Source organism: Cupriavidus sp. 21MJTG02-4 (assembly GCF_057798975.1).
This window is the reverse complement of sequence record NZ_JBYOJP010000001.1, coordinates 635,696-685,292: the sequence shown is the minus strand read 5'-3', so window position 1 is coordinate 685,292 and position 49,597 is coordinate 635,696. Positions and strand designations below refer to the sequence as shown.

The 49,597-nt window shown below is 67.5% G+C and carries 39 protein-coding genes and 1 tRNA gene (1 of these 40 only partly in view); 13 read left to right on the top strand and 27 right to left on the bottom strand.

The window, feature by feature from the left end; genetic code table 11:
• Both AC3FKH_RS03235 and AC3FKH_RS03230 read right to left on the bottom strand, forming a co-directional pair.
• The coding region (locus AC3FKH_RS03235) for an ABC transporter ATP-binding protein (RefSeq protein WP_488672854.1) at nucleotides 1-565 on the bottom strand (565 nt) is incomplete at its 3' end.
• 338 nt (nucleotides 566-903) lie between these two features.
• Complete coding sequence (locus AC3FKH_RS03230) at nucleotides 904-2,523, bottom strand: GMC family oxidoreductase (RefSeq protein WP_488672853.1); 1,620 nt, start codon at nucleotides 2,521-2,523, stop codon at nucleotides 904-906.
• Between the two features lie 246 nt (nucleotides 2,524-2,769).
• On the opposite strand from AC3FKH_RS03230, the gene AC3FKH_RS03225 reads away from it, so the two are divergent.
• Entirely contained in the window at nucleotides 2,770-3,657 is an 888-nt protein-coding gene (locus tag AC3FKH_RS03225; protein WP_488672851.1) for a LysR family transcriptional regulator, read from the top strand.
• Here AC3FKH_RS03225 and AC3FKH_RS03220 read toward each other — a convergent pair.
• The 3 genes from AC3FKH_RS03220 to AC3FKH_RS03210 are packed head-to-tail and all read right to left on the bottom strand — an operon-like array spanning nucleotide 3,654 to nucleotide 7,557.
• Nucleotides 3,654-4,598: an alpha/beta hydrolase gene (locus tag AC3FKH_RS03220; protein WP_488672849.1), complete on the bottom strand. Its 945-nt coding sequence runs from the start codon at nucleotides 4,596-4,598 to the stop codon at nucleotides 3,654-3,656. The two genes, AC3FKH_RS03225 and AC3FKH_RS03220, sit on opposite strands and share 4 nt — an antisense overlap.
• Nucleotides 4,599-4,645: 47 nt before the next feature.
• Nucleotides 4,646-5,089, bottom strand: a complete 444-nt coding sequence (gene cueR, locus AC3FKH_RS03215; RefSeq protein WP_488672847.1) for a Cu(I)-responsive transcriptional regulator — start codon at nucleotides 5,087-5,089, stop codon at nucleotides 4,646-4,648.
• Nucleotides 5,086-7,557 (bottom strand): heavy metal translocating P-type ATPase, encoded by a 2,472-nt coding sequence (locus tag AC3FKH_RS03210; protein ID WP_488672845.1) that lies wholly within the window; start codon nucleotides 7,555-7,557, stop codon nucleotides 5,086-5,088. The genes cueR and AC3FKH_RS03210 overlap by 4 nt, the downstream gene beginning before the upstream one ends.
• 162 nt (nucleotides 7,558-7,719) lie before the next feature.
• Between AC3FKH_RS03210 and AC3FKH_RS03205 the strand changes: the two genes are divergently transcribed.
• Nucleotides 7,720-7,920 (top strand): heavy-metal-associated domain-containing protein, encoded by a 201-nt coding sequence (locus tag AC3FKH_RS03205; protein ID WP_483709871.1) that lies wholly within the window; start codon nucleotides 7,720-7,722, stop codon nucleotides 7,918-7,920.
• Nucleotides 7,921-8,002: 82 nt separating this feature from the next.
• Here AC3FKH_RS03205 and AC3FKH_RS03200 read toward each other — a convergent pair whose 3' ends face one another.
• Both AC3FKH_RS03200 and AC3FKH_RS03195 read right to left on the bottom strand, forming a co-directional pair.
• Nucleotides 8,003-8,728 (bottom strand): OmpW/AlkL family protein, encoded by a 726-nt coding sequence (locus tag AC3FKH_RS03200; RefSeq protein ID WP_488672843.1) that lies wholly within the window; start codon nucleotides 8,726-8,728, stop codon nucleotides 8,003-8,005.
• A gap of 275 nt (nucleotides 8,729-9,003) precedes the next feature.
• Complete coding sequence (locus AC3FKH_RS03195; protein ID WP_488672841.1) at nucleotides 9,004-10,965, bottom strand: alkyl/aryl-sulfatase; 1,962 nt, start codon at nucleotides 10,963-10,965, stop codon at nucleotides 9,004-9,006.
• Between the two features lie 291 nt (nucleotides 10,966-11,256).
• Between AC3FKH_RS03195 and AC3FKH_RS03190 the strand changes: the two genes are divergently transcribed.
• Nucleotides 11,257-11,805 carry a TetR/AcrR family transcriptional regulator gene (locus AC3FKH_RS03190; protein ID WP_488672839.1) on the top strand — a complete coding sequence of 183 codons (549 nt, stop codon included), beginning with the start codon at nucleotides 11,257-11,259 and terminating at the stop codon, nucleotides 11,803-11,805.
• A gap of 3 nt (nucleotides 11,806-11,808) precedes the next feature.
• Here the strand turns inward: AC3FKH_RS03190 and AC3FKH_RS03185 are convergent, their stop codons facing one another.
• Entirely contained in the window at nucleotides 11,809-12,765 is a 957-nt protein-coding gene (locus tag AC3FKH_RS03185; RefSeq protein ID WP_488672837.1) for a delta(1)-pyrroline-2-carboxylate reductase family protein, read from the bottom strand.
• A gap of 75 nt (nucleotides 12,766-12,840) precedes the next feature.
• Nucleotides 12,841-13,854 (bottom strand): aldo/keto reductase, encoded by a 1,014-nt coding sequence (locus AC3FKH_RS03180; protein ID WP_488672836.1) that lies wholly within the window; start codon nucleotides 13,852-13,854, stop codon nucleotides 12,841-12,843.
• Between the two features lie 96 nt (nucleotides 13,855-13,950).
• On the opposite strand from AC3FKH_RS03180, the gene AC3FKH_RS03175 reads away from it, so the two are divergent.
• Entirely contained in the window at nucleotides 13,951-14,889 is a 939-nt protein-coding gene (locus AC3FKH_RS03175; RefSeq protein WP_488672834.1) for a LysR family transcriptional regulator, read from the top strand.
• On the opposite strand, the gene pbpC is transcribed toward AC3FKH_RS03175, so the two are convergent.
• The 4 genes from pbpC to AC3FKH_RS03155 form a co-directional block, all read right to left on the bottom strand.
• A complete protein-coding gene (gene pbpC, locus AC3FKH_RS03170) occupies nucleotides 14,866-17,076 on the bottom strand; it encodes a penicillin-binding protein 1C (RefSeq protein ID WP_488672897.1) in 2,211 nt (736 codons plus the stop codon). The two genes, AC3FKH_RS03175 and pbpC, sit on opposite strands and share 24 nt — an antisense overlap.
• Before the next feature lie 104 nt (nucleotides 17,077-17,180).
• Nucleotides 17,181-17,891 (bottom strand): lysoplasmalogenase, encoded by a 711-nt coding sequence (locus tag AC3FKH_RS03165; RefSeq protein WP_488672832.1) that lies wholly within the window; start codon nucleotides 17,889-17,891, stop codon nucleotides 17,181-17,183.
• Entirely contained in the window at nucleotides 17,888-23,950 is a 6,063-nt protein-coding gene (locus tag AC3FKH_RS03160; protein WP_488672830.1) for an alpha-2-macroglobulin family protein, read from the bottom strand. The genes AC3FKH_RS03165 and AC3FKH_RS03160 overlap by 4 nt, the downstream gene beginning before the upstream one ends.
• A gap of 97 nt (nucleotides 23,951-24,047) precedes the next feature.
• Complete coding sequence (locus AC3FKH_RS03155; RefSeq protein ID WP_483730762.1) at nucleotides 24,048-24,521, bottom strand: Lrp/AsnC family transcriptional regulator; 474 nt, start codon at nucleotides 24,519-24,521, stop codon at nucleotides 24,048-24,050.
• Nucleotides 24,522-24,675: 154 nt separating this feature from the next.
• Between AC3FKH_RS03155 and phhA the strand changes: the two genes are divergently transcribed.
• The 4 genes from phhA to AC3FKH_RS03135 all read left to right on the top strand — a co-directional run bounded on the left by phhA (nucleotide 24,676) and on the right by AC3FKH_RS03135 (nucleotide 28,591).
• Nucleotides 24,676-25,626 (top strand): phenylalanine 4-monooxygenase, encoded by a 951-nt coding sequence (gene phhA / locus AC3FKH_RS03150; protein ID WP_488672828.1) that lies wholly within the window; start codon nucleotides 24,676-24,678, stop codon nucleotides 25,624-25,626.
• Nucleotides 25,627-25,724: 98 nt separating this feature from the next.
• A complete protein-coding gene (locus AC3FKH_RS03145; RefSeq protein WP_488672826.1) occupies nucleotides 25,725-26,027 on the top strand; it encodes a 4a-hydroxytetrahydrobiopterin dehydratase in 303 nt (100 codons plus the stop codon).
• A gap of 165 nt (nucleotides 26,028-26,192) precedes the next feature.
• Entirely contained in the window at nucleotides 26,193-26,897 is a 705-nt protein-coding gene (locus AC3FKH_RS03140; RefSeq protein ID WP_211952709.1) for a response regulator transcription factor, read from the top strand.
• Between the two features lie 59 nt (nucleotides 26,898-26,956).
• Nucleotides 26,957-28,591: a sensor histidine kinase gene (locus AC3FKH_RS03135; protein WP_488672824.1), complete on the top strand. Its 1,635-nt coding sequence runs from the start codon at nucleotides 26,957-26,959 to the stop codon at nucleotides 28,589-28,591.
• Nucleotides 28,592-28,630: 39 nt separating this feature from the next.
• Here the strand turns inward: AC3FKH_RS03135 and AC3FKH_RS03130 are convergent, their stop codons facing one another.
• Nucleotides 28,631-29,152, bottom strand: coding sequence for an SET domain-containing protein (locus tag AC3FKH_RS03130; RefSeq protein ID WP_488672822.1), 522 nt, complete (start codon nucleotides 29,150-29,152; stop codon nucleotides 28,631-28,633).
• Between the two features lie 1,046 nt (nucleotides 29,153-30,198).
• Between AC3FKH_RS03130 and AC3FKH_RS03125 the strand changes: the two genes are divergently transcribed.
• Nucleotides 30,199-30,477: an HU family DNA-binding protein gene (locus AC3FKH_RS03125; protein ID WP_211952706.1), complete on the top strand. Its 279-nt coding sequence runs from the start codon at nucleotides 30,199-30,201 to the stop codon at nucleotides 30,475-30,477.
• A 252-nt stretch (nucleotides 30,478-30,729) separates the two neighbouring features.
• Nucleotides 30,730-31,701, top strand: coding sequence for a DUF2272 domain-containing protein (locus AC3FKH_RS03120; protein ID WP_488672819.1), 972 nt, complete (start codon nucleotides 30,730-30,732; stop codon nucleotides 31,699-31,701).
• Between the two features lie 64 nt (nucleotides 31,702-31,765).
• On the opposite strand, the gene dinB is transcribed toward AC3FKH_RS03120, so the two are convergent.
• The 3 genes from dinB to AC3FKH_RS03105 all read right to left on the bottom strand — a co-directional run bounded on the left by dinB (nucleotide 31,766) and on the right by AC3FKH_RS03105 (nucleotide 35,208).
• The gene (gene dinB, locus AC3FKH_RS03115) at nucleotides 31,766-32,851 is read right to left on the bottom strand and encodes a DNA polymerase IV (RefSeq protein ID WP_488672817.1); all 1,086 of its coding nucleotides are present in this window, start codon (nucleotides 32,849-32,851) and stop codon (nucleotides 31,766-31,768) included.
• A 151-nt stretch (nucleotides 32,852-33,002) separates the two neighbouring features.
• Entirely contained in the window at nucleotides 33,003-33,914 is a 912-nt protein-coding gene (rarD, locus tag AC3FKH_RS03110) for an EamA family transporter RarD (protein WP_488672815.1), read from the bottom strand.
• Between the two features lie 160 nt (nucleotides 33,915-34,074).
• Nucleotides 34,075-35,208 carry a TRAP transporter substrate-binding protein gene (locus AC3FKH_RS03105; protein WP_488672813.1) on the bottom strand — a complete coding sequence of 378 codons (1,134 nt, stop codon included), beginning with the start codon at nucleotides 35,206-35,208 and terminating at the stop codon, nucleotides 34,075-34,077.
• 464 nt (nucleotides 35,209-35,672) lie between these two features.
• On the opposite strand from AC3FKH_RS03105, the gene AC3FKH_RS03100 reads away from it, so the two are divergent.
• Complete coding sequence (locus AC3FKH_RS03100; protein WP_488672811.1) at nucleotides 35,673-37,283, top strand: carbohydrate porin; 1,611 nt, start codon at nucleotides 35,673-35,675, stop codon at nucleotides 37,281-37,283.
• On the opposite strand, the gene AC3FKH_RS03095 is transcribed toward AC3FKH_RS03100, so the two are convergent.
• The 10 genes from AC3FKH_RS03095 to def form a co-directional block, all read right to left on the bottom strand.
• The gene (locus AC3FKH_RS03095; protein WP_488672809.1) at nucleotides 37,267-37,998 is read right to left on the bottom strand and encodes an aquaporin; all 732 of its coding nucleotides are present in this window, start codon (nucleotides 37,996-37,998) and stop codon (nucleotides 37,267-37,269) included. The two genes, AC3FKH_RS03100 and AC3FKH_RS03095, sit on opposite strands and share 17 nt — an antisense overlap.
• A gap of 352 nt (nucleotides 37,999-38,350) precedes the next feature.
• On the bottom strand, nucleotides 38,351-38,842 hold the full coding sequence (locus tag AC3FKH_RS03090) for a hypothetical protein (protein WP_488672807.1): 492 nt from the start codon (nucleotides 38,840-38,842) through the stop codon (nucleotides 38,351-38,353).
• Between the two features lie 214 nt (nucleotides 38,843-39,056).
• A tRNA-Phe gene (locus AC3FKH_RS03085) sits at nucleotides 39,057-39,132 on the bottom strand.
• Between the two features lie 52 nt (nucleotides 39,133-39,184).
• Nucleotides 39,185-39,895 carry a response regulator gene (locus AC3FKH_RS03080; RefSeq protein WP_488672805.1) on the bottom strand — a complete coding sequence of 237 codons (711 nt, stop codon included), beginning with the start codon at nucleotides 39,893-39,895 and terminating at the stop codon, nucleotides 39,185-39,187.
• 51 nt (nucleotides 39,896-39,946) lie between these two features.
• On the bottom strand, nucleotides 39,947-42,385 hold the full coding sequence (locus AC3FKH_RS03075) for an ATP-binding protein (protein ID WP_488672803.1): 2,439 nt from the start codon (nucleotides 42,383-42,385) through the stop codon (nucleotides 39,947-39,949).
• Nucleotides 42,382-43,236 (bottom strand): DUF4390 domain-containing protein, encoded by an 855-nt coding sequence (locus tag AC3FKH_RS03070; RefSeq protein ID WP_488672801.1) that lies wholly within the window; start codon nucleotides 43,234-43,236, stop codon nucleotides 42,382-42,384. Before AC3FKH_RS03070 ends, AC3FKH_RS03075 begins: the two co-directional genes overlap by 4 nt.
• Nucleotides 43,237-43,245: 9 nt before the next feature.
• A complete protein-coding gene (gene rsmB, locus AC3FKH_RS03065) occupies nucleotides 43,246-44,619 on the bottom strand; it encodes a 16S rRNA (cytosine(967)-C(5))-methyltransferase RsmB (RefSeq protein WP_488672799.1) in 1,374 nt (457 codons plus the stop codon).
• Between the two features lie 176 nt (nucleotides 44,620-44,795).
• Entirely contained in the window at nucleotides 44,796-45,656 is an 861-nt protein-coding gene (htpX, locus tag AC3FKH_RS03060) for a zinc metalloprotease HtpX (RefSeq protein ID WP_488672797.1), read from the bottom strand.
• A gap of 194 nt (nucleotides 45,657-45,850) precedes the next feature.
• A complete protein-coding gene (gene fmt / locus AC3FKH_RS03055) occupies nucleotides 45,851-46,855 on the bottom strand; it encodes a methionyl-tRNA formyltransferase (RefSeq protein WP_488672794.1) in 1,005 nt (334 codons plus the stop codon).
• A gap of 161 nt (nucleotides 46,856-47,016) precedes the next feature.
• Nucleotides 47,017-47,523: a peptide deformylase gene (gene def, locus AC3FKH_RS03050; protein ID WP_488672792.1), complete on the bottom strand. Its 507-nt coding sequence runs from the start codon at nucleotides 47,521-47,523 to the stop codon at nucleotides 47,017-47,019.
• Between the two features lie 161 nt (nucleotides 47,524-47,684).
• Here def and AC3FKH_RS03045 point away from each other — a divergent pair, with 161 nt between their 5' ends.
• Together AC3FKH_RS03045 and dprA are read left to right on the top strand one after the other, a co-directional pair.
• Nucleotides 47,685-48,854 carry a LysM peptidoglycan-binding domain-containing protein gene (locus AC3FKH_RS03045; RefSeq protein WP_488672790.1) on the top strand — a complete coding sequence of 390 codons (1,170 nt, stop codon included), beginning with the start codon at nucleotides 47,685-47,687 and terminating at the stop codon, nucleotides 48,852-48,854.
• On the top strand, nucleotides 48,851-49,597 hold the 5' portion of the coding sequence (gene dprA / locus AC3FKH_RS03040) for a DNA-processing protein DprA (protein ID WP_488672788.1). The gene runs 384 nt beyond the window's last position; the window shows 747 of its 1,131 coding nt (coding positions 1-747); the start codon lies at nucleotides 48,851-48,853; the stop codon falls past the right edge of the window. The genes AC3FKH_RS03045 and dprA overlap by 4 nt, the downstream gene beginning before the upstream one ends.

Here is a 49,597-nt window from a genome sequence, read left to right as displayed (position 1 = left end):
CGCGATCCACGTCTTCGTGGCCCATGCCCTGCGTGGGCTCGTCGAGCAGCATCAGCTCGGGTTCCATCGCCAGCGTGGTGGCGATCTCCAGCGCGCGCTTGCGCCCGTACGGCAGGTTCACCGTGACGGTCTGCGCGAACTCTGTCAGGCCGACCTGTTCGAGCAGTTCCATGGCGCGGCCATTGAGCACGTCGAGCGAACGCTCGCTGCGCCAGAACTGGAACGCGGTGCCAAGCTGGCGCTGCAGGCCGATGCGCACGTTCTCCATCACCGTCAGGTGCGGGAACACGGCCGAGATCTGGAACGAGCGGATCACGCCGCGGCGCGCGATCTGCGCGGGTTTCTCACGCGTGATATCGACGCCGTTGAAGAGGATGGTGCCCTGGGTCGGCTCCAGGAATTTGGTGAGCAGGTTGAAGCAGGTAGTCTTGCCGGCGCCGTTGGGCCCGATCAGCGCATGGATCGAGCCGCGGCGCACGCGCAGGTTGACGTCGCTCACCGCCGTGAAACCCTTGAATTCCTTCGTGAGGTTTCGCGTTTCCAGGATGGTTTCCTGTGAATTCATAGTCTCCTGCCCGCCCTGTTGCTGAACTGCCGGCTTGTGCCCGGCACCACTGACAATCGGTTCGAACCCGGCGTTTCGCCGTTGGGTCGCTTTATTGATTTTTATGATGCGGTGCGACTACCGCTGTTGCCGGGGTGCCCATTGCCATGTGCTGGGTGGTGCACCAACCGCTTTGTTCTATTGTGTGCGCCTGTTGCATCGCAAAACATCGGGGTTTGCACTATAAGACATGAACCATGTGTCAGGTCTTTGACGCGCTGCGACAAGGGCTTGCGGGCGATCCGGCTCCCGAGCCCCTGCTCTCCACCTCTTATCGCAACGCGCAACGCGCGACGCTCTCAGGCCGCAAGCTGCTGCCGGCGGTCCTCGCGCAGCATGTCGCTGGCCCGCTCCGCGATCATGATCGTCGGCGAATTCGTATTGCCCGACGTGATCAACGGCATCACCGACGCATCCACCACCCGCAGACCGTCGATGCCAAGCACGCGCAGACGCTGGTCCACTACGGCAAGCGGATCATCCGCGCGGCCCATGCGGCACGTGCCGACCGGATGGAAAATGGTGGTCCCGATATTGCCGGCCGCCTCCGCCAGCGCTTCGTCGGTCTCGAAGCCCGGCCCTGGCAGCCACTCTTCCGGCCGGTAGGGCGCCAGCGCCGGCGACGCCACGATGCGCCGCGTAAGCCGCAGCGAATCGGCGGCCACGCGCCGGTCTTCCTCCGTGGACAGGTAGTTGGGCGCGATCACCGGAGCCTGCCGGAAATCGGCGCTGTCGATATGTACGCTGCCGCGCGAAGTCGGCCGCAGGTTGCAGACGCTGGCCGTGAACGCATTGAAGGCGTGCAGCGGTTCGCCGAACTTGTCGAGCGACAGCGGCTGCACGTGATACTCCAGGTTTGGCCGCGCCTGCGACGCATCGGACCGCGCGAACGCGCCGAGCTGCGACGGCGCCATGCTCATCGGCCCGCTCTGGTTGAAGGCGTACTGCAGCCCGATGCCCAGCTTGCCCCACCAGCTCGCCGCGCGCGTGTTCAGCGTGCGCACGCCGTTGACCTTGACCACGCTGCGCAACTGCAAATGGTCCTGCAGGTTCTCGCCCACGCCTGGCAAGGCGTGCCGGACTTCGATGCCCAGCGCCTGCAGCCGCTCGCCCTGTCCGATGCCCGACAGCTCCAGCAGTTGCGGCGTATTGACCGCGCCCGCGGCCAGGATGACCTCCTGCCGCGCCGCCGCGCTGTGAGGCTGGCCGCCGCCGACATAATTCACGCCGGTACAGCGGCGCCCCTCGAAGGTCAGCGCGCTTACCTGCGCGCCGGTGACGATGGTCAGGTTCGGGCGATCCGCCGCACGCCGCAGGAAGGCCTTCGCCGTGTTCCAGCGGATGCCGCGGCGCTGGTTGACTTCGAAGTAGCCCACGCCGAAGTTGTCGCCGCGATTGAAGTCATCGGTGCGTGGAATGCCGGCCTGTTCCGCCGCCTCGATAAACCGCTCCAGGATATCCCAATGCAGGCGTTGCCCTTCCACGCGCCATTCGCCGCCGGCGCCATGGAATTCGCTCGGGCCGCGGTGGTGGTCTTCGCTGCGCTTGAACAGCGGCAGCACGTTGTCCCAGCGCCAGCCGTCGTCGCCGGTCAGGCGCGCCCAGTCGTCGTAGTCCTCGCGCTGGCCGCGCATGTAGATCATGCCGTTGATCGACGACGAACCGCCCAGCACGCGTCCGCGCGGATAGCCGAGCGAACGTCCGTTGAGTCCCTTCTCCGCGACCGTGCGATACAGCCAGTCCGTGCGCGGGTTGCCGATGCAATAGAGATAGCCGACCGGGATGTGGATCCAGTGGTAATCATCCTTGCCGCCCGCTTCCAGCAGCAGCACATTCACCTCCGGGTCCTGCGTCAGCCGGTTGGCCAGCACGCAGCCGGCCGAGCCGGCGCCCACGATGATGTAGTCGAAGGTCTCCATACGAGTCGTCTTGTCTCCGCTTGTTCTGGTGTTCTGGTGTTCAGTGACTGCCTGCCACCGGCATCGCCCCATCTTTGCGTGGGGTGAAGATGGCCGGAGCGTTTGCGCCCCGTGACCGGGCTATGGGCTCCAGTGTCCGCAAGGTTGGCGCAGTTGCGCGGGCCCGTCCAATGATTTATCGTCAATCGCAATATAAGCCGCTGTAAATATTGCACCGCACACTCGCGCGCCCCTTTGCGCTCCAACGTGGACCTCCATCACCTGCGCGCCTTCGTTGCCGTCGCCCGCGAAGGCAACCTCACCCGTGCCGCCCAGCGGCTTCACCTGACGCAACCCGCCGTAAGCCTGCAGCTGAAGGCACTGCAGTCGGCGTGGCGCATCCGTGTGTTCGAACGCACCGCAACCGGGCTCACGCTGACCACGGATGGTGCGGCGCTGCTGCCGCTGGCCGAGCGCATCCTCGACAGCGTCGGCGACCTGCATCACACGGTCGACGCGATGCACCACACCGTGCGCGGCAAGCTCGCCATCGGCACTATCCTCGATCCCGAGTTCACGCGGCTTGGCGTCATGCTGCGCACGCTGGTCGAACGCCATCCGCAGATCGGCACGGCGTTGCGCCACGGCATGTCGGGCTGGGTGCTACAGCAGGTACGCAGCGGCGCGCTCGACGCCGGCTTCTATCTCGGGCAGCCGCCCGATGCCGGCTTCCATGCGCTGGCGCTAACGCCGTTCTCGTACTACGTGGTTGCGCCCAAGGGCTGGAAGGAACGGACGGCGCTGCGCTCGTGGGCACAGTTGGCGACACTGCCATGGATCTGGACGCCGCCCGAGTCCGCGCACCACAGGTTGCTTTCGGCACGCTTTGCCGAAGCTGGCGTGGACGCCGCCGGCGTGCACAAGGTCGCGCACGTTGACCAGGAGGCGTCGATGCTCGATCTCGTGCGCTCCGGCGTGGGCCTGTCGCTCGTGCGCGATTCCATTGCGCTGCGCGAATCGCATGCGCACGGTCTCGTGGTTGTGGAAGGCATGTCGGTGCAGACCGAACTGTCGCTGGTCGCGCTGGCGAGCCGCCGCGACGATCCCGTCGTAAGCGCCGTATTCGGCGTAGCCGAGTCGGTCTTCCGCGCCTAGTCCTGCGTCGCCAACAGACGCCGCCGCAGCCAGTCCATCAGTGCCGCGAACACTTCCCCGCGCAAAGGCTCGGCTTCATTGAAGATCTCGTGGTAGCCGTGGTCGAACCACACTTCATCGCGCAGGTCGGCCGGCGCGTGGTCGAAGAAGATACGGCTGCCTGCCGGATCGACAATGCGGTCCGCACCGCCCACCAGCATCAGCATGGGCGCTTCAAGCCGCGCGGCATCGGCTTGCGCCTGCGCCATGCCGCGGATAAAGCTCTCCAGCACGCCCGCGGTGATCGTGGTCTGCACGAGCGGATCGGCACGGTAGCGCGCCACGACCTGCGGGTCGTGCGACAGCATGCGCGCATCGATCGGGTTCGGCACGCGCAGCCGGGGCGCCAGTGTCAGCAGCATGCGGTGCAGCGTCAGCATGGCCGGCGACAGCCGCAATGCCAGGGCCGGCGACGAAAGCACCAGCGCGCGTACCGGCCGTACCCGGGCGGTCGCGAAGCGCGCCGCCACCAGGCCGCCCATGCTGTGGCCGAGCAGGATCGGCAGTTCGTTCCACGCGCGCATCGCTGCATCGTGGATTTCCGCGAGGTCGTCGAGATAAACGTCCGGATGCTCGGCCACCATGCGCGCACCACCGCTGGCGCCGTGGCCGCGCTGATCATAAGCGCGCACACGCAGGCCCAGGCCGCACAGCCGCTCCGCCACATGCTGGTAGCGGCCGCTGTGTTCCGCCAGGCCATGGACGACCAGCACGCAGCCCAGCGGCGCCGAGCCCAACTGGGAATCCGGCTCCCACGTGCGCAGCAGCAGTTCCGTGCCGTCGCGCATGCGTTGCCGGCTTTCCACCGCAACAGGGCCGCGCGCCGTATCCTTTGCGTCGGCGCGCGCCGACTGCATGGCTTCGGCGGTATGAACGGGATCTTCCGTCATGGGCTTGTCCATCCGCGGCTCTCCTCCGGTACCCCCTTCAACGGGCACTGCGCTTCCGATTATTGTTCGAGTTTTCCCGCGGCGCCAGAAGCGCCATGGCAATGCGCAGGGCTATCTGGCTGCGCAAAGTCGGCAAGGATCGGGCAATCGGGCCGGTCATCGCCGCTGCACGCCTCGGCCAGCGCGCGCAGCGTATCGCGCATCGCGGCGAGTTCGGCAATGCGCTTTTCCAGGTCGGCCACATGCCGCAGCGTCATCGCCTTCACATCGGCGCTGGCGCGCCGGCGGTCATGCCACAGCGACAGCAGCCCACGGATCTCGTCGAGCGAGAACCCGAGATTACGGGCGCGCCGCACGAAGCGCAAGGTATGCACGGCCCGCTCGTCATAGCGGCGGTAGCCGCCTTCGGTGCGCGGCGGCGCATCGACCAGCCCGATCGACTCGTAGTGCCGGATCATCTTGGCGGACACGCCCGATGCGTCCGCGGCCTGCCCGATATTCATGCCCTCCCTCCCTGTTCGCTAGCGCCGGCACCGGGATGCCAGCGGCGCAGCAGCAGAGCGTTGCTGACCACGCTCACGCTGGAGAACGCCATGGCCGCGCCGGCAACCACCGGATTGAGCAGGCCCGCCGCCGCCAGCGGAATGCCCACCACGTTGTAGAAGAACGCCCAGAACAGGTTCTGGCGGATCTTGCGCACGGTGCGGTGCGACACGGCCAGCGCATCGGCCACGAGTGCGGGATCGCCGCGCATCAGCGTGATGCCGGCGGCGTGCATGGCCACGTCGGTGCCGGTCGACATGGCAATGCCGACATCGGCCGCGGCCAGCGCCGGTGCATCGTTGATGCCGTCGCCGACCATGGCCACCACCGCGCCGTTCTGGCCCAGCGCTTGAACGCGCGCAGCCTTGTCTTGCGGCAGCACCTCGGCCTGCACTTCATCCAGACCCAGCGCCTGCGCCACGCGCGCGGCGGCGCCGCGATTGTCGCCAGTCAGCATCACCGTGCGCACGCCAGCCGCACGCAAGCGCGCGATGGCCGCCGGCGCGCCTGGCTTGATGGCATCGCCGAAGGCGACCAGCCCGGCCACGCGCGGCGGCTGCGTTTCGACCAGCCACGATACCGTGCGGCCCTCGTCGCGCAGGCGTTCGGCCACGGCTTGCAGCGTACCCGCATCAGCGCCCAGCGCTTCGCGCAGCCGTTCGCTGCCGAGCTGCAGGGCCTGTCCCTCGACCATGCCGGCAATGCCGCGTCCCGGCAGCGCCTGCACGTCGGCGGCCACCGGCGCGGCAATGCCGCGTGCCTGCGCCGCGTTCAGCACCGCACGCGCTAGCGGGTGCTCGCTGCCCGCCTGCAGTGCGGCCAGCCGTGCCAGCAGCCGCGCGCCGTCGGCATCGTCCGCATCGGCAGCGTGCAGGGCCACAACCTCGGGCCGTCCCACGGTCAGCGTGCCGGTCTTGTCGAAGGCCACCACGCTGACGCGGTGCGCAATCTCCAGCGCCTCGGCGTCCTTGATCAGGATGCCCGCGCGCGCCCCGGCGCCGGTGCCGGCCATGATCGCGGTCGGCGTGGCCAGCCCCAGTGCGCACGGGCAGGCGATCACCAGCACCGCCACCGCATTGAGCAGCGCCGCTTCCCAGTCGCCCGCGAACAGGCCCCAACCCAGCAGCGTGAGCAGCGCAATGCCAAGCACCACGGGCACGAACACTGCGCTGACCTGGTCCACCAGGCGCTGGATCGGCGCCTTGGCGGCCTGCGCGTGCTCGACCATGCGGATGATGCGGGCCAGCACGGTCTCGGCGCCCACCGCCACGGTGCGCGCCACCATCAGGCCTTCGAAATTGATGGCGCCGCCGGTGAGCTTGTCGCCCGGGCCCTTGGGCACCGGCAGGCTTTCGCCGGTCAGCATCGACTCGTCCGCGTGGCTCGTGCCTTCGATCACCACGGCATCGATGGGGATCCGCTCGCCCGGGCGCACCACCACCTCGTCATCGACGCGGACCGAACCCAGCGGCACGGTGATTTCCTGCCCGCCGCGCCGCACGCGGGCGGTGTCGGGCCGCAGCGCGGCCAGCGCGCGGATGGCGTCGGCGGTCTGGCGCTTGGCGCGTGTCTCCAGCCACTTGCCCAGCCGGACCAGCGTGATGACCACGGCAGCGCTTTCGAAATAGAGGTGCGGCATGCCGCCCGGCGATCGCCACATCAGCCACAGCGACAGGCCATAGGCCGCGCTCGTGCCCAGCGCCACCAGCAGGTCCATATTGCCGGCGCCGGCACGCACGGCCTTCCAGCCGGCCTTGTAGAAGCGCCAGCCGAATACGAACTGCACCGGCGTGGCGAGCAGCCACTGCACCCAGGCGGGCAGCATCCAGTGCACGCCGAACCATTCCAGCACCATCGGCGCCACCAGCGGCAAGGACAGCGCCGCAGAGAGGATCACGGGCCACGGGCCGCTCCAGAAGTCGCGCTTGGCGGCATCCGGCGCTGCGGCGCGAAGTGCGTCCGTCACGGGCGTGGCGCCATAGCCAGCGGGCGTCACGGCGGCCGCAAGCGCGCCGGCATCGGCAGCGCCGCGCAGCAACGTCACGCTGGCGCGCTCGGTCGCCAGGTTGACCTGCGCGTCGAGCACGCCGGGTACCGCGCGCAGGGCGCGTTCGACACGGCCCACGCAGGAGGCGCAAGTCATGTCCGAGATATTGAGTTCCACCGTCTCGCGCGGCACTTCATAGCCGGCGTCGGCAATGGCCTTGGCCGCGGCCGGCAGCACGGCGCCGCTGTCCGCATGAAGCGTGGCCTGTTCGGTCGCCAGGTTCACGGCAACGTCCCGCACGCCCGGCACCTTGGCCAGCGCATTCTCGACACGCCGCACGCATGAGGCGCAGGTCATGCCGTCGATCGGCAGCCGCCACTCCGGCGCCTGGCTGCCCGTCAGGGAAGGGGAAAGGCTGGCATTCGACATCGCTTGGCTCATCCACAGTTTCGGTGACTGCATGATGGACCTTACCATGATAGGAAGGTCAAGGCGGTCTTCCGACTTTCCGGTTTTGCTTGCGCTTCCCACCGTGGGAAGGTTCACACTACGCCTGTCGCGGCGATCGTGCCGCCAGTCCATGTCAATCAGGAGGTCCCAGCCATGATCCAGTTCCAGGTCGAAGGCATGTCGTGCAACCACTGCGTCGGCGCGATTACGCGTGCCGTGCAAGGCGTCGATCCCGCCGCACGCGTGTCGGCCGATGTACCGGCGCAGTCAGTCAAGGTGGAAAGCGGCGCCGACGTGCAGGCGTTGCGCGCGGCGATCGAGGAAGCTGGCTATCCGGTGAAGTCGGCGGTGTGAGTCCCTGCGGGGTGCGCTGACGACCCAAACAAAACGGGGCGCCCATGGCGCCCCGTTTTCGCATGCGTCCTGTCCGGACCGGTCAGAACTTGTAGCCCACGCTCAGGAACGTGACCACCGGATCGATCTTGATCTTGGTGTGCGACACGATCGTCACCCCGGCTGCCTGCGTGGTGAACGTCGCCCGCGTCGACACCGGCACGTAGGACACCGACAGGCCGACGAACCAGTTGTCGTTAATGGCGTAGTTGGCGCCGATATTGAAAACCGGGTTCCACGAGCTGTCGGCGCTGGCGCTCATCCTGGCGCCGGGGATGCCGAAGGCGTGGTTGACGAAATCCTGGTTGCTGATGGTTTCGTCGGTGAACCACGTGTAGTTCACGCCGAGGCCGACGTAGGGACGGAACCTGGCCTTGGCCTCGAAGAAGTGGTACTTCACCAGCAAGGCCGGGCTCCACTGCCTGACCGAACCGAGCTTGCCGTACTGGGCATAGTCGCCGGTGCCCTTGACGTCATGCTTGGGCGGAATGCCGGCAATGAAGTCGGCCGAGATGTTGTCCGTGAAGAAATGCGCGAAGGCGAGCCCCACCGTGTCGGCGGCCTCGATGTCCGCGCCGGTGTTGGGGCGAACCATGCCGACCGGGCGGCCGTTGATGCTGTCCACCGTCAGCGGATCGGCCGAGCTGTTCGGCATGACGCGGAACCAGCCCAGGCTGATGATGTTGCTGCCCGCCGATTGTGCCTGCGCGGTACCTGCCAGCGCCATGACAGCGCCTGCCGCCAGCATCTTCTTATAGGTCGATTTCATAGTCCTCACTCCTCATTCGGGTTACTACCGAAGGGCATTATCCGGCCTGCGGCAGCGGGACTGTTTCATCGACGATACGGATTCGTAGAATTCCTCCCCTAAATAAAGGGTTAACCACTAAAAAATCGCATCAAGGCTGACTTTCGCCCGCTGTGCCGCAGCATTCACGCAACGTTTTTGCCCCTCAAGCGAAAAACCCTCGAATGCCAGGGGTTTTACGCGGGCGCCGACCGGATTTTCACCGTATCGACGCCCGCACGCGCCTGTCGGTTGCGTCAGGGCGTCACGATGGCGAAGTTGCTGTCGAACTTGTCCATCAGGCCCACCCAGGTACGCAGGGCACCGGCATCACCGTCGACACGGGCGCGTCCGGCCTGCACTTCGGCCGGCAGCGTGGTTTGCCCGGCCAGCACGCCGAGCAGCGCCGTGCGCGGGATGCTCAGCGTCGCCTGCGGAGCAGCATGCTGGGCATCGGCCTTGTAGCGGAACACGCCGTTTTCCACCGTCAGCGCGTAGCGCTTGCCGGTATCGGGCTGGACCCAGTTGATGGCCAGCTTCTGCCCGGCCGCGCGCTCGCCGTTCAGGCGGATGGCCAGATAGTCCAGGAACATGGTGTCGGTCATGGCGCGCAGCACGTCAGGATTGGCCGTGCGCGCGCCCGGATCCTTCGGCAAGCCATTGCGCAGTTCCTGCGCGCCACTCAGGAAAGCGCTGCGCCAGGTGGCCGACTCGGTCTGGTAGCCGAGCTGCTCCAGGGCGTCGGCCTCCAGGTTGCGCGCCGCCTGGTTGGACGGATCGGCGAACACCACGTGCTTCATGACCTCGGCCACCCAGCGGTACTCGCCGCGCGCGTAGGAGGCCCTGGCCTGCTCGATCACCTTGTCGGCACCGCCCATGAACGCGACATAGTGCTTTGCAGCCTCTTCCGGCGGCAGCGGATACAGGTTGGCCGGGTTGCCGTCATACCAACCCAGGTAGCGCTGGTAGACGGCCTTGGCGTTGTGGTTCACCGTGCCGTAGTAGTCGCGCAAGTCCCACTGGCTGGCCAACGACGGCGGCAGCTTCACGCGCTCGCCGATCTCGGCCGGCGTGAAGCCCTGGTTGGCCAGGCGCAGCGACTGGTCGTGGATGTACTTGTAGGCATCGCGCTGGTTGCCGAGATAGCTGACGATGTTCTGCTGCCCCCACTTGGGCCAGTGGTGCTGGGCGAAGATCACCTCGGTGCGCCCGCCGAAGCGGTCGATGGTGTCGTCCAGCGCGCGCCACCACTGGTTGGCGTCGCGCACTTGCGCGCCGCGGATGGTGTAGAGGTTGTGCAGGTTATGGGTGGCATCTTCGGCCGCGCACAGCGCCTTCCACTGCGGGAAGTACATCAGCATCTCGGCCGGGGCCTCGGTGCCGGGCGCCATCAGGAACTCGATCTTCACGCCGTCGATCGTGCGCGTCTCGCCGGTCTTGGCGATCAGGTCGGTTGGCGCGATCAGCGTGATGGTGCCGTGCGACACCGCCTTGCCCAGGCCCGAATCGACATGGCCGGTGGCCGAACGCGGCAGGTTGCTCCCGTACATGTACTGCGCCCTGCGGCCCATCGCCGTCCCCGCGAACACGTTTTCGCTGACGGCCTCTTCCATGAACCCCTCCGGCGCCAGTACCTTGACCCGTCCGGCCTTGACGTCCTCCTCGGTGGTCACGCCCTTGACGCCGCCAAAGTGGTCGCCGTGGCTATGGGTGTAGATCACCGCCACCACGGGCTTCTTCGGGCGATGCTTGTAGTACAGGTCGAGCGCCGCATGCGCGGTTTCCATCGAGGTCAGCGGATCGATGATGATCAGCCCGGTATCGCCCTCGATGATGGTCATGTTCGAGATGTCGAACCCGCGCACCTGGTAGATGCGGTCGGTGACCTGGAACAGGCCGTTGTTCAGGTTGACCTGGGCCTGGCGCCACAGGCTCGGGTTGACTGTATCGGGCGCCTTGGCGTCGCGCAGGAAGGCATAGGTCCCGAGCGACCAGACCACGCGGCCCTTCGCATCGCGGATCTCGTTGCCGTCCAGCGTGCCGAGGAAACCGCGCTGCGCATCCTCGAAATCCTGCCGGTTGGCGAACGGCAATTGTTGCAGGACGGCCGCGTTGGCCTTCGCCGTGGCCGGCGTAGCCGGCTGGGAGCCTTCGGCGGCATGGGCCGTGCCGGCCAGGCAAAGCGCAGCGGCGGCCAGCGCCGCATATCGGTGAAGCATTCGGTTCTCCTTGAGAGATTGGCTCCGTGCGAGCCCGAGGAAGCAACAGGCGGCAGCCGGACTGCCGCCCCACCAGCGGGGGCGCATTGTGCTGAACGTTCAGTACAATTCACAAGTTTGGTTCGAATGCCGTCACACTGTCAAATTCGAATAATCAGGGATGATCCGCGCGAACCCGCCGTGGATGTGTCTTCACCGGCTCTTTTTATCGCCTCCATGCCTGCATTCCCCCCACCGCCCTCCCCGCCCGCTGCACAGAAAAACCGTCGCGGGCTTGAAACGCGCCAACGCGTGCTCGCCGTGACGCGCGACCTGATCCGCGCGCATGGCTATGCCGAGGTGAAGCTGGATCAGATTTCCGCCAGTGCGGGCGTGGCCAAGAGCAGCCTGCTATGGCACTTCGGCAGCAAGGAAATGTTGCTGGCGGAAGCCGCGACCACGCTGTTCCGGGAAATCGGGCAGGAGATTGCGCCCGAGATACGCGCCGGAGAAACGCCGGCGCGCCGCCTGGATCGTGTATTCGAGGAGGTCGCGCGAGCGTTGTCGGCCAATCCCGAAGCCAAGGGCGTGGTGCTCGGCATGCTGTTCTCGGGCAACTTGCCGGCCAGCGTGCGCGCCGAAATCCACCGTGGCTGGGAAGGCCACGTGCAGGGACTGGTTGATGCGTTCACGCAGCCGCAGCGGGCGATGCCGGCCACGGTGGCGCGGCTGATGGTGTCCACCTTCCACGGGTGCTACTGCCACTGGTACGCAGGCGGATGCAGCGAACCGATTGCCGCCTACCTTGAGCCGGCGCGAGAACTGTTCCAGATGTGGCTGGCATCAGCGGCCGCGCAGTAGCGCTCAGTCCTGCCGGCTGGCCAGCACGCAGGCCGCGAGGTCCCACAGCGCGTAGCCCACGCTCTTGAATACCAGCGGGCTCCCAGCGCGCGCCCGGATGGCATCGGCCTGCAGGATCGCGGTCTCGAACGGCTGCACCGTGGCCCAGTCGATACCGGCCTGCAACAGGTCGCCGGCCTCGTCCTCGATGCCGAACAGCGTATCCGCGAGCAGGCGCCCGCTGGCAGAGGCCGCCTGGCACACCGCCGGCGGCAGTTCGCACATATCGGGACGGAATGCGCCGACCGCCGCAATGAACTGGTCGTCGCGCCACAAGCCGCTGTCGAGATCGGGCAGCACCGGGATGCGGCTCGATGTCACCGTCACCACCATCGACACGCGCGGCAGCACGCGTGCAACGTCATCGACCACCTCCGCCTCGACACCAAGCGTGCCGGCATGCGCGGCGAGCGCTTCGGCCTTGTCGCGCGTGCGCGAATGCAGCCAGACGCGGCGCACCGGCAATCCGGCGATGAAGGCCTCCAGGTGCGTCAGCGCCTGCACGCCCGCGCCGATGATGAGCAGTTCGCCATCCGGTCGAGCAGCAAAGCGCTGCGCGGCCAGCAGCGACACCGCCGCCGTGCGCCGGCCGGTGACCGTGGGGCCGTCGAGCATCGCCACGCGCGCGCCGGTATGCGCATCGGCCACCACCACTTCGCCAAGGATGTTCGGCAAGCCGCGCCGCGGATTGTCCGGATGCACGGTGATGTTCTTGGTCATCACCAGCCGCCGGTTGCGCGCGGGCATCACCAGCAGCGTGCCCTCGCCGTCCCGTGCATCGCCAACCGGCAGCGCGATACGCGGCGGCGCCATGGCCGTGCCCTTGCGCAGTTCGGCCAGCATGTCGGCGATGGCATCGGCCAGCTCGGGATAAGGCAGGCGTGCCGCCGTGCTGGCGGCATCGAGGGGAATCAGGGACATGCGGCACTCCGTCGGGCACGGTTCAGGGCTCGTCATTATGCGGCCCCCGCCGGCCCCCTCGGCCAGCGTCGGCCCTCAGCGTGCCAGCATCGGCATCACATGCCCGGCATAGCGCGTACCCGACGCTGCGCCCGCGGGGAAAATGGCTTCGATTTCCCCGAGTTCCCTGGCGTCGAGCCGCACGCCCAGCGCGCCAAGGTTGTCATCGAGATTGGCGATGCGGCGCGTGCCGGGAATCGGCACGACCTGCTGGCCGCGCGCCAGCACCCAGGCCAGCGCGAGTTGCGCCGGCGTGCAGCCCTTGGCGGCGGCCAGTGCGCGCACCTTGTCGACCAGCGCAAGATTGCGTGCGAAGTTCTGGCCCATGAAACGCGGGTTGGACCGGCGGAAATCGTCCGCGTCGAAATCGTCCGGGCTGCGGATGGCTCCTGTCAGGAACCCGCGCCCGAGCGGGCTGTACGGCACGAAGCCGATGCCCAGCCGTTCGCACGTGGCCAGGATGCCGTCGGTCTCGACGTCACGCGTCCACAGCGAATATTCGCTCTGCAGCGCGGAGACCGGATGCACCTTATGCGCGCGCTCGATGGTCTGCGCACCGGCCTCGGACAGGCCGATCCACCGGACTTTGCCGGCCTTCACGAGATCCGCCATGGCGCCCACGGTTTCCTCGATGGGCACCTGCGGATCGATGCGGTGCTGGTAATACAGGTCGATGTGGTCGACGCCGAGCCGCTTCAGGCTCGCCTCGCAGCTTGCGCGCACATACTCGGGGCGGCCGTTGACGCCGCGCGCCGCCGGCTGCGAGAGGTCGCGCACGATGCCGAACTTGGTCGCCAGCACGACCTGGTCGCGCCGCCCGGCAATGGCGCGTCCCACCAGTGCTTCATTGGTGTGCGGGCCGTAGATGTCGGCAGTGTCGAGCAGCGTTATGCCGCGGTCGAGCGCGTGCCGGATGGTGCGGATCGACTCCGCATCGTCGTGCGCGCCATAGAAATCGCTCATGCCCATGCAGCCGAGGCCGATCGCCGAGACCGTGGGACCGTGGTTGCCCAGTTGGCGAGAAGGAATCGAGGTTGCGTTTCCGGTCATGCTGGCTCCTGATGGATGGCGTCGCACGCGGCGACGAATGCAGGCGAGTATGGCCAGTCGACGGCCACGGAACCAGCATGCTACGCTGCATGCATCATGAAGCCTGACTTCACAATCGATGCTGATTCCCTGCCCGCACTAGCGGCGTTCGTGCGCGTGGCCCGCCACGGCAGCTTCACGGCCGCCGCCGCGGCGCTCGCGGTCAGCCCGTCCGCGGTATCGCAGACCATTCGCCAGCTTGAAGCGCGGCTTGGCGTGCGTCTCCTGCAGCGCACCACGCGCAGCGTCGGGCTGACGGAAGCGGGCGCGGCATTGCTCGCCCGCATCGAGCCCGCGCTGCAGGAAATCGGCGCGGCCACCGACGACGTGCGCCAGCAGCGCGACAACCCGGTCGGTACCCTGCGCCTGACCACGCCCAATACCGCCGGTGTCATCGTGTTGCGGCCCCTGCTGGCGGCCTTCATGCGCGCGTACCCGGGCATTTGCGTCGATGTGGTCACCGACGACCGTTTTGCCGACATGGTCGCCGAAGGCTTCGACGCCGGCCTGCGCCTGGGCGAGGCCCTGCAGCGTGACATGGTGGCAATCCCTGTCACCGGCCCGCTGCGCATGGTCGTGGCAGCCGCGCCCGCCTATCTCGCGCAACACGGCACCCCGCAGACTCCCTCCGACCTGCACACGCATGCCTGCCTGCAATACCGCTTCGGTCCGCATGGCAGCGTCTACCGGTGGGAATTCATCGAAGACGGCCGCACCTTCACCGTGGACACGCACGCGGCGCTGATCGCCAACGACAAGACGCTGCTGCACCAGGCCGCGCTGGATGGCGCGGGGCTGATCTACGAGTTCCCCCACCACGTCCGCGCAGCGCTCGACGATGGCCGGCTCGTCACCGTGCTGGAACGCTGGCTGCCGCCGTTCGACGGCTTCTACCTTTACTACCCTGGCCGCGCGCTGATGCCACCGAAGCTGCGTGCCTTCGTCGATTTCCTCAAGGCGCGCGCGCCTGTTTCAGCGGCCGCCGCGTCCCGCTGAAGCGGCCGGCGCACGCACGCTCGCGCCGCGCACTTCAATGCCGATGCGGTGCACTACCTTGCCGGCCGCATCCAGCAGTTCCACCTGATGGCGGCCCGGCCATGGCAGCCACGCCACTTCGCCACCGCGCCCGAGCGGCTTGCCGTCCATGCGCCAGCTCACCGTGCGCGCGGTCTGGCCGGACACGCCTTCGGCGTGGAACCACACGCGCTGCGCGGATGGCGGCATGTCCGGATCGAGTGCAAAAATGGTCCCGTCGGCGGGGTTTGCGATCGCCGGCACGCCAGCGCGCGCCGACGATGTGCCGACATTGACATGCGTGAGCGCCGTCCCAGCCAGGAACACTTCCTCGCGCGCGGGTTCAAGGTCATCGGAGAAGGTCAGTGCCACACGCTCCACACCCGCCGGCACGCCCGGGGCCATGCTTGGCTGCGACCGGTGCAGCGCGTCCATCACGTCATGCCATACCGGCGCCGCGCCCGAGACACCTGACACATCGTGCATGCTGGCCCCGCTGGCGTTGCCGACCCACACGCCCACGGTGTAGCGCTGCGACCAGCCGATGCACCAGTTGTCGCGCATGTCCTTGCTGGTGCCGGTCTTCACCGCCGTCCAGAAGCGCGTGGTCAGCGGGCTGTCGAGACCGAAGGTGCGCGCACGCGCATGCCGATCGGACAGGATGTCGCCGATCACATAAGTCGCCGCCGGCGACATCACTGCCGTCGACGGCACCGCTGCCACGCCGGCGCGCGTGCGTACCGGGCCGTAGCGGCCGCCATTCGCGAGCGCCCGATACGCATTGGTCAGCGCCAGCAGCGACACGTCCGCGCTACCCAGCGCGAGGCTGTAGCCGTAGTAGTCGCCGGCTTCGGTCAGGGGCAGCCCCAGCGCCACCAGCCGCTTGTGGAAGCGGTGCGGGGTCACCATCACCAGCGTGCGCACGGCGGGCACGTTCAGCGATGCCGCCAGTGCCGCACGCGTGCTCACCCAGCCTGCATAGCGATGGTCGTAGTTCTGCGGCACGTACAGCCCGCCGCCCACGGGCAAATTGACGGGACGATCATCAAGCAGCGAGGCGGCCGTCAGCCGCCGCTCTTCCAACGCCTGCTCGTACAGGAACGGCTTCAGCGTCGAGCCGGCCTGGCGCAGCGCCTGCGCGTGGTCCACCTGCGCCGCGCCGGACAGTTCGCCCGAAGAGCCGACGTAGGCGAGCACGTCGCCGCTGGCGTTGTCGATCACCACCACCGCGCCGTCTTCCACGTGCCGGCCGGCCAGTTCGCGCAGATGCCGCTGCAGGCTTGCCACGGCCGCCCGCTGCAGGCCGGCATCGAGCGTCGAGCGAAGATACGGCGCAACGGGCGCATTCGGGCCCGCTTGCCCGCGCGCCTGGCTCAACAGCATCCGGCCCAGGTGCGGCGCCACTTGCCCCGGCATGGCCGATGCCGCCGACCCGCGCTGCACGACACTGCCCGTGCGCAACAGCGCCAGTTGCGCGAAGCCCTCCAGCCCCTCGCATTCGCGCGGCACTCGCATCTCGCGCAAGATGCCGCAGGCACGCCGTGCGACTTGCGCGGCCCTGGCATTGGGCGCGCGAACGAGCGCCACGGCGAGCGCCGATTCGCGCGCATCGAGACCTTCCGGAAACTTGCCGAACAACGCCTGCGACATCGCCGACAGGCCGACCAGTTCGCCGCGGAACGGCACCAGGTTCAGGTACGCCTCCAGGATCTGGTCCTTGCTCCAGCTACGCTCCAGCGACGCGGCGCCGGCGGCCTGCCCGAGCTTCTGCGTGACGCTGCGCCCCGCGCCCGCGCTGCCCGGTCGGCGCAGGTCTTCATCGAGCAGCCCCGCGAGCTGCATGGTCAGCGTGGAAGCACCGCGTGTGCGCGTGTTCCAGAGATTGGCCCACGCCGCCGCGGCCACGCCTTGCCAGTCGACGCCGCTGTGCGCGTAGAAGCGCTTGTCTTCCGACAGCACGATGGCGGTACGCAGCGCGGGCGAGGTCTCCGCGAGCGTAACCCAATCGCCGCGGCGCACGCGGAAGTCATCGCGCAGGCGCGCAATGGTTTCGCCATTGCGGTCGGTGACGACGACGTCGGTGCTGCGCCAGTCGGCGCGGACCTGGGGGAAGGATGGGAGTGCGTGGGCTTGAGGCGCGGCACAGGTCAAAGCGGCCACGAACAACAACGCTGACAAGCGCGCTGCCACTCGGTTGCTCCCCTCTCCCACTTGTGGGAGAGGGGAGAAACCCTGGGGCACGGGAAGCCCTGCGAGCACACCTGCCAACCACTTCATTCCCCACCCTCTGCTCGATTCCCCACGATGCCCGCGACGATCAGCACCTGCGCAGCCGCATACGTCCACCAGATGCCCAGCTGGAAACTGTCGAACGGCACCAGGAAGCGCGCAATGCCGATCATCATGTCCGACGCCGCGAAGCACAGTGCGCCCAGCGCGGTGAACGGCGTCGGCAGTTTCGCCACCAGCGCGGCGCAGACCATCGCCGCCAGCACGATGACGTACACCGTGACCGGCCCCGCCAGCGTGCCCAGGTTGGGCCAGAAGCGGCCCAGCATCGTGCCGGCCACACCGATCATCGCGCCGCACGCGACCAGCCGGTGCGCGCGCCAGTCGCCCGCGAGCGGCACCAGCACCCGCAGATAGGCGAGATGCGCGAGCAGGAACGCGCCGAGGCCGCCCACAAACGAACTGCGCAGCGCCGGCACCGCGAGCAGCAAATCCCCGATCGCGGAGCACACCAGCGCAATCACCAGCCAGCGCCGCTCCTTTAACGGGCGATGGAACCACGCGGCACGCGCCAGCATCAGCGCCATCGCGATCTTCCACGCGGGCTGCAGTGCGATCTGGCCGGTCAGCGGCGCGCCGTCGGGCAACTCCATCGCTACCTGCACCAGCAGCGCACCATAGACCACGCCCGCCAGGGTGCCGGCCAGCCACCACTCGCGCACGCGCGCCGGCATCATGAGCGCGAGCCAGCTCATGGGCGGGCTCCGACGGTCAGGCGCGCATTCGGCGCCGCGCCGAACACATCCGGCGCATACATGGCTTCGACGCGCGTCGGCGGCAGTGCGAAGTCGCCGGCGTTGTTCAGGCGCACCGTGTACTCGACCGAGATGCCGCCCTTGGGCAGGTACTCGTAGTACTCGCGATAGGCCTGCGGCGTGCGTTCGGTGTAAGCGGGCCACGCCATGCCCTTGCGCCGCTCGCCGCGCGTGGCGATTGCCGAATCGCGCCCCAGCCCGCTGCCAAGGATGGTCGCGCCGGCCGGGACCGGATCGCTGACCACCACCCACGTCATGTCGGCCTGCGCGTCGATGTCAAGCTTCACGCGATACGTATCGCCGCGCGACCACTTGCCCGACACCGCCTGCTCCACCGGCGTCACCGTGCGGCGCACGCGATAGCCGGCGGCCAGCGGTCCCGGCAGCGGCACCGCGGCCATGGCGCGCACCGTGGCCCACGGATGCCCCGCGCCGGCCTGTTCGAGCTGCAGCGTGCCGCCGCCCTCCCCGGTCGGCCACGGCAGGTCGACGCTACCCTGCGCCACGCCGTCGCGGCGCTGCGCGCGGCTCCAGTCGAAGCTGCGCGCGCTTTCCCCGCCACCACTCACCGACAGGCGCGTGCTGCCCGCCACCGGCGTCTTCTCGAACGCCTGCGCAAAGCGCGCGATCGCCAGCATGCCCCATGCATTGGCATTGGTCGTGCCCCATGCCCCGCGCACCTGGCGTCCGATCAATCCCGTGGCAAGCTGCGGCGCATCGTCCTTCCAGCCCGGCACTTCCGCGGCCAGCGCGAGCAGGCGTGCCGCATTCACGTCGCCGCCGGCCATCAGCCACCACCAGTCGTCGCTGCGCTCGGTCGAGAACGCCAGCCGCGTGCCCTGCACCGTCAGGCGGGCGCGCAGCAGTTGCTGCGCTTCGGCCAGCCGCGCTTCGCGCTGAGCAATGTCCTGCATGCGCGTCAGCAGCAGGGTCCAGTCGATCAGCGCCGAGGTCGGCCACTGCGCCGGCAGGATCTGGATCGACCCGAGCATGCGCGCCTGCGCGTGACCCGTGCGCGACAGCGCTTCGAGCGCGGCCAGCTTGCGGACTTCGAGATCCATCGTGGCTGCGGAAGGACTCCACGCATCCGGGCGGATGCGGCCTTCGACGAACGCCGTCAGGCCCCGTTCCATCTGCGCGCGCTGCTCGTCAGGCACGCGCAACGTCAGGCCCGCTTTCGCGGCTTCGTCGCTGACCGACAGCAGGTAGGCCGTCAGGGCGACGCTGCCGCTCTGGCTGTCGCTGCGCAGCGGGAAGTACGAGGCCAGGCCATTCGCATCGAGGTATGACGGCAGCTGGTTCATCAGCGCGTCCCACGCCGTGTTGTCAGCGAGGCCGATGGCCTTCGACGCGCGCTGCTCCAGGCAGCTGAACGGGTAGTTGAGGAACCACTCCCGCACGCCCGGCATGCCGCCCGCGAGCGACGACTGCAGGTTCACCTGGAGGCCACCGCGCAGCTTGCCCGTCGGATCGGTGAGCGCACCGGGCGGCGCCTTCACGGGCACCGACAGCCCCGGCGTCAGTTGCGCCAGCGTAGCTTGCTGCGCCGTCACCGGCTCCGCCGGCACGATCTGCTGCGATACCTTGATGCGGTCCGCCGCGCCCCCCGCGCCTTGCTCGGCGGCCTGCACTTCCCACTGGATCGTGCCGCTGCGCGAGTACGCGAGCAGCGCCGGCGCGGTGACATCCCAGCCGATCTCGCGTGCCTCGCCAGCCGGTATCTGCACGGTCTGCGCAGGCAGCGCGCTGGCATTGTCGACCAGCGTGGCGCGTGCGCTGGCCTGCACCGTCATGGCCCGCTTGGTTGTATTGCGCAGCGTGAACATGGCGCGATAGCGGTCGTCTTCGCGCACCAGCAGCGGCAGGCCGGAAATCAGCTGCAGGTCCTGCGTGGCCGCGATGGTCGCGCTGCCGGTACCGAAGCGGCCCACGCCAAGGTCGGCCACGGCGACGATGCGGAAGCTGGTCAGCGAATCATTGAGCGGCACTTCCACCGTGGCCTTGCCTTCGGCATCGAGCTGCACGCGCGGGTTCCACAGCAGCAGCGTGTCGAACAGTTCGCGCGTCGGACTCTTGCCGCCGCCACCGCCGGCCGGCACCGCCTTGCGCCCATAGTGCCGGCGCCCGATGATTTCCATCTGCGCCGTGGCGGTCTCCACGCCGTAGCTGCGCCGTTGCAGCATGGCGTCGAGCAGGTCCCAGCTGTTGTTCGGCATCAGCTCCAGCAGCGCCTGGTCCACCGCGGCCAGCGCGATCTCGCCATTGGCCGCGGGCTTGCCGTCGGGCAGCTTCACCTGCAGCGCGACGCGCGCCTTGCCGCGCACGGTATAGGACGCCTTGTCCGGCGTCACGGTGACATCCAGCCTGTGCGCCTCGTTGCCGACGCGGATCTCCGCCAGGCCAAGCCGGAACGCCGGCCTGGACAGGTCTACCAACGCGGTCGGCGCCGCGTATTCCTTGCCCTCGCTGCGGAACGCCCGCCACCATTCGCCCGGCTGGCGCCAGCCCCACGTGAAGAACGAATACCACGGCACTTCACGCAGGCGTCCGCGGATCGTCATCACCGACACGTAGACGTTGGGGCCCCACTCCGGCTTGACCTTCACGCGTACCGTGGGATCGCTGCCATGGAGTTCGACCACCTGCGTCTCGAGCACGCCTTCACGCTCCACCGCGACCAGCGCCGTGGCCTCGCGGAACGGCATGCGCACCTGGAACACGGCGGTGTCGCCGGGCGCGTACTGCTTCTTCTCGGGCAGCACGTCGATGCGGTCATGGTTCTCGCCGCCGAACCACAGCTCGCCCTGGCGCGTGACCCATACCGTCGAGGCCGCTTGCGTGCTGCGGCCATCCTTGTCCCGTGCAATCGCCACCAGCTCCACCTGGCCCGCCTGGTCCAGCGTGATATCGCAGCGCGCGCGGCCCTGCGCGTCGGTACGCGTCTCGCACACCGTGCCGAGGTCGCGGCTCTCGCTGCGGTTGTCGTAGCGGTAGAAGCCGCCTACCACGCGCTTGCGCGTCGACGTGGTGAGGCGTGCCCGTGCGTTGAACTTCACCGGCGTATCGGCCACCGGCTTGCCCTGCGTGTCGAGCACCAGGCCGTGCACGGCCAGCTTCTGCTTTACCGATACCCAGCCATCGGTGCGGATGCCCGCCACCACGGCGGCAGGCCATACCGGCACGGTCTGGCGCAGCGTCTGGATCTCGCCGTTCGGGTCGGCAAAGCCGGCTTCGAGCACCAGATCGCGCGGCGCATCGGTCTTCGGCATCTTGCGCAGCGTGACAGTCCCATTGCCGTTCTTGTCGAGCGTCACCGGGAGCTTGTCGGCGACCAGCTTCTGGCCGCCGTCGCGAGCCTGGCCTTCGTCGACCTGATCCATCTCCTCGTCGCCGGAGGTGTTCTCGCGCGTGGCGCGCGGCGGCGTGAACGAGTACTCGTCGTAACCAGGAAAGCTGACCCACTTGTCGCGCAGCAGCGCGGACACGCGCACCGGCAGGCCAATGGCCGCGCCGCCGGATACGTAATGCACTTCGACACCGACCGGCACTTCAGACGGCGCCATCAGGGCGCCGCCCTTGCCGCCTTGCCCACCCGTGGCTTGCAGCGTGCCGGTCAGTACCGGCAGCCGGAACGCTTCCACGCGGAAACTGCCGCTGGCATAGGTGCGCGTGTGGTTGTCGTCGGCGTCATTGGCGCCGCTGGCTTCGGCCTGCAGTTCGACGTTATAGACCCCCAGCTTGGCAGCGGGCGGCACCTGGAAGCTGCTTTCGGCGCTGCGCCCGCCGGTCGCGGTATTGCGCCACTGCAGCGGCAGTTCGTAGGTCTGGCCGCTGCCTTCATGGCGGATCACCACCGTCTGCGGCAGCTTGCGGTTCGCGGGCGGCAAGGCAAAGCCCTGTGCGGTCTCGGCACGGATGAAATGCTTCATCGACACCGTTTCGCCAGCGCGCAGCAGCGTGCGGTCGAACACGGTATGCGCGCGCACGGTCTGCGCGGCGCTCGCATCGGTCGGCACGTTGAAGCGCCAGGTCTCGATGCCGCGGTTCCAGTCGGACATCACGAAGGCCATGTCGGCCTTGCCGCGCGCCTCCGGATGCGTGGCCGCGATGCGCGCGGAAACAAAATAGCCCGACAGGCCATTGCCGTCACAGCTGCGGCCGCGCACATCGTCGAGCTTGGCGAAACGCACGATGCCGCTGGCATCGGTACGGCCTTCGCCCAGCAACCTGCCGGAACAGTCACGCACGGCGACAGCGGCGTCGCGCACGGGCTTGCCGTCATCGAGCGCGGTCACCCACGCCAGGCCGCTCATCGCGCCGTCGCCTTCGCCGCGCGCCAGCTTGAAATGCACGCCAAGATTGGTGACCAGCGCCGCAGTGCGCACATACATGGGCGCGCGCTTGCCCAGCAGCGCTTCGCCGAGCATCGGCGAGGCGATTTCGACCACATGGAAGCCCGGTTCCGGCAGGGGAATGCCGACCACCTCGAACGGCCGCGGCGCATCGCCCGAAGGCTTGGGCACTGAAAGCTTCTGCACGCCCGCCGCGCGTTCCAGCAGCGACACCGAGCGCGCTTCGATCGATGGCGCATTGCGCGGATTATTCACGCCGTAGGGCGAACGGCCGGCCAGCACCGCGTCGAGTTCCGCGCGTGTCCAGCTGGTCTCGTGCATGCGGCGCACCAGCCCCAGCCAGCGCAGCACGGCGCCATCGTCATCGACCTTGAGCTTCATCACCGTGCCCGCCTGCGCCTGCACGCCGCGCACCTGCAGGTCGGCTTCCACGTTGCGCAGCGTCACCGGCAGCAGCGGCGGATAGTCGGCCGGCGCCTTGCCCTTGGGCAGTTCGCCGAAGCGCTCCACCACGCCGAACGGCGCCGCGGCGAACTTGGCCAGCGGCGGCATGGCCGCGGTCGATACCTTGAGCGGGAACAGGTCGGCATTGGACAATGTGCGGCCGCTGTCGTCCTTCAGGTCACGCGGGATCTCGATGGTAAAATCGGCCTTCTCCGGAAACGGTGCGGCGAAGGTAAGCGACGTGACGCTGGCATCCGGTGCGAGATCCGCTTCGAACCGCGGCGCGCGCGGGCCTGACGGCGTCTTCAGCACCACGTGTTCGGCCAGCTTGCGCCCGATCGGCGCCGAGAACGAGATCGTCATCGGCCGCAGTGGCGTGCATGGCGACTGCGCGTGCTCCCGCTCGCAGCTGAAGCTCGCGGTGAATGGTTCACGCACTGTGTAATCGAAGCGGCGCTCGTCGCGCGTGGCGATGCCCGACGGCGTGGCAATGCCCGCGCCAAGCACCAGCTGCATGCGCGCGCCAGCCGGCAGCCGCTGCTGGCAGGCCAGCAGGTGGATCGCGTCGGGCGCGTCCTTGGCCAGGCGCTTCCAGTAGATGGCGTCGAGCACGGCATCGCGCTCCTTGCCGGCCAGCAGGCGCACGGGGATGCGCTCGCCCAGGCCTTCCGCCTGGCACCACGCGTGATCGCGCACCGAGGCCGCGGTGGCCGCGCCATTGAAGCGCAGCGCGAAGACCTGGTCCTCCTCGATCTGGCCGCCCGACGGACGGCTGGCCACGACTGTGGGGCCGCCGGTCTCGAACCGGTACTCGGCCTTGCCCGCGTAGGGCTTGCCGGCCACGCTGCGCAGGCTGGCGGACATGCGCACGGAACACCGCACACCGGGCGGCAGGTCGTGCTCGAAGTCGAACACCCAGTTGCTGGCATCGACCCAGCGTCCCTGCCCTGCCGTGGCGGCTCCGGTACAGGAGAGGGCCGCCGGGGCAGCCGCCTTGACGTCGCCCATGGGCACGATGGGTTCGTCGAACCGGATCGCCACCTGGCGCACCTGTGGAACCGTTCCCTCTGGCGAGAAGCGCGTGACTTGCGCCGCGAACGCGGGCGACATCAGCAGCCCTGCCAGCACGCCCGCCATCGCGACGCGGCTTGCCGACGCGCGCTGGCCAAGTTCCCGACCCCGTCGGGCAACGATTCCCATCATCCTGCGATCCTCCCGTCAAAGCACCCGGCGAGGGTGACATGTGACGTTTGGGAGTGCAAGGCCGGCACGCAAACCTGCAGCGCGGCCGACAAAAATTTCAGCGCAGGTGCGACAGCGGCAAGGCGCCTTCGCTCTTGAGCGCGGTCAGGACGATGTTGGAACGGATGCTTTCCACGCCCGGCACCCGCATCAGGCGCTTCATGGTGAATTCGGCCAGCGTGGGAAGGTCCGGCACGACCACGCGAATCAGGTAATCGGCCTCGCCGGCCACGGAATAGCACTCCTGCACTTCCTCGAGCAGCAGGATTTCCTCGCTGAAGCGTTCCGTGATGGTGTCGCCGTGGTGCGCCAGCTTGACACTGATAAAGACCAGCACGCCCAGTCCCAGCGCCTGCGTCGACAGGCTCACGCGATAACCCGTGATGACACCGTCGGCCTCCAGCCGGGCCAGCCGCCGGCCTACCTGGCTCGACGACAGGTGTACCCGCTCGGCCAGCTGCTGGTGGGTGGAACGCCCGTCAGCTTGCAGGGCCGCGATCAGCGCGAGGTCGAAGTGATCAAGCGAAACCATACGCAATTCCCGCATTAATCGTCTTGTTGGCGCGAATTATAGGCGTCATGGAGGCCATAAAAGCCGATTTTGCGGCTTAATTTCAGCACCATACGCCTAAACTACGCAGATAAACCGCATGCAGCGCACCGCGCCAATCCAGGAGACAAATTCGATGTCCGCTATCGCCAGCGCCCCCGTTCAAGAAGCCTCTGGCCAGTTTGACGGCGCCTTCCAGGGCACCATGACCGACAAGCTCAGGGAACAGTTCGACGCCGGCCTGCTGTCCGGCCAGGCACTGCGCCCGGACTTCACCATCGCGCAGCCGGTGCACCGCTACAGCAGCACCGACCACGCCATCTGGCGCAAGCTGTACGAGCGCCAGGCGTCGATGCTGCGCGGCCGCGTCAGCAACGAATTCCTGCAAGGGCTGGCGACGCTGGGCATGGAAAAGGACCGCGTGCCCGAGTTCGACCAGCTCAACGAGACGCTGATGCGCGCCACGGGCTGGCAGGTGGTCGCCGTGCCGGGCCTGGTGCCGGACGAGGTGTTCTTCGATCACCTGGCCAATCGCCGCTTCCCGGCCAGCTGGTGGATGCGCAAGCCCGAGCAGCTCGACTACCTGCAGGAGCCGGACTGCTTCCACGACGTGTTCGGCCATGTGCCGCTGCTGATCAACCCGGTGTTCGCCGACTATATGGAGGCCTACGGCAAGGGCGGCCTCAAGGCGGCGGGACTGGGCGCGCTGGACATGCTGGCGCGGCTGTACTGGTACACGGTGGAATTCGGCCTGATCCGCACGCCCGAAGGCCTGCGCATCTATGGCGCCGGCATCCTGTCCAGCCAGGGCGAGTCGGTCTACAGCCTCGATTCGGCCAGCCCCAACCGCATCGGCTTCGACGTGCGACGCATCATGCGCACGCGCTACCGCATCGACACCTTCCAGAAGACCTACTTCGTGATCGACAACTTCGAGCAGCTGTTCGACGCGACCCGGCCGGACTTCGCGCCGCTGTACCAGGAACTGCGCGACCTGCCGACGCTGGGCGCCGGCGACGTGGCCGCAGGCGACCAGGTGTTCCATGCCGGCACCCGCGAAGGCTGGGGCGACAGCGACGATATCTGACCGCAGGCGGCCGACCGCACGGTTTTCTGCTTTGTGAAACAATGCCGGCAAGCCCGCCAGGGCGGGCCGGCTTTTTCTTTCAACTGATCGAGCCCAACATGACCCCCCTTTCGCCCCAGGCGCGCACCACCCTGCTCGCCGAACTGCCCGGCTGGACCGACGTCGACAACCGCGACGCCATCCAAAAGCGCTTCACCTTCGCCGATTTCAACGCCGCGTTCGCGTTCATGACGCGTGTGGCCATCCAGGCGGAAAAAGCCGACCACCATCCCGAGTGGTTCAATGTCTACAACCGCGTCGACATCACCCTGTCCACGCACGATGCCAACGGCCTGACCCAGCGCGACATCGACCTGGCCCGTTTCATCGAGCGTGCGGCCGCCTCGCTGCAGGCGGCGTAAGGCGCGCACCGGCGGTACTGAAGGCAAACCGAAAGGAAGACCAGGGCCGTGGCCTGTACAATCTGCGGATCGCGGTTTCGCGTGTGCGCCACGCCGCGCCTGCCGCATCCTGTCTTCCTTCCCGGCTGATCCAGCCATGCCCGACGTCCTGCCCGAACTGCCGCCATGCGAATCCTGCTGATCGAAGACGACCGCCAGATCGCCAGCGGCGTCGAAGCCGGCCTGACACGCGCCGGCCACCAGGTGCGCGTGGTCCATGACGGCGTCTACGCCACCGAACACCTGCTGCGCGAGCAGCACGACCTCGTCATCCTCGACCTGGGCCTGCCCGGCATCGACGGCATGACGCTGCTGGCGCGCTACCGCGCCCGCAACCGCACCACGCCGGTCATCATCCTGACCGCCCGCGACGAGCTCGAAGACAAGCTCTCCGGCCTGAACGCCGGCGCCGACGACTATCTCGTCAAACCGTTTGCCCTGCCCGAACTGGAAGCCCGCGTGCGCGTGCTGCTGCGCCGCAGCCAGCATGGCGAAGCCGTGCCCGACCGCGATGTGCGCCTGGGCCGCCTGCGCCTGTCGGGCAACGATCGCCGCATGTTCATCGACGGCAAGCCGCTGGAACTGTCGCCGCGCGAGTTCGCGGTGCTGGAACTGCTGCTGCAGCGCCAGGGCCGCGTGGTCAGCAAGGCCCAGCTGCAGGACCACCTGGCGACCTTCGCGCATCCGGCCGGCGAAGGCGGCGATACCGTCGGCGATACCGCCATCGAAGTCTATGTGCACCGCGTGCGCAAGAAGCTCGAGGAAAGCGACGTCGAGATCGTTACGGTGCGCGGCTTCGGCTACCTGCTGCAGGTCCGCGCCGGCCAATGAGCGCGCGCGCGTGGCACGGGCCGGGACGGCGCCGGCCGACTGACTGAAGCTTCCGCGCCATGTGGCCGCGATCCCGCATCTCCCGTTCCGCTGCCGAACCCGGCACGCCGCCGCAGACGCGCCGCACGGCGCAGGCGCCGCGCGTGGCGGTCAACGCCAGCCTGCGCGTGCATTTGTTGCGCGCGCTGGCCACGCCGCTGTTCGCGCTGGTGCTGGTGAGCGGCTCGCTCTCGTACTGGCTGGCCGCGCACTACACCACGCAGGTATTCGACCGCGCGCTATATGGCGTGGCGAACAGCATCGCGCAGCAGATCCGCATTGCCGGGCCGCGGCTGGAGCAGGACATTCCGACGATCGCGCAGACGCTGGTCGAGGCCGAAGGCACCGACCGCATCTACTGGCGCATCCATGGCCCGGACGGGCTGATCGGCGGCATGGACACCTGGCTCGGCTACGGCACCGGCCAGACCACGCTGCACGACGCACGCCTGTTCTATGCCTGGTTCAGCGGCCGCCAGGTCCGCGCCGTGCGGCTGCCGATCATGCTGCCGAGCGCGGCAACCGATGAACTCGGCACCAGCGAGGACGGCAAGGCGACGCGCGGCCCCGTCGTGGTGGAAGTGGCGGAACTGCTGGACCGCCGGGAAACGGCGGCCAACGAGATCCTGCTGTCGGTGTCGGTGCCGCTGATCCTGCTGCTGCTGGTGGGCAGCCTGATCCTCTCGCACGTGCTCAAGGAAGAGCTGGTGCCGCTGCAGATCCTGACCGACAAGCTGAACCGCCAGACCGCGCGCTCGCTCGCGGCGCTCGACGAAACCCAGGTGCCGGCCGAAGTGGCGCCGCTGATCCGCGGCCTGAATGCGCTGCTGTCGCGCCTGCGGGACGCGCTGGACGCCCAGCGCAAATTCATTGCCGATGCCGCGCACCAGTTGCGCACGCCGCTGACCGCCGTGAAGCTGCACGCCGACCGTGCCATGGAAGCCGATTCGCTCGAAGTCGCCCGCCACGCGCTGCGCGAGCTGCAAACCGCCTCCGACCGCGCGGTACGCCTGTCCAACCAGCTGCTGTCGCTGGCGCGGGCCGAGCCCGGGCTGTCGCTGGAGCGGCTGGGTCCGGTGGAGTATTTCGACCTGGCTGCGCTGGCCTTCGAGACCGGCGCGGAATGGGTGCCTCAGGCGCTGGCGCGCCGCCTCGACCTGGGCTTCGAGGTCTTGCCAGGCCCGACCTTTACCGGCGGCTCGCCGGCCATGGTGCGCGGCAACCGGCTGCTGATGCGCGAAGCCCTGTCCAACCTGATCGACAACGCCGTGAAATACGTGCCCCCGGGCGGCCGCATCACGGTACGCGCGGGCGGCGAGGCGCTCGGCAATCGCGGCATGGCGGTGGTGATGGTGGAAGACAACGGTCCCGGCATCGCTCCGCAACGGCGCGAAGAGGTCTTCAAGCGCTTTTTCCGTGGCGATCGCCAGGGCGACCAGGTGCCGGCGGCCCAGACCGCTGGCGCCGGGCTGGGGCTCGCGATCGTGCATGAAATCATCGGCCTGCACCACGGCACCATCCGCATCGAGGATGTGCCGGCCGGCAACCCGGACACGGCGGACACAGCTGCAGAGCCGGCCGCGGGCAGTGAACGGCGCCCGACCATGCGCTTCGTGATCCGGATCCCATGCGAAGCTGCCGGCGTGGCCGCCTGACGCGGGCCGCTCAGGTCCCGGCCGGGGTTTGAGCGGGCCTTACTTGCTGCCCGCCTTCTTTTCCTTGGGCGCAAGCATGGTGCCGCGGCATTCCGGATTGCCACAACGGCACTCGAATTCCTTCTTCAGCTTCTTCGTATAGCGGGCGTCGATCACCAGCCCGTAGTCATAGAAGAGCTCTTCGCCAGCCGCGATATCGCGCAGCGCGTGGATAAACACCTTGCCCTTCTTCTCGCGCGCCTCGCAGTTCGGGGCGCAGGCGTGGTTGATCCAGCGCGCGCGGTTGCCGCCGAACTTGGCATCGATCACGCTGCCGTCGTCCAGGCTGAAATAGAACGTGTGGTTCGGGTCGGTCGGGTCGTGCGGGTGGCGTTCCAGCGCCTTCTTCCAGGAAATGTGCTCGCCCTTGTATTCGATCACCCGCTCGCCCTCGGCGATCGGCGCCAGCGCGTAAACGCCCTTGCCATGCACGCCCGATTGGCGTACCTCGATGCGGTCGCTCGCCGACTTGACCGACTTGCTTGCCTTGTCGCTGCCCTTGCGCTTTGCCTTTTCAGCCATTTGCCTTTCCGTGCTGGTCGCTTTCCGTTGCATTGCAGGCGCCGATCCCGTCGACGCGATCGGGATGATACCGGGGTGCCCCGGCACCGTCACCGTATACGCAAGCCTCCCCATGGGACGCGTATACCTCGGATCACAGCCGCAGCGGCCCGCTTAGCCCGATCAAAGCCGTATACGTGACCACCGGGAATGTGGATAAGGCCGCCCGTTTCTGTGGATAAGAAGCCGGATTGCATGTGGGCTGCCTGGGGCTGGCATGGGGACGCGACTGGAACAAGTTTGGCCATCGGCGAACGCGTTTTCCGTATACCCGGAAGTCATCCACGTCCGCCAACACTGCATCCGTGTGGTTTTCGTTTACGTAAGCCTTTGATCTGCCTGACGTTTACCTGCTTATCCACAGAAAACGGCCCCGTTTACCTACTACCACTATTTGTATACATGAAAAGAAAGATGTAAACCCAACGGGCCACCCCTCGCTCCGCCTGAAAACGCGGGGTCGGGTACGAGGACGTAAACCAGCCGTCAGAGCCAAGTTGCCACGTCGACAGCCCTTCCCGGCGTATACGTCGACCGAGGTATACGCAAAAAGCCCCTGGCGATCTCCATTTGTGAGCCTGCAACATAGTGCATGTGGGTAGTGGAGGCAGGGAGCGGGGCCGCCTCGGGTGATCCAGGATGCTGGCGCAAGACCTTGGGAAAGGGCCGTACAGGCCTTTGGAGCCTGCTTAGGGCACTCCGGTACCCCATGGAGGTCGTAAGGCTGCCAGGCGCGTATACGCGCTCACAGGCCGCCGAGGCGCTTCAACAGGCCAAAGCAGCGTAAACCGCACATATAGCGCGGCTTCACCATGGGCAGAGGGGGCTGAGGGTCAGCGAAGTCACGGCCCGAAGCGGCTTTCCGGATAGCTTCTCGTAACAATCTCATCCGGTGCGCCTTGTCCGGCACGGTATCATGTGGCCCGCGACGTCTTTGCCGGTCCGGTCCGCTAGGGGCCTTCCGTGCCTGGACGTCTGTGTTTTATCAACTCGATACGGAGTGAAGCATGACGAAAACCGAACTGATCGACGCTATCGCAGCCGGTGTGGACGGTCTGACCAAGGCAAAGGCCGAGCAGGCACTGAACGTGACCCTGTCGGCCATCATGGACGCCGTTGCCAAGGGCGATACGCTGAGCCTGGTCGGCTTTGGCACGTTCAGCAAGGGCGAGCGCGGCGAGCGCATGGCCCGTAACCCGCGCACCGGCGAAGAAATCAAGGTGGAAGCGGCCAAGACGGTGAAGTTCAAGGCTGGCCAGAAGTTCAAGGACGCCGTCAACCAGTAAGCCCGGAAAGTCCGGCGGGCCACTGCGCACCCCCGGCTTTGCAGGTTCCCGCCATGCCGCCACCGTGTCGCCCAAGGGCGCAGGTGCGCGCCGGGCGGGGAAACGTTATCCACAGTGCCGGCAGGAGACTTCTGCAAAGGCCTGTGTACCCGGGCCCGGCCCGTCCAGCGGCTGGCCGGTCAGACCCGCAAACAGCCGTTCAGGCACGGTTGATCAAGGCCGCAGCGTGTACGGCGCAACATTGGGGGCCATATGCTTCCCCGATCGGACCAGGGCACCTTTCCACAGCCTTATTCACAGCGCTTTCCACAGCGGATTCCACAGGCTTCTCCACAGGCCCGGTGTTGGGTTCTTGGTGCCACTTTGGCGTTGGCCCTGCTCGCCGGCTGCAGCACGGTAAGCGAACCCGCGCGCCCGCAAGCCACTCCCCTGCTCGACCTGCAGCGGCCCGTCACCACGCCGGGCGCGACCGCGCGCGAACGCATCGTCGAAATCGCCATGCAGGAATGGCGGCGCTGGGGCTCGCAGACCGTGCGGCTGGGCCGCGACGATACCGCTTGCGTGACGTTCAGTCCGCTGCCCGCGCCAGCACCGCTTGAGGCGCAGGCCGACACGGATGGCGTACCGGCCCAGGCTTCCGCCGACCAGGATGCGGACCTGGACAGTGCCGGGGCCGGCTGTGTTGCCTTCCCGGATGGCACCGGCATGGAAGCCACGCCGCTGGGCTGCCAGATGGTGCGGCGCTACTGGGGCATCGTCGGCCAGGCGCCCGATTGCGTGCAGGCCACGCGGCCGTCCTGGGCGTGGTCGGCGGTGTTCATTTCTTGGGTCCTGCGCAAGGCCGGACTCGACGATCGCCAGTTCCTGACCGGCCAGTCACATTCGATGTATGTCGTGGACGCGCGCGACGGCATCCTGCCCCGGCCCGCCTTCCGCATTGAACCCGTTCCTGCGCTGCCGCGCACCGGCGACATCATCTGTGCGCCGCGCGGGCGGGACAGATACCTCGATGACATCGCCGAGATCGGCTTTGGCACGACGCCCATGCATTGCGACATCGTGGTCTCGGTGGATCGCGCCGCGCGGCTGGTGAAGGCCATTGGCGGCAACGTCCAGCAGTCCGTATCGATGGAGGAGATCGAACTGGGCGATTCGGGTCTGCTCGATGGCGTGACCAACTCGCATATGCCCTGGCTGCTGATCATGCGGAACAACCTGCAATAGGTTATTCGCGCGACAAATCAAACTGGTTAAATTTTCGATGCATTGATTTGTCGCGTAGATATGATCAGGGGAACAGTTCGAGCTGCGACGTGTCGCGATCGCTCGTGCCCACGCCGACGCCCAGTAACCGTACCGGCAAGCCGCGCCGTGCATGGCCCTCGGCCAGCAGCCGCGCGTAGGTATCGCGATCCGGCGCATGGCCGCGGCATTCCACGGTGGTCTGGCGGAAGTCCGCGAAGCGCAGCTTCACGGTGAGCTTGTCGATGGTGTCGTGCGCCTGCGCCCGGGCAATGCGGGCTTCCAGCATGGCGATCAGGGGCTCCAGTTCCGCCAGGCAGGCCTGCAGGTCCGGCAGGTCGTCGGCATAGGTCTCCTCGACGCTGATCGACTTGCGTTCGCGCTCGGGCGATACCGTGCGATGGTCGACGCCGCGGCACAGGTCATAGAGCCGCGCGCCGAAGCGTCCGAACTCGCGATGCAGCCGGTCCGCCGGCCAGTCGCGCAGATCGCCGCAGGTCTCGGCGCCCAGGCGCTTGAGCTTGGCCGCGGTGACCGCACCCACGCCGTGGATGCGCCCGACCGGCAGTTCGGCGATAAAGGCGTCCACCGCCAGCGGCCGCACCACGAAGAGCCCGTCGGGCTTGTTCCAGTCGCTCGCGATCTTGGCCACGAACTTGTTCGGCCCGACCCCGGCCGATACCGTGACGCCCACCTCCTCGCGCACGCGCCGCCGGATTTCCTCGGCGATGCGCGTGGCGCTGCCGCCGTGGTGCGCACACGCGCTCACGTCGAGATAGGCCTCGTCCAGCGAAAGCGGTTCGACCAGGGCCGTGTACTCGCGGTAGATCGCGAAGATCTGGCGCGAGACCTCGCGGTACTTGTCCATGGCCGGGCGCACGATCAGCAGGTCGGGACATCGCCGCAGCGCCTGCGCCGACGACATGGCCGAGCGCACCCCGAATGCGCGTGCCTCGTAGTTGCAGGTGGCAATCACGCCGCGCCGGTCAGCGGCGCCGCCGACCGCCATGGGGCGCCCGCGCAGCGACGGGTCGTCGCGCATTTCGACCGACGCGTAGAAGCAGTCGCAGTCGCAATGGATGATCTTGCGCTGGACGGCAGGTTCGCTGGACGGAGGCGGGTTAGCGGACATGCGGTAAAGGGATGGCGGAACGTCTCCGTCCATCGACGCTATTTATGATGATGTCTCTGATGGCCTGCTCTTCATTTGTTGCGTCGATGGACTATGGCCGAAATTGTGCGATCCGGCCTTGTATTTCATCGATGCAATAAATGAATGATGGTCACTGATTCGCCGGTTCATCTTTCACATTCATGGTGTTGGACTTTTGCCGGGTGCCGGCCCACAGTCCTTCCGCCGCATACATCACCAGCGATATCCAGATCAGCGCATAACCGATCTGCTTCTGCGGCGGAAACGGCTCATGCCATAGCCAGACGCCGAGCAGCAGCTGCAGCGTCGGACCGGTGTACTGCAGCAGGCCCAGCAGGGACAGCGGGATACGCCGGGCGCCGGCGGCAAAGAACAGTAGCGGCACCGCGGTGATCGGACCCGCCATCAGCAGCAGGAACTGCGTACCTGGCGCTGCGTGCCGGAAGCTGTCCTGGCCGGTGGCGAAGAGGTAGACCAGCGCCGCCGCGGCCAGCGGGAACAGCAGCAGCGTCTCGAGCGACAGCCCTTCCAGCGCCCCCAGGGCGCCCGTCTTGCGCAGCAGCCCATAGCCGCCGAAGGTCGCCGCCAGTGCCAGCGCAATCCATGGCAGCTGGCCAGAAGCGATAGTGAGCCAGGCCACCCCGCCTGCCGCCACCGCGATCGACAACCATTGCCCCGGCCGCAGACGTTCATGCAGGAACATCACGCCGAGCAGCACGCTGAACAGCGGGTTGATGAAATAACCCAGGCTGGCATCCACCACGCGGTTGGCCGACACGGCCCAGATATAGAGGAACCAGTTGCCGCACAGCAGCGCGGCGCTCGCGGCAAAGGCGAGGATCAGGCGCCGGTCCGTGACCACCTTGCCAAGCCAGGCCCACTGGCGCCTGACGGCCAGGATAGCCGCCAGGAACACCAGCGACCAGACCATCCGGTGCAGCAGGATTTCGGCTGGGGCGATGCCGGGCAGCGACTTGATGTAGAGCGGGAGCAGCCCCCAGATGGTGTAGGCCAGGAGTGCGTAAAGGATGCCGAGTTGCATGGGGATTTCCGATCGATGCTGCGCGCGATTCTACCGGCGGGGGTGTTTTGTTGCCGAAGTGCGGCTGGCTCCGGCATGGCATTCACGCAAAACAAAAAACCCCGTGCCTTCACAGGAACACGGGGTTTGCGCTGGCGGGGACTGCCCCCGCATCGCCGCCTTACAGCTTGCGGGAGTAGCTGAACTGCGCGAACGCCTGCTCGGCCACGTTGAACCAGGCGGCCTCGTTGTTGCGGAACACGCGCCAGTCGTCGTAGATCTTCTTGAACGACGGGTTCTTGGCGGTTTCGTCGGCGTAGGCTTCCTGCGTCGCCTTGAAGCAGGCCTCCATGATTTCCTTGGAGAACGGGCGCAGCTTCACGCCGTTTTCCAGCAGGCGGGCCAGCGCCTGCGGGTTGACCGTGTCGTACTTGGCCATCATCGTGGTGTGGGCCTCGATCGTGGCGGTTTCCAGCGCGCGCTTGTACAGCGCGGGCAGCTTCTCGAACTCGCTGGCCGAGGCATAGAACGACAGCTGCGCGCTGCCTTCCCACCAGCCCGGGTAGTAGTAGTACGGCGCCACCTTGTAGAAGCCGAGCTTCTCGTCATCGTACGGGCCCACCCACTCGGCCGCATCGATGGTGCCCTTTTCCAGCGCCGGGTAGATGTCGCCGCCGGCAATCTGCTGCGGCACCACGCCCAGGCGCGACAGCACCACGCCGGCAAACCCGGCAATGCGGTACTTCAGGCCCTGCAGGTCGGCCACGGTCTTGATTTCCTTGCGGAACCAGCCGCCCATCTGCGCATTGGTGTTGCCGCCCAGGAAGTTGACGACGTTGTATTCCTTGAAGAACTCGCGCATCAGCTTCATGCCGTTGCCTTGCAGCATCCAGGCATTCTGCTGGCGCGCGGTCAGGCCGAACGGGACGGTGGTGTCAAAGCACAGCGTGGGGTTCTTGCCGAAGTAGTAGTAGCCGGCGGTATGGCCGATCTGCACGGTGTTGTTCTGCACCGCATCCAGGACCTGCAGCCCCGGTACGACTTCACCGGCGGCGAAGACCTTGATGTTGAACTTGCCGTCGGTCAGTTCCTTGACGCGCGCGGACAGCAGTTCGGAGGCGCCGAAGATAGTGTCCAGCGACTTGGGGAAGCTCGATGCCAGGCGCCATTCCACGGCAGGATTGCTGCCGACGACGGCCGGGGCGGCGGGGGCGCCTGCGGCCGGTGCTGCGGCCTTTTCATCCTTGCCGCATGCGGCAAGTGCCCCGGTTGCGGCCACGGCCGACGCTTTTAACAGGAAGGAACGACGCTGCATTAACTTCTCCTCTTTTATAGATATTGGTGCGGATGCGGCCCTGGGCGCCGATCGTGTCTTCGCGCCTTGCACCGACCGTGACCTGCCCTTGGCCGGGATGGTGCCGTGGGCGCAACGCTGTGCGTGTTGCGGACGAGAACCCTTGCGATGGCGGGACAATATCCAACCGCCTTGAGACACCCGTTCGTAACAGGCCGCAGCTGTCTTACCCGAAAGACAAGCCCACCGATTATAGCGGTGCCTTTTTCGGCACGGAGCCCTGCGCAAGTCCGGGTTTTCGCTAATCTGGAAGGCGGCTTCGCAATCGGAAGTCCGCGTCCGAAGCCGAGCCACGCGCCTGTGCTTTTCGTATTGTGAGAAGGCCAACGTTGTGATGGATTTTGTAACCCGGCTTGCAGTCAAATCGTGCGGCTGTTAAAAAAAGACCCCCGAAACCGGGTCTGCCGTACCGGTCCGTTCGTTGCATGTTGTCTGAATTCCTTGCCGCTTCCTGCCGTCGCTTTCCCCGCCGCCGCCTGAGTGTTGCCGTACTGGCTGCCTGGGGGATGGCGGCGTGCGCGCAGACGCCGCAGGACCTCCAGTCGCTCGCTCCGCCTCGGATTCAGGCAGTGCAACCGGCTCCGCGCGTGCGGGCCATGGCCACGCCGGCCGATGATCCGCTCGCTGCCTTGATTGCCGGCGAGCAAGTGGCGCCCAAGGGTTTGGAGCCGTCCGCTACGCCCGCCGAGCCCGCTTCGGCAGATGCACCGGTGGCACAGGCCACCACGCCGTCCGAGGATGACTTCGTCGGGCCGCCCGATTCCGCCGCCCCGCCCCCTGCGCCCGTGGTGCTGTTCCCCGCAAAGCTCGGCCACTTCCTGCCCGAACCGCCTGCGGAAGCTGACAACAGCGATGCCACGCCGTCCGACGCACCGCCAGTGCTGCGCTCGCAGCTCCCGGCCGACGACGCCGCGGTCGATTCCGTCTGGCGCCTCAGCTACAGCGGCCGTGCCGCCGCCGAAGAGCGCGACGCCACCATGCGTGCCTGTGCCGGCGGGGCGTTGTCAACGGGCATCGGCCACGGCCTGGCCTGCCGCAGCGCGGGCGAGGTCAAGATCCGCGAGTCGGTGCTCGACCTCGACGGCGGCGCCCAGGTCATGCTGATCGCACAGGCCCGCGGCACGGATGCCACGTCCGTCAACGGCCGGCCCGCAGCGGTCGATCCCTACGCGCTGGTGCCGCAGTTCTACACGGCCGTGAACGGCCTGTCGGTGCTGGACGGCGCCACCATGTGGGCCGGCCGCCGCGACAGCGATCCGTTGCTGATGTCGTCCGGCCTGCTGCCGCCCAATTCCGCGGCCATGCGCTTCGGCGTGGACAACGCGCGCATGCTCGGCGAGGTCGGCCTGAACTACCAGTACACCGCGCGCAATGACCAGAACGGGCAGAACCAGCCCAGCTACCACTCGCTGCGCACGGCGCCTATCTCGACCAATCCGCAGGGGTCGGTGCAACTTGGCTTCACGCGCGTCGACGCCCAGACGATGGTGGCCGACTCGGGCAGCGCATGGTGGGCCTCTGCGCTGCACGAGCAGAAAGGCGTGCTGGCCGGGACCAATCGCGTCGGGCTGCAGTTTGGCTCCGGTGCGCGCAGCGCCATGGCCGGCTACGCCGGCATGGGACCGTCGCTGTCGCGCGTGCGGGTCGCGGAATCGCTCGAGTGGAAGGGGAAATCCGGGCTGGGCGGTTCGGTCGAATCCAGCATGCAGTTCGACCGCTCGCCGGTCGGTACGCTGCAGTGGGCGGCCACGCGGATCCGCCCGGCCTATGTCGCCAGCGACCAGTTCAAGCTGGTCTTCGAGGTGGCGCGGGACCAGATCTCGTCCGGCTTCGGCGCCAGCGGACAGCGCACCGCGCTGACCGTCGCGCCGACGCTGACGCTGGGCAAGTCCGCCGGCAATGCGAACCTGCGCGCGTTCTACACCTACAGCCGCGCCACCGATGTCGATGGCCTCGCCTTCACGGCCCCGGCCGAGGCCTGGGCCACGCAGAACAGCGGCTCGATCTTTGGCGTGCAGCTCAATCGGCGCTGGTAGTCGCGGCCGGCCCGGCCTGACGCCAATGCGCCGCCCGTGCCGCCTGTACCGCCGCGGCCGGCTTGCGGTACAGCCAGTGGAACAGCAGCGTAGCGCTCAGTCCACCGGCAATCTGCGCGATCACGAAGCCTGGCACGTCGACGGGGCGGATGCCGGTGAAAGTATTGGTCATCGCGCACGCAATCGTCAGCGCCGGGTTGGCAAACGACGTCGATGACGTGAACCAGTAGCCGGCGGTGATATAGCCGGCCACGACAAACGGCACCAGGCCCGGACGGCTGCGCAGCGTGCCGATGCCGACCCCGACCAGCCCGAACGTCGCCACGAACTCGCTCCACCACATCGGCAGGCCCGTGCGGCTCTGGGCCGACCACGCCAGCACCGGTTCGCCGAACATCGCATGCGCGGCCATCACGCCGGCAATGCCGCCGCCGACCTGTGCCAGCACGTAGCCCAGCGTGGTGCGCGGCGAGAGCGAGCCCTGCACCAGCGCCGACAGGCTCACCACCGGGTTGAAATGCCCGCCGGACACCGGTCCCAGCGCGACCAGCAGCGCCATGAGTCCCGCACCGGTGGCCAGCGCATTGCACAGCAGCGCCAGGCCGACATTGCCACCGGCCAGCCGCTCGGCGCGGATGCCTGAACCCACCACCACGGCGATCAGCAATGCCGTACCCAGTCCCTCTGCCGCCAGCCGGCGCGAAAGCGTACTCACTGCTGCGCTCCCGGGGCGGCGGTCATCAAGGGACAGGTCATGCGGAGCGGCCGCGTGGCGCGGCGCAAGGTCTTCAGGGGCTGGGGCATGTGTGGCCAGGGTGCGGGCATGTCCTGCACGGAACAGGACATCAGGCCGAAAGAGAGGACGACAGCAGCGTGGCAGCGGGATGCGCAACGTCGCCTGAGACGACGCCTCGATCGGGAACAAAACCGGCGCCCAGGCATGGGTCCGCCGGAACGCGAAGTTTTCCGCCGGCGGACATAGACGTCAATGCGTGCGCGCGATCTTGTGAACAGACCGCAGGTATGGAATCAGGACGCGGCGTGGCCGAAGCCCAGGCGCAACGCGCTCAGCGCAACAGGAAGGCGATATCCTCTACGCCGATCTTTGCGACCGGGATGCCGCGGCGGCGCTGGAACAGGATGTGCTGCTGCACGCGGCTGCGCTGTTCGGCGAACACCGTCGGATCGATGGGCGTGCCAATGCGCATGTAATGCTGCACGAGCAGCTTGTAGGCACGGTGACGGATCTGCAGGGCGTCGGCTTCGGCGCGCAGCCGCTTGGTTTCGGCGGGGCTCCGGTCGACAGCCTGGTGAAGTTCGTCGACCGTGCGCGCGTGAAGCTCGCGGTAGACATCGCGCTCGGCCTCGGCGTGGTGCAGCTCATCGCGCAATGCGCGGATCTTCTGCTGCAGCTTCAAGGTCTGCGCCATGGCCTGCTGCACATTCCTTGCCGCGCCCAGCGCGTGGCTGGCCGCGGCCATGGTGCTCTTCCAGATGCCGCGTTCGGCGGCTTCGGTTTCCTGCGGCCAGCCGATGCCTGCCTTGGACAGCGTATCCATATTGACCCCCAAAAAGAAACGGCCTGAACCGGCCGCGCATTCTGTGTGCGCGAGTCCGACACGTCTTCGGCATCAGGCAATCGTAGAGACATGTCTAACGACAGCCAAGTCAAATCTTTTTAGATCTGGTTTGTATCGCTGGGCGGATAGCGGCGTGCGGAACGGCGGCGCCAAAACAAAAAGCCCGACTCGATGAGTCGGGCTTTTGATGTTCTGGTGGCCTGGGACGGAATCGAACCGCCGACACAAGGATTTTCAATCCTCTGCTCTACCGACTGAGCTACCGGGCCAAAGAAGCGAAACTATAGCAACGGATCTTGTGCCCGTCAAGCGTTCATTGCATCACTGCTCCGCGGGTTCCTGCTTGTTGCGGCCCAGTTCCACGCCGAGCTGCTTGAGCTTGCGGTACAGGTGCGTGCGCTCCAGGCCGGTCTTCTCGGCCACGCGTGTCATGCTGCCGTGTTCGCGCACCAGGTGGTACTCGAAGTAGGCACGCTCGAACAGGTCGCGCGCCTCGCGCAGCGGCATGTCGAACGAAAAATGCATCTCCGCTTCAGGCGGGCGGGCCGCATTGCTGCCATTGGGCGCGGCTTCACTGCCGGCCTCGGCGGCTGCAGGCGCCAGGGCAGCGTCCACGGCAGGCGCCGAGGGTGCGGGCGTCGCGGCAGTCGACGTGCGCGGGCGTTCGATGCCACGGGCCAGGCCCTGCTCGACCGCCGACAGCAGCTTCTGCAGCGCGATCGGTTTTTCCAGGAAATTCAGTGCGCCGATCTTGGTGGCCTCGACCGCGGTGTCGATGGTGGCATGGCCCGACATCATGATCACGGGCATTGTCAGCTGGCCTTGCGCGGACCACTCCTTGAGCAGCGTCACGCCATCTGTATCCGGCATCCAGATATCGAGCAGTACGAGATCAGGGGTCGTGCCCGCCCGGTACTCGCGTGCCTGCTGCGCGTTCTCGGCGACCTCGACCACATGGCCTTCGTCACTCAGGATTTCCGAGAGCAGTTCCCGAATACCCATTTCGTCATCGACTACGAGGATCGTTGCCATACTTCCCCTCTTAACCCCACCGTAGCGCTCCGTGACGGACCGCCAAGTTGACTATGCCAGTTTAACGAACAGGATCGAGATCTGTGCACCGACGATCTCGGCACCGTCCATTCGATTGCGCAGTTCAATGCGCGCGCCGTGTTCGTCAATGATCTTCTTTACCATTGCCAGGCCGAGGCCCGTGCCCTTGGCTTTGGTGGTCACATAAGGCTCGAACGCACGACTCAGGATGCGCGGTGCAAAGCCGGGACCATTGTCCGCAATGGTTAGCTTGACTGCCTGACGGTTTTCGCCGGCAGAATCTTTGTATTCTACAGTCTCGGTGTGTAGAGCGATACGGGGCGCCGCCCTACCCGCCGCGACGTTCTCGGCCGCGGCATCCTGCGAGTTCTGCAACAGGTTGTGTATCACCTGGCGCAGTTGCGTCGGATCTCCCTTGATCTCGGGAAGGCCCGGGTCCAGCGTCGCATGGATCACCGGATGCTCGTGCACCGTGTGGTCGTCGATGCCATACAGGTGCAACACCTCGGATACCAGTGCGTTGATCTGCAGTGACTGCAGCACCGCCGGTGGCGTGCGCGCATAGTCACGGAAGTCGTCGACCATTCGCTTCATCGCCGCCACCTGGTTAACGATCGTCGCCGCGCCGCGCTTGAGGACCTCGGCATCTTTGTCCTCGAGCTTTGGCGAGAGCTTCATCTGCAGGCGTTCCGCAGACAGCTGGATCGGCGTGAGCGGGTTCTTGATCTCATGCGCAAGGCGCCGCGCGACTTCGCCCCAGGCCACCGACCGCTGGACCGAAATCACGTCGGAGATGTCGTCGAACACGACCACGTAGCCAGGCTCGTCGCGTTCGCCGCCGGGCAGGCGCGCACCGCGCACCAGCAACGTCAGTGCCTGCTCTTCATGGCCTTGCGGCAGTTCGATCTGCTTCTGCCAGTGCTCGGCGCCACCGAGTACTTCGCGCGTGCTCTGATCGGAGAAGGCCTGGCGCACGATTTCGCCGAACGGACCCATGCCGGGGATATGTTCCATCGGCAGCCCCAGCACGGCGCCGAACGGCTGGCGGAAGATGCGCTCGGCGCCGGGGTTGGCAGTGATCAGCACGAAGCGCCGGTCAAACACCAGCACGCCGGCCGTGAGGTTCTGCAGCACGCTTTCCAGGTAGGCCTTCGATTGCTCGAGCGCGCTGCGGTTTTCCTCGACCGCCAGGCGCGCTTCGGCAAGCTGCCGGGTCATCTGGTTGAACTGCTGCGTGAGCATGCCGAGTTCATCGCGGCTCTTCAGTTCGCGCTTGGGCGAGAGGTCGCCTTCGGCCACTTCCTTGGTCCCCTGCACCAGCATCAGCAGCGGACGCGCGAGCTGGCCGCCGAGCAGCAGCGCGAGCATCACCGCGATGAACACCGCGAGGAACAGCGTGAGCGTCAGCGTGCCGATGTACATCTTGCGCAGGCCGGTGCGGCCCAGCGCTTTTTCCTGGTACTCCTGGTAGGCGCGCTGCACTTCATCCGCATTGCGCGCGAGCACGGCCGGCACGGGATGCACGACCTGCAGGTAACGCTCTTCACGCACGGTGTCGCCCACCAGCCCGAACCCGCTCGACGGCGAATCCTCGGGCCGGCGCTCCACCGAAAGGCCGGAGCCGGCCCAGCGCGTCTTCGGCGCGGCGGCGCGCGGGGCGCTGGCGGCGGCCGTGGCCGTGCCGGTATCGCCGGCGGGCGCGGCGCCGAGCGGAATGATCACGCGCAGCCGGTACAGGTGGCTGCTGTCGATGCGCTCGGTGCTGTGGCCATCCACGGACGGATCCGACCCGCCTTCCACCGCGGCGTAGCCGCCTGCCAGGCGCGCCTGCTCGGCCAGCACGCCCGACGGCAGGTCGGGGACCAGCGTGGCATAGCTGCTGGACGCCGTGGCCAGCACGCGGCCGCTGCCGGTGAAGATCGCGGCTTCCTGTATGCCGTATTGCTCGCGCAGGCGATTGAGCTGCAGCGAGGTGGCCATGCCGGACGGCCCGCTCAGCTGTTCGGCCATCAGGCGTGCTTTGCCCTGCAGGTCGGCCAGGGCGCTGTCGATGGTCGAGCGTCCCAGGTTCAGGCCCGCTTCGAGCGCGGTTTCCACGCGCACGTCGAACCACGATTCGATGCTGCGCGAAACGAACTGCAGCGACACCAGGTAGATCAGCACGCCGGGCAGCACGCCCACCACGCCGAAGAACACGGCGAGCTTGGTCATCAGGCGCGTGCCGAACTTGCCGCGGCGATAGCGCAGCCACAGCGTCAACGCCAGCGCGCCGACCGTGATCACCAGCAGCGCGCCGACGACCAGGTTGATCTTGAACAGCAGCGTGAAGTAGCGGTCGAAGAATTCCGTGTTGGCCGAAGCGCCGGCCAGCAGGCCCACCAGCACCAGCGCCAGGAACACGATGATCCCGGCCACCACCCGGTAAAGCACGCGGCGAAACCGGCTGTCCCAGAGACTGCTGCTGTTCATGGCTGGCCGGGGACGGCCTGCACCAGCGCGAACGGCGAGAGTGCGGTCGACACGGTCTGGGCGAACGGGCTGCCACGCGTTTCGGCCGCTGCGGCCGGCGCCGACGCGGGCAGCGGAGGCGATGCCGGCATGGCCGGCGAGGCCGGCAGCGCAGGCGCTGGTACGGGCGCAGGCGGTGGCGGTGGCGGTGGCGCGTTCAGGTCAGTGGGCACGGTATAGGTAAAGCGGCGCCAGTCCGAAGCCAGGTTCCACTCGCGCGTATTGACCGCATTGATCTGGAACGGCTTGGGCAGTTGCGACAGGTCCAGCTTCATGCGGACCTCGGCATGATAGGACTCGCCGGGCTTGACCGCGCCACGGTCGAACACGCGCCAGCCATGCACGCGCTGGATGAATTGCAGCGCGCTCTTCAGGCGCGCGAACGGGACCTGCAGGCCGCCCGTGGACACGCGGTACTGGCGCGTGAGCGGCTGGTAGGACAGGCGAATGGTACGGCTGGTATTGACGGGCTTTTCGTCGAACCAGTACCAGCGCGGGCGGGTGAGCTGGAACTCGACCATGAAATACAGCGAGATACCCTTGTTCAGCGCGTCTTCGAGCGCCGGCGGCAGGTCGAAGTCGAAGCTCGCCGTCAGGTCGAAGCCATTGTCCTGGTATTCGATGCGCGCCTCGGTGGCTTCGATGGCCTGCGCGCCGACGGCGCCCGCCCAGAGCAGGCACGCCAGCACCAATGCCAGCACCGCGCACGTGCGCCGCAGCGCGCCGGCCGTGTCACCGCACCACGCCCCGGCAACCGCGCGCGCGCGGTCTGCAGGGACGCGGAAGTCTGACAAGCGCAGCGTGCTCACCATCGGATCAGATCAGGCGCGTTTCTGGAAGCGGGCGTAGTAGAAGCCATCATGATCAGACGGCAGGCCGTCCCGGCCAGCATCGTTGTCGCTGGCGGGCTGTGTTGCTTGGGAACCGGGCAATAGCTGCCCCGGTGCCTGCAATCGTATCGCATCTGTCAACTGTGCACCAAACCAGCGCGCCTGCTCCTCCCCTTCCGTTGGGAAAATAGAACAGGTGACATAGACCAGAATGCCGCCCGGCTTGAGCAGCGGCCAGAGTTGCGAAACGATGCGTCGCTGTTCATTGACAAGCCGGGCGATATCGGCTTCGCGGCGCAGCCAGCGGATATCGGGGTGGCGGCGCACGATGCCGGACGCGGAGCACGGCACGTCGGCCAGGATGCGGTCGAACTGCTGTCCGTCCCACCACTCGCCTGGCCGGCTGGCATCGCCCACCACGACCTGCGCGCGCGTGCCCAGCCGGGACAGGTTCTCGTCGATGCGGCCGGCGCGCTTCGCGTCGCTTTCGACCGCGGTCACGTCGATGTCGGCCAGTTCCAGCAGGTGGCCGGTCTTGCCGCCGGGCGCGGCGCAGGCATCGAGCACGCGCATGCCGTCGGCCACTTCGAGCAGCGGCGCGGCCAGTTGCGCGCCGGCATCCTGCACCGACACGTCGCCCTGCGCGAATCCCGGAATCTGCGTCACCGGGAATGCGCGCACCAGGCGCACGGCCTGGGCGCCGATGGCCTGTCCCGCCAGGCCGGCATTGGCCAGCTCGGTCAGGTATTGCTGCAGCGGGATGCGTGCCGTGTTGACGCGCAGCGTCATCGGCGGACGCACGTTGGCGCTTTCGGCCAGCGCCATCCATTGGTCGGGATACGCTTCGCGCAGCATGCGCAGCCACCATGCCGGCAGGTTCCAGCGGGCCTGCTCGTCGCGGTTCACTTCCGCCATCAGCGGCTTCTGTTCACGCAGGAAACGCCGCAGCACGGCATTGACCAGGCCACGCGCGTGCGCAGTCTTGGGTTCGGAGGCGGCGGCGCTGACGGCCTGGTCCACCACCGTGAATGCGCTATAGCCGCCGCGGCCAACCTTGGCCGAGTCGCCCTCCTCGCCTTCGAGCAGCAGCGACAGCGCGACGGCCAGCAAGGAGTCCACCTGCGCGCCGGGCGGCCGCGTGACCAGTTGCGTCACCAGCGCGCGTGCCGTGCCGAACTGGCGCATGGTGCGGTAGGCCAGGTCCTGCAGCGCGCCGCGCGTGGCGGCATCGCGCACGCGGTCCAGGCGCAGATGCGTGGCGGTATCTTCGATGGCCTGCGGCAGGGCCGTGCCTTCATTGACGGCACGCACGGCCATGGCGGCACCGAGCATCTGGAAGGCAAGCGATTCGTGGGGCAGGCGCATATCGGTAAGGCTTAAGACAATGGAACAAGGGGCGTGGCAACGGCTGACGGGCCAGCAGGCGCAGGCGGCGCCACGCGGGGCAAGAAAAAGCCCGCTGGCCTGGCAGGCAAGACAGCGGGCAGTTTACCTTGTGCGAGGCGGGGCCCCCGGTTTTAGGCGCCGCGGCCCGGCTGGCATCAGGCCGGGTACGTACCGGTCTGCGCCATCTGCATCAGGCGGGCAATGCGTTCTTCGGTCGACGGGTGGGTCGAGAACAGGTTGGCGATGCCGCCTCCCGACAGCGGATTCATGATCATCATCTGCGCCGTGGCCGGATGCTCTTCCGCGGCCTGGAACGGGATGCCCTGCGCATAGCGGTGGATCTTGTCCAGCGCGCTGGCGAGCGCCTGCGGGTCGCCGCTGATCTCCGCGCCGCCGCGATCGGCTTCGAATTCGCGCGCGCGGGAAATCGCCATCTGGATCAGCGAAGCGGCCAGCGGCGCCAGGATCGCCACGGCAATGCTGGCGATCGGATTGCTGCGGTTGCCGTTCTCGTCGCGTCCACCGAAGAACATCGCCATATTGGCCAATGCCGAGATCGCACCGGCCATGGTCGCGGCGATGGTCGAGGTCAGGATGTCGCGATGGCGCACATGCGCCAGCTCGTGCGCCATGACGCCGCGCAGTTCGCGCTCGGACAGCACGCGCAGGATGCCCGTGGTGGCGGCGACGGCGGCGTGCTCGGGGTTGCGGCCGGTGGCGAACGCGTTGGGGGCGTCCTCGTTGATCAGGTACACGCGCGGCATCGGCAGGCCGGCGCGCTGCGACAGCTCCTGCACCATGCCATAGAACTGCGGCGCGCTGCCGGCATCGACCTCTTGCGCGTTGTACATGCGCAGGACCATCTTGTCCGAGAACCAGTAGGAGAAGAAGTTCATGCCCAGCGCCATCACGAGCGCGAACATCATGCCGTTGCGCCCGCCGATCATGCCGCCGATGACGATGAACAGCGCCGTGATGGCGGCCATCAGCATGAAGGTCTTGACCCAGTTGAACATTGACGTGATCTCCGTGTAGTCGTCCGCCGCCGCCACTGCGGGGCGCGCTGAACGTTAGATAGGGATGAAACGCTGAAAATTCAACGGGTTTGCGCGGCCGCCAGAATGCAGCGTGGCAGCCACGCCGGCCGCGCTCCCGGGCGGATGATGACCGTGCCCGCCAGGGTACGCAATCCGCACTTCAGATGGGGGCGTCAGGCTGCCGCGGCCGGCACGGTGAAGCGGGTTCCCGGTGGCAGCGGCGTCCCTTGCAGGAACTGCTGCGCGGGCTGGCGGCGGCCGCCCGGCTTCTGCAGTTCCGTGACCTGCAGCGCGCTGCCGTCGCCGCAGGCGATGATCACGCCACTGGCGTCGGCGACCAGCACCGTGCCCGCCGGATGCGGAAGACTGCTGCCGGCGGACAGCGGCACGGCTTGCCAGCACTTGATCACGGTGCTGTCGAGCTGCAGCGTGGCACCCGGAAAGGGATTGAACGCGCGCACCTGGCTGGCCAGCTCGGCCGCCGGGCGGCGCAGGTCCAGCGGGGCTTCGTCCTTGCCGATCTTCTCGGCGTAGGTGATGCCGGCATCGGGCTGCGGCGTCGCGGGCAGCGTCTCGCCCGCGGCGAGCTTGCGCAGCGCGTCGACGATCATGCGGCCGCCCAGCGACGCCAGCTTGTCATGCAGCGTGCCGGTGCTGTCGTCGACGGCGATCGGCACCGACTCGCGCGACAGCATGGCGCCGGTATCCAGGCCTTCGTCCATCTGCATCAGCGTGATGCCGGTCTCGGCGTCGCCGGCTTCGATCGCCCTGTGGATCGGCGCCGCGCCGCGCCAGCGCGGCAGCAGCGAGGCGTGGATGTTCAGGCAGCCGAGCCGCGGCAGTTCCAGCACCTCGGCCGGCAGGATCAGGCCGTAGGCGGCCACCACCATGACATCGGGCGCGATCTTCGCCAGCGTGTCGACGGCCTGCGCGGCCTCTTCAGGATATTTTCCCGTGCGGCGCAGCGAGCGCGGCTGGAGCACCGGCTCCAGGCCATGGGCGACGGCGAACTGCTTGACGGGGCTCGCCTGCAACTGCATGCCGCGTCCGGCCGGACGGTCCGGCTGGCTGAGCACGGCAACCACCGGGAAACCGGCGGCATGGATGGCTTCAAGCGCGACACGCGCGAATTCGGGCGTGCCGGCAAAGGCGACACGCAGGGACTTGGCTGCGGACATGACTGGCTCCCTGATGCGGACCTGAAAACAGAAGCGGACCTTGAAAACAGAACCGGCCGCATAGCGGCCGGTACGTTCCTGACTTCGGAAGTCATAACGATAGCAGACACGGCGCGGCTGTCCCAGCCTTGGCGCCGTGCGTGTCCCGTCGTGGATGTCTGTTACATGCGCGCGCGTTCGCGCTTGTGCAGCTTGGACTTGATGCGGGTCTGCTTGAGCGGCGACAGGTATTCGACGAACACCTTGCCGAGCAGGTGGTCCATCTCGTGCTGGATGCAGACGGCCAGCAGGTCATCGGCGTCGAGTTCGAAGCGCTCGCCCTTTTCGTTGAGCGCGCGCACGCGCACGCGGTCGGGGCGCTCTACGCGGTCATAGACCTCGGGCACGGAAAGGCAGCCCTCTTCCCAGAACTTGCGGTTGTCGCTGGCCCAGACGATCTCGGGATTGATGAAGACCTGGAGCGCATCACGCGTCTCGGACAAGTCGATCACCACCACCTGCTCGTGCACGTTGACCTGCGTGGCCGCCAGGCCGATGCCGGGTGCCTCGTACATGGTTTCCGCCATGTCCTTCACCAGCTGGCGGATGCGGTCGTCCACTTCCTTGACGGGTTTCGCCACGGTATGCAGACGGGGATCGGGATAGGTCAGGATGTCGAGTTTTGCCATGATGCTAGGGCGCAACGCCGGCGGCTCTGGGCTGTCCGGCCGCGTTGCGGCGGCGGGGGATTACATGCAGAATCGGGGCGCTAGTACAAAAATTCAAGGCGCGCCGCAGCAGGCACGCTCTCCAGGGTCAATCCGGCTGTTCTACCAGCCGGTTCACGAAAATGCGCGATCTTACCAAAGAACACCAGGCGGCGTCGGGCCGCAGGCTGCACGCGTTCACCCTCGCCATATGGGGTGCTGCCGGCGTCACTGCTGCCGTAAGTGCTCCGGCCATGGCGGCAGATCTCTCGGTATCGCCCGCCCAGCACGCGGAAGCGCAGCGCGTTGCGCAGCAAGGGATTCCCGCCAGCGAACTGTCGCCCAATGCCCCGTCGCAGTACACGGTTCGCAAGGGCGACACGCTGTGGGGCATTTCGGGGCAGTACCTGCGCCAGCCATGGCGCTGGCCCGAGCTGTGGGGCATGAACCGGCAGCAGATCCGCAATCCGCATCTGATCTATCCCGGCCAGGTCCTGTACCTGATCCAGCGCGATGGCCGGGCCTGGCTGTCGACCACGCCGGGCGCCAACGACACCGTCAGGCTGACGCCGCACGTGCGCGGCGACGCCGAAGGCGTGGCCATTTTCAGTATTCCGGCCAAGGACATCGAGCCGTTCCTGATTCGTCCGCTGGTGGTGGACCAGGGCCCCCTGGACACCTCGGCGCGCATCGTTGCCGTGCCCGAATCGCACGTTTATCTGGGCCGCGGCGACACCGCCTACGCGCGCGGCATCGCGCCGGATGCGGCCGCCGTGGGCAGCGACTGGCAGGCCTTCCGGCCGGTCACGCCGGTGCGTGATCCGGTCACGGGGCAGGTACTCGGTTATGAGGCCGAATATGAAGGCAATGTGCGCGTGGCCCGCGCCGCCGACGGTCCCGACGCGGTTTCGACGCTGCACGTGACGCAGGCCCAGCAGGAAATGGGCGTGGGCACGCTGCTGGTGCCCCAGCCGACGCGCGAGGCCTTTCGCTACGTGCCGCGCGCACCGGAAACCCAGGTCGATGGCCGCGTCGCGAAGGTCTACGGCGGTGTGCAATACGGCGGAGCCAAGCAGGTCGTGGTGCTCAATGTCGGCACCAATGCCGGGCTGGAGCCGGGCCACGTGCTCGCGCTCTCGCGCACGGGCGAAGTCGTTGCCGACCGGACCGACCGCAACCGCAATATCTTGCTGCCCGACGAGCGCTACGGGCTGGCCTTCGTGTTCCGCGTGTTCCCGAACGTGTCGTACGCGCTGGTGACGGATGCCTCGAACGTGATCGAGGTCGGCGATCGCGTCATCTCTCCGCGTTGACGGCCGGCCAGGTGCCGGCCGCCGCATGGCCGGACGCGGCGCGGGACGCGGATGACACGCTGGCGTGGCTGCGACTGGCCAGCGCGCCGGGCATCGGCCCGGTGACGGTGCGCCTGCTGCTGGCGGCGTTCGGCCTGCCGCAGCAGGTATTCGCCCAAAGCGTGGCAGCGCTGTCGTCGGTGGTGCCGCGCAAGCTCGCGGCGGCGATCCTGGCTGCGCCCGGCGCGACCTTGAACCATGCGCTGGCCAAGACCATGGCGTGGCTGGAGCAACCCGGCAACCATCTGCTGACGCTGGTCGACCCGCGCTACCCGGTGCGCCTGCTCGACCTGACGGATCCCCCACCGCTGCTATATATCAAGGGCGACCCCGCCGCGCTGGCGCGGCCAGCGCTTGCCATCGTCGGCGCGCGCGATGCCACGGCGCAGGGCAAGGCCGATGCCGAGGCGTTCGGCCGGTCCTTCTCCCAGGCGGGCCAGACGGTGGTTTCGGGGCTCGCGCGGGGCGTGGATGCGGCGGCCCACGAGGGCGGCCTGGCGGGCGAAGGCGGTACGGTGGCGGTGATCGGCACCGGCGCCGACCGGGTCTACCCCGCGCGCCATTTCGACCTGGCCCACCGCATCGCCGAACACGGCGCGATCGTCAGCGAGTTCCCGCTGGGCATGCAGGGGTTCAAGGATAACTTCCCGCGGCGCAACCGCCTGATCGCGGCGCTCGCCCGCGGCGTGCTGGTGGTGGAGGCA

What these genes read in the sequence shown, in the direction of transcription:
- AC3FKH_RS03205 (WP_483709871.1), top strand. Translation starts at nt 7,720, where the DNA reads ATGATCCAGTTCCAGGTCGAAGGCATGTCGTGCAACCACTGCGTCGGC.
- def (WP_488672792.1), bottom strand. Translation starts at nt 47,523, where the DNA reads ATGGCAAAACTCGACATCCTGACCTATCCCGATCCCCGTCTGCATACC.
- cueR (WP_488672847.1), bottom strand. Translation starts at nt 5,089, where the DNA reads ATGAATATCGGGCAGGCCGCGGACGCATCGGGCGTGTCCGCCAAGATG.
- AC3FKH_RS03220 (WP_488672849.1), bottom strand. Translation starts at nt 4,598, where the DNA reads ATGGACAAGCCCATGACGGAAGATCCCGTTCATACCGCCGAAGCCATG.
- AC3FKH_RS03230 (WP_488672853.1), bottom strand. Translation starts at nt 2,523, where the DNA reads ATGGAGACCTTCGACTACATCATCGTGGGCGCCGGCTCGGCCGGCTGC.
- AC3FKH_RS03120 (WP_488672819.1), top strand. Translation starts at nt 30,730, where the DNA reads ATGCTTCCCCGATCGGACCAGGGCACCTTTCCACAGCCTTATTCACAG.
- AC3FKH_RS03070 (WP_488672801.1), bottom strand. Translation starts at nt 43,236, where the DNA reads ATGGTGAGCACGCTGCGCTTGTCAGACTTCCGCGTCCCTGCAGACCGC.
- AC3FKH_RS03165 (WP_488672832.1), bottom strand. Translation starts at nt 17,891, where the DNA reads ATGAGCTGGCTCGCGCTCATGATGCCGGCGCGCGTGCGCGAGTGGTGG.
- AC3FKH_RS03125 (WP_211952706.1), top strand. Translation starts at nt 30,199, where the DNA reads ATGACGAAAACCGAACTGATCGACGCTATCGCAGCCGGTGTGGACGGT.
- AC3FKH_RS03155 (WP_483730762.1), bottom strand. Translation starts at nt 24,521, where the DNA reads ATGGTTTCGCTTGATCACTTCGACCTCGCGCTGATCGCGGCCCTGCAA.
- dinB (WP_488672817.1), bottom strand. Translation starts at nt 32,851, where the DNA reads ATGTCCGCTAACCCGCCTCCGTCCAGCGAACCTGCCGTCCAGCGCAAG.
- AC3FKH_RS03200 (WP_488672843.1), bottom strand. Translation starts at nt 8,728, where the DNA reads ATGAAATCGACCTATAAGAAGATGCTGGCGGCAGGCGCTGTCATGGCG.
- AC3FKH_RS03090 (WP_488672807.1), bottom strand. Translation starts at nt 38,842, where the DNA reads ATGGATACGCTGTCCAAGGCAGGCATCGGCTGGCCGCAGGAAACCGAA.
- htpX (WP_488672797.1), bottom strand. Translation starts at nt 45,656, where the DNA reads ATGTTCAACTGGGTCAAGACCTTCATGCTGATGGCCGCCATCACGGCG.
- rarD (WP_488672815.1), bottom strand. Translation starts at nt 33,914, where the DNA reads ATGCAACTCGGCATCCTTTACGCACTCCTGGCCTACACCATCTGGGGG.
- AC3FKH_RS03175 (WP_488672834.1), top strand. Translation starts at nt 13,951, where the DNA reads ATGAAGCCTGACTTCACAATCGATGCTGATTCCCTGCCCGCACTAGCG.
- AC3FKH_RS03210 (WP_488672845.1), bottom strand. Translation starts at nt 7,557, where the DNA reads ATGAGCCAAGCGATGTCGAATGCCAGCCTTTCCCCTTCCCTGACGGGC.
- AC3FKH_RS03195 (WP_488672841.1), bottom strand. Translation starts at nt 10,965, where the DNA reads ATGCTTCACCGATATGCGGCGCTGGCCGCCGCTGCGCTTTGCCTGGCC.
- AC3FKH_RS03185 (WP_488672837.1), bottom strand. Translation starts at nt 12,765, where the DNA reads ATGTCCCTGATTCCCCTCGATGCCGCCAGCACGGCGGCACGCCTGCCT.
- AC3FKH_RS03105 (WP_488672813.1), bottom strand. Translation starts at nt 35,208, where the DNA reads ATGCAGCGTCGTTCCTTCCTGTTAAAAGCGTCGGCCGTGGCCGCAACC.
- AC3FKH_RS03140 (WP_211952709.1), top strand. Translation starts at nt 26,193, where the DNA reads ATGCGAATCCTGCTGATCGAAGACGACCGCCAGATCGCCAGCGGCGTC.
- AC3FKH_RS03080 (WP_488672805.1), bottom strand. Translation starts at nt 39,895, where the DNA reads ATGGCAACGATCCTCGTAGTCGATGACGAAATGGGTATTCGGGAACTG.
- phhA (WP_488672828.1), top strand. Translation starts at nt 24,676, where the DNA reads ATGTCCGCTATCGCCAGCGCCCCCGTTCAAGAAGCCTCTGGCCAGTTT.
- AC3FKH_RS03130 (WP_488672822.1), bottom strand. Translation starts at nt 29,152, where the DNA reads ATGGCTGAAAAGGCAAAGCGCAAGGGCAGCGACAAGGCAAGCAAGTCG.
- rsmB (WP_488672799.1), bottom strand. Translation starts at nt 44,619, where the DNA reads ATGCGCCTGCCCCACGAATCGCTTGCCTTCCAGATGCTCGGTGCCGCC.
- AC3FKH_RS03135 (WP_488672824.1), top strand. Translation starts at nt 26,957, where the DNA reads ATGTGGCCGCGATCCCGCATCTCCCGTTCCGCTGCCGAACCCGGCACG.
- AC3FKH_RS03045 (WP_488672790.1), top strand. Translation starts at nt 47,685, where the DNA reads ATGCGCGATCTTACCAAAGAACACCAGGCGGCGTCGGGCCGCAGGCTG.
- fmt (WP_488672794.1), bottom strand. Translation starts at nt 46,855, where the DNA reads ATGTCCGCAGCCAAGTCCCTGCGTGTCGCCTTTGCCGGCACGCCCGAA.
- AC3FKH_RS03100 (WP_488672811.1), top strand. Translation starts at nt 35,673, where the DNA reads ATGTTGTCTGAATTCCTTGCCGCTTCCTGCCGTCGCTTTCCCCGCCGC.
- AC3FKH_RS03075 (WP_488672803.1), bottom strand. Translation starts at nt 42,385, where the DNA reads ATGAACAGCAGCAGTCTCTGGGACAGCCGGTTTCGCCGCGTGCTTTAC.
- AC3FKH_RS03160 (WP_488672830.1), bottom strand. Translation starts at nt 23,950, where the DNA reads ATGATGGGAATCGTTGCCCGACGGGGTCGGGAACTTGGCCAGCGCGCG.
- AC3FKH_RS03145 (WP_488672826.1), top strand. Translation starts at nt 25,725, where the DNA reads ATGACCCCCCTTTCGCCCCAGGCGCGCACCACCCTGCTCGCCGAACTG.
- AC3FKH_RS03180 (WP_488672836.1), bottom strand. Translation starts at nt 13,854, where the DNA reads ATGACCGGAAACGCAACCTCGATTCCTTCTCGCCAACTGGGCAACCAC.